The 55,881-nt window shown below is 64.2% G+C and carries 54 protein-coding genes (2 of these 54 cut by a window edge); 35 read left to right on the top strand and 19 right to left on the bottom strand.

Features of this window, described 5'->3' with window-relative positions; all coding sequences use genetic code 11:
* Positions 1–685, top strand: the 3' portion of a protein-coding gene (locus tag E0473_RS14795; protein ID WP_137681689.1) for a cupin domain-containing protein. Its footprint begins 479 nt before the window's first position; the window shows 685 of its 1,164 coding nt (coding positions 480–1,164); the start codon falls outside the window, past its left edge; the stop codon is at positions 683–685.
* A 15-nt stretch (positions 686–700) separates the two neighbouring features.
* On the opposite strand, the gene E0473_RS14790 is transcribed toward E0473_RS14795, so the two are convergent.
* Positions 701–1,255: a pseudouridine synthase gene (locus tag E0473_RS14790; protein WP_137681688.1), complete on the bottom strand. Its 555-nt coding sequence runs from the start codon at positions 1,253–1,255 to the stop codon at positions 701–703.
* A gap of 148 nt (positions 1,256–1,403) precedes the next feature.
* Here E0473_RS14790 and E0473_RS14785 point away from each other — a divergent pair, with 148 nt between their 5' ends.
* The 5 genes from E0473_RS14785 (at position 1,404) to E0473_RS14765 (ending at position 10,703) form a co-directional block, all read left to right on the top strand.
* Positions 1,404–2,003 carry a TetR/AcrR family transcriptional regulator gene (locus E0473_RS14785; protein WP_137681687.1) on the top strand — a complete coding sequence of 200 codons (600 nt, stop codon included), beginning with the start codon at positions 1,404–1,406 and terminating at the stop codon, positions 2,001–2,003.
* A gap of 224 nt (positions 2,004–2,227) precedes the next feature.
* A complete protein-coding gene (locus E0473_RS14780; protein WP_137681686.1) occupies positions 2,228–3,559 on the top strand; it encodes an efflux RND transporter periplasmic adaptor subunit in 1,332 nt (443 codons plus the stop codon).
* A 73-nt stretch (positions 3,560–3,632) separates the two neighbouring features.
* Positions 3,633–6,821: an efflux RND transporter permease subunit gene (locus E0473_RS14775; RefSeq protein ID WP_137681685.1), complete on the top strand. Its 3,189-nt coding sequence runs from the start codon at positions 3,633–3,635 to the stop codon at positions 6,819–6,821.
* A gap of 11 nt (positions 6,822–6,832) precedes the next feature.
* Complete coding sequence (locus tag E0473_RS14770; RefSeq protein WP_137681684.1) at positions 6,833–8,269, top strand: efflux transporter outer membrane subunit; 1,437 nt, start codon at positions 6,833–6,835, stop codon at positions 8,267–8,269.
* Positions 8,270–8,504: 235 nt separating this feature from the next.
* Positions 8,505–10,703 carry a S9 family peptidase gene (locus E0473_RS14765; protein WP_241657543.1) on the top strand — a complete coding sequence of 733 codons (2,199 nt, stop codon included), beginning with the start codon at positions 8,505–8,507 and terminating at the stop codon, positions 10,701–10,703.
* On the opposite strand, the gene E0473_RS14760 is transcribed toward E0473_RS14765, so the two are convergent.
* Together E0473_RS14760 and E0473_RS14755 are read right to left on the bottom strand one after the other, a co-directional pair.
* A complete protein-coding gene (locus E0473_RS14760) occupies positions 10,687–12,360 on the bottom strand; it encodes a bifunctional metallophosphatase/5'-nucleotidase (RefSeq protein ID WP_161981627.1) in 1,674 nt (557 codons plus the stop codon). The two genes, E0473_RS14765 and E0473_RS14760, sit on opposite strands and share 17 nt — an antisense overlap.
* Before the next feature lie 73 nt (positions 12,361–12,433).
* A complete protein-coding gene (locus tag E0473_RS14755; RefSeq protein WP_137681681.1) occupies positions 12,434–13,408 on the bottom strand; it encodes a bile acid:sodium symporter family protein in 975 nt (324 codons plus the stop codon).
* Between the two features lie 128 nt (positions 13,409–13,536).
* Here E0473_RS14755 and E0473_RS14750 point away from each other — a divergent pair, with 128 nt between their 5' ends.
* The gene (locus E0473_RS14750; RefSeq protein ID WP_137681680.1) at positions 13,537–14,112 is read left to right on the top strand and encodes a TetR/AcrR family transcriptional regulator; all 576 of its coding nucleotides are present in this window, start codon (positions 13,537–13,539) and stop codon (positions 14,110–14,112) included.
* 468 nt (positions 14,113–14,580) lie between these two features.
* Positions 14,581–15,984 (top strand): aldehyde dehydrogenase, encoded by a 1,404-nt coding sequence (locus tag E0473_RS14745; protein WP_137681679.1) that lies wholly within the window; start codon positions 14,581–14,583, stop codon positions 15,982–15,984.
* A 49-nt stretch (positions 15,985–16,033) separates the two neighbouring features.
* On the opposite strand, the gene E0473_RS14740 is transcribed toward E0473_RS14745, so the two are convergent.
* Positions 16,034–17,068 carry a chemotaxis protein CheB gene (locus E0473_RS14740; protein ID WP_137681678.1) on the bottom strand — a complete coding sequence of 345 codons (1,035 nt, stop codon included), beginning with the start codon at positions 17,066–17,068 and terminating at the stop codon, positions 16,034–16,036.
* Positions 17,069–17,431: 363 nt separating this feature from the next.
* Between E0473_RS14740 and E0473_RS14735 the strand changes: the two genes are divergently transcribed.
* The 9 genes from E0473_RS14735 to E0473_RS14695 all read left to right on the top strand — a co-directional run bounded on the left by E0473_RS14735 (position 17,432) and on the right by E0473_RS14695 (position 25,193).
* Complete coding sequence (locus E0473_RS14735) at positions 17,432–17,695, top strand: STAS domain-containing protein (RefSeq protein ID WP_137681677.1); 264 nt, start codon at positions 17,432–17,434, stop codon at positions 17,693–17,695.
* Positions 17,692–19,878 carry a chemotaxis protein CheA gene (locus E0473_RS14730; RefSeq protein ID WP_137681676.1) on the top strand — a complete coding sequence of 729 codons (2,187 nt, stop codon included), beginning with the start codon at positions 17,692–17,694 and terminating at the stop codon, positions 19,876–19,878. The genes E0473_RS14735 and E0473_RS14730 overlap by 4 nt, the downstream gene beginning before the upstream one ends.
* A gap of 2 nt (positions 19,879–19,880) precedes the next feature.
* The gene (locus E0473_RS14725) at positions 19,881–20,756 is read left to right on the top strand and encodes a CheR family methyltransferase (protein WP_137681675.1); all 876 of its coding nucleotides are present in this window, start codon (positions 19,881–19,883) and stop codon (positions 20,754–20,756) included.
* A complete protein-coding gene (locus E0473_RS14720; protein WP_137681674.1) occupies positions 20,756–21,823 on the top strand; it encodes a protein-glutamate methylesterase/protein-glutamine glutaminase in 1,068 nt (355 codons plus the stop codon). Before E0473_RS14725 ends, E0473_RS14720 begins: the two co-directional genes overlap by 1 nt.
* Complete coding sequence (locus E0473_RS14715; protein ID WP_137681673.1) at positions 21,820–22,377, top strand: chemotaxis protein CheD; 558 nt, start codon at positions 21,820–21,822, stop codon at positions 22,375–22,377. The genes E0473_RS14720 and E0473_RS14715 overlap by 4 nt, the downstream gene beginning before the upstream one ends.
* 14 nt (positions 22,378–22,391) lie before the next feature.
* Positions 22,392–22,760, top strand: coding sequence for a response regulator (locus E0473_RS14710; RefSeq protein WP_137681672.1), 369 nt, complete (start codon positions 22,392–22,394; stop codon positions 22,758–22,760).
* A 23-nt stretch (positions 22,761–22,783) separates the two neighbouring features.
* Positions 22,784–23,224, top strand: coding sequence for a chemotaxis protein CheW (locus E0473_RS14705; RefSeq protein ID WP_137681671.1), 441 nt, complete (start codon positions 22,784–22,786; stop codon positions 23,222–23,224).
* Positions 23,221–23,529 carry a hypothetical protein gene (locus E0473_RS14700; protein WP_137681670.1) on the top strand — a complete coding sequence of 103 codons (309 nt, stop codon included), beginning with the start codon at positions 23,221–23,223 and terminating at the stop codon, positions 23,527–23,529. Before E0473_RS14705 ends, E0473_RS14700 begins: the two co-directional genes overlap by 4 nt.
* Positions 23,530–23,609: 80 nt before the next feature.
* On the top strand, positions 23,610–25,193 hold the full coding sequence (locus E0473_RS14695) for a GMC family oxidoreductase (protein WP_137681669.1): 1,584 nt from the start codon (positions 23,610–23,612) through the stop codon (positions 25,191–25,193).
* On the opposite strand, the gene E0473_RS14690 is transcribed toward E0473_RS14695, so the two are convergent.
* The 4 genes from E0473_RS14690 to E0473_RS14675 all read right to left on the bottom strand — a co-directional run bounded on the left by E0473_RS14690 (position 25,190) and on the right by E0473_RS14675 (position 28,591).
* A complete protein-coding gene (locus E0473_RS14690) occupies positions 25,190–25,738 on the bottom strand; it encodes a MarR family winged helix-turn-helix transcriptional regulator (protein ID WP_137681668.1) in 549 nt (182 codons plus the stop codon). The two genes, E0473_RS14695 and E0473_RS14690, sit on opposite strands and share 4 nt — an antisense overlap.
* 218 nt (positions 25,739–25,956) lie before the next feature.
* Positions 25,957–26,400 carry a MarR family winged helix-turn-helix transcriptional regulator gene (locus E0473_RS14685; protein WP_161981626.1) on the bottom strand — a complete coding sequence of 148 codons (444 nt, stop codon included), beginning with the start codon at positions 26,398–26,400 and terminating at the stop codon, positions 25,957–25,959.
* Between the two features lie 119 nt (positions 26,401–26,519).
* Positions 26,520–27,746: an acyltransferase family protein gene (locus E0473_RS14680; RefSeq protein WP_161981625.1), complete on the bottom strand. Its 1,227-nt coding sequence runs from the start codon at positions 27,744–27,746 to the stop codon at positions 26,520–26,522.
* Between the two features lie 35 nt (positions 27,747–27,781).
* On the bottom strand, positions 27,782–28,591 hold the full coding sequence (locus E0473_RS14675) for a class I mannose-6-phosphate isomerase (RefSeq protein WP_137681665.1): 810 nt from the start codon (positions 28,589–28,591) through the stop codon (positions 27,782–27,784).
* Between the two features lie 273 nt (positions 28,592–28,864).
* On the opposite strand from E0473_RS14675, the gene E0473_RS14670 reads away from it, so the two are divergent.
* From E0473_RS14670 to E0473_RS14660, 3 genes are all read left to right on the top strand, one after another.
* Entirely contained in the window at positions 28,865–29,683 is an 819-nt protein-coding gene (locus E0473_RS14670) for a sulfite exporter TauE/SafE family protein (protein WP_137681664.1), read from the top strand.
* A gap of 133 nt (positions 29,684–29,816) precedes the next feature.
* Positions 29,817–30,857 (top strand): pyridoxal phosphate-dependent aminotransferase, encoded by a 1,041-nt coding sequence (locus E0473_RS14665; RefSeq protein WP_137681663.1) that lies wholly within the window; start codon positions 29,817–29,819, stop codon positions 30,855–30,857.
* 23 nt (positions 30,858–30,880) lie between these two features.
* The gene (locus E0473_RS14660) at positions 30,881–32,071 is read left to right on the top strand and encodes an NHL repeat-containing protein (protein WP_137681662.1); all 1,191 of its coding nucleotides are present in this window, start codon (positions 30,881–30,883) and stop codon (positions 32,069–32,071) included.
* A gap of 118 nt (positions 32,072–32,189) precedes the next feature.
* Here E0473_RS14660 and E0473_RS14655 read toward each other — a convergent pair whose 3' ends face one another.
* A complete protein-coding gene (locus tag E0473_RS14655; RefSeq protein ID WP_137681661.1) occupies positions 32,190–34,283 on the bottom strand; it encodes a TonB-dependent receptor in 2,094 nt (697 codons plus the stop codon).
* A gap of 102 nt (positions 34,284–34,385) precedes the next feature.
* Here E0473_RS14655 and E0473_RS14650 point away from each other — a divergent pair, with 102 nt between their 5' ends.
* Together E0473_RS14650 and ftsH are read left to right on the top strand one after the other, a co-directional pair.
* Complete coding sequence (locus E0473_RS14650) at positions 34,386–35,594, top strand: helix-turn-helix domain-containing protein (protein ID WP_137681660.1); 1,209 nt, start codon at positions 34,386–34,388, stop codon at positions 35,592–35,594.
* Between the two features lie 84 nt (positions 35,595–35,678).
* On the top strand, positions 35,679–37,625 hold the full coding sequence (ftsH, locus tag E0473_RS14645) for an ATP-dependent zinc metalloprotease FtsH (protein ID WP_137681659.1): 1,947 nt from the start codon (positions 35,679–35,681) through the stop codon (positions 37,623–37,625).
* Between the two features lie 87 nt (positions 37,626–37,712).
* Here the strand turns inward: ftsH and E0473_RS14640 are convergent, their stop codons facing one another.
* Both E0473_RS14640 and rpoZ read right to left on the bottom strand, forming a co-directional pair.
* Entirely contained in the window at positions 37,713–38,444 is a 732-nt protein-coding gene (locus E0473_RS14640) for a ParA family protein (protein WP_137681658.1), read from the bottom strand.
* Between the two features lie 141 nt (positions 38,445–38,585).
* Positions 38,586–38,930 (bottom strand): DNA-directed RNA polymerase subunit omega, encoded by a 345-nt coding sequence (gene rpoZ, locus E0473_RS14635; RefSeq protein ID WP_137681657.1) that lies wholly within the window; start codon positions 38,928–38,930, stop codon positions 38,586–38,588.
* A gap of 255 nt (positions 38,931–39,185) precedes the next feature.
* Here rpoZ and E0473_RS14630 point away from each other — a divergent pair, with 255 nt between their 5' ends.
* A complete protein-coding gene (locus E0473_RS14630; protein ID WP_161981624.1) occupies positions 39,186–39,590 on the top strand; it encodes a hypothetical protein in 405 nt (134 codons plus the stop codon).
* A 59-nt stretch (positions 39,591–39,649) separates the two neighbouring features.
* On the opposite strand, the gene E0473_RS14625 is transcribed toward E0473_RS14630, so the two are convergent.
* Both E0473_RS14625 and E0473_RS14620 read right to left on the bottom strand, forming a co-directional pair.
* Positions 39,650–40,393 carry a class I SAM-dependent methyltransferase gene (locus tag E0473_RS14625; protein ID WP_137681655.1) on the bottom strand — a complete coding sequence of 248 codons (744 nt, stop codon included), beginning with the start codon at positions 40,391–40,393 and terminating at the stop codon, positions 39,650–39,652.
* A 188-nt stretch (positions 40,394–40,581) separates the two neighbouring features.
* A complete protein-coding gene (locus E0473_RS14620) occupies positions 40,582–42,108 on the bottom strand; it encodes a replicative DNA helicase (protein ID WP_137681654.1) in 1,527 nt (508 codons plus the stop codon).
* Between the two features lie 136 nt (positions 42,109–42,244).
* On the opposite strand from E0473_RS14620, the gene E0473_RS14615 reads away from it, so the two are divergent.
* Genes E0473_RS14615 through E0473_RS14605 form a run of 3 tightly spaced genes read left to right on the top strand, consistent with a single transcriptional unit; the run spans position 42,245 to position 43,853 of the window.
* Positions 42,245–42,736, top strand: a complete 492-nt coding sequence (locus E0473_RS14615; protein ID WP_137681653.1) for a UPF0262 family protein — start codon at positions 42,245–42,247, stop codon at positions 42,734–42,736.
* A 20-nt stretch (positions 42,737–42,756) separates the two neighbouring features.
* Positions 42,757–43,455 (top strand): glycoside hydrolase family 25 protein, encoded by a 699-nt coding sequence (locus E0473_RS14610; RefSeq protein WP_137681652.1) that lies wholly within the window; start codon positions 42,757–42,759, stop codon positions 43,453–43,455.
* On the top strand, positions 43,452–43,853 hold the full coding sequence (locus E0473_RS14605) for a cytidine deaminase (RefSeq protein ID WP_137681651.1): 402 nt from the start codon (positions 43,452–43,454) through the stop codon (positions 43,851–43,853). Before E0473_RS14610 ends, E0473_RS14605 begins: the two co-directional genes overlap by 4 nt.
* Before the next feature lie 135 nt (positions 43,854–43,988).
* Here E0473_RS14605 and E0473_RS14600 read toward each other — a convergent pair whose 3' ends face one another.
* The 3 genes from E0473_RS14600 to E0473_RS14590 are packed head-to-tail and all read right to left on the bottom strand — an operon-like array spanning position 43,989 to position 46,239.
* Positions 43,989–44,531 (bottom strand): hypothetical protein, encoded by a 543-nt coding sequence (locus E0473_RS14600; RefSeq protein ID WP_137681650.1) that lies wholly within the window; start codon positions 44,529–44,531, stop codon positions 43,989–43,991.
* Complete coding sequence (locus E0473_RS14595; RefSeq protein WP_137681649.1) at positions 44,510–45,646, bottom strand: M14 family metallopeptidase; 1,137 nt, start codon at positions 45,644–45,646, stop codon at positions 44,510–44,512. The genes E0473_RS14600 and E0473_RS14595 overlap by 22 nt, the downstream gene beginning before the upstream one ends.
* A 2-nt stretch (positions 45,647–45,648) precedes the next feature.
* Positions 45,649–46,239 carry a DUF4136 domain-containing protein gene (locus tag E0473_RS14590; RefSeq protein ID WP_137681648.1) on the bottom strand — a complete coding sequence of 197 codons (591 nt, stop codon included), beginning with the start codon at positions 46,237–46,239 and terminating at the stop codon, positions 45,649–45,651.
* 150 nt (positions 46,240–46,389) lie between these two features.
* Between E0473_RS14590 and ykgO the strand changes: the two genes are divergently transcribed.
* Positions 46,390–46,515 (top strand): type B 50S ribosomal protein L36, encoded by a 126-nt coding sequence (gene ykgO / locus E0473_RS14585; RefSeq protein WP_004210176.1) that lies wholly within the window; start codon positions 46,390–46,392, stop codon positions 46,513–46,515.
* Between the two features lie 94 nt (positions 46,516–46,609).
* Positions 46,610–47,242, top strand: a complete 633-nt coding sequence (locus E0473_RS14580) for an HAD-IA family hydrolase (protein WP_338325104.1) — start codon at positions 46,610–46,612, stop codon at positions 47,240–47,242.
* Between the two features lie 4 nt (positions 47,243–47,246).
* Here E0473_RS14580 and E0473_RS14575 read toward each other — a convergent pair whose 3' ends face one another.
* Positions 47,247–47,567: a CC_3452 family protein gene (locus E0473_RS14575; RefSeq protein WP_137681647.1), complete on the bottom strand. Its 321-nt coding sequence runs from the start codon at positions 47,565–47,567 to the stop codon at positions 47,247–47,249.
* A gap of 134 nt (positions 47,568–47,701) precedes the next feature.
* Here E0473_RS14575 and E0473_RS14570 point away from each other — a divergent pair, with 134 nt between their 5' ends.
* Positions 47,702–48,193: a winged helix-turn-helix transcriptional regulator gene (locus tag E0473_RS14570; RefSeq protein WP_137681646.1), complete on the top strand. Its 492-nt coding sequence runs from the start codon at positions 47,702–47,704 to the stop codon at positions 48,191–48,193.
* An 8-nt stretch (positions 48,194–48,201) separates the two neighbouring features.
* Here the strand turns inward: E0473_RS14570 and E0473_RS14565 are convergent, their stop codons facing one another.
* Entirely contained in the window at positions 48,202–49,698 is a 1,497-nt protein-coding gene (locus tag E0473_RS14565; RefSeq protein ID WP_137681645.1) for a YifB family Mg chelatase-like AAA ATPase, read from the bottom strand.
* 122 nt (positions 49,699–49,820) lie between these two features.
* On the opposite strand from E0473_RS14565, the gene E0473_RS14560 reads away from it, so the two are divergent.
* The 6 genes from E0473_RS14560 to yihA all read left to right on the top strand — a co-directional run bounded on the left by E0473_RS14560 (position 49,821) and on the right by yihA (position 54,002).
* A complete protein-coding gene (locus tag E0473_RS14560) occupies positions 49,821–50,585 on the top strand; it encodes an alpha/beta hydrolase (RefSeq protein WP_137681644.1) in 765 nt (254 codons plus the stop codon).
* 80 nt (positions 50,586–50,665) lie between these two features.
* A complete protein-coding gene (gene rpmH, locus E0473_RS14555) occupies positions 50,666–50,800 on the top strand; it encodes a 50S ribosomal protein L34 (protein ID WP_119591263.1) in 135 nt (44 codons plus the stop codon).
* 162 nt (positions 50,801–50,962) lie between these two features.
* Positions 50,963–51,367: a ribonuclease P protein component gene (rnpA, locus tag E0473_RS14550; protein ID WP_137681643.1), complete on the top strand. Its 405-nt coding sequence runs from the start codon at positions 50,963–50,965 to the stop codon at positions 51,365–51,367.
* Positions 51,364–51,573 (top strand): membrane protein insertion efficiency factor YidD, encoded by a 210-nt coding sequence (gene yidD, locus E0473_RS14545; protein WP_119591261.1) that lies wholly within the window; start codon positions 51,364–51,366, stop codon positions 51,571–51,573. Before rnpA ends, yidD begins: the two co-directional genes overlap by 4 nt.
* Before the next feature lie 30 nt (positions 51,574–51,603).
* Positions 51,604–53,364, top strand: coding sequence for a membrane protein insertase YidC (gene yidC, locus E0473_RS14540; protein ID WP_137681642.1), 1,761 nt, complete (start codon positions 51,604–51,606; stop codon positions 53,362–53,364).
* Positions 53,361–54,002, top strand: coding sequence for a ribosome biogenesis GTP-binding protein YihA/YsxC (yihA, locus tag E0473_RS14535; RefSeq protein ID WP_137681641.1), 642 nt, complete (start codon positions 53,361–53,363; stop codon positions 54,000–54,002). Before yidC ends, yihA begins: the two co-directional genes overlap by 4 nt.
* A 200-nt stretch (positions 54,003–54,202) precedes the next feature.
* Here the strand turns inward: yihA and E0473_RS14530 are convergent, their stop codons facing one another.
* Positions 54,203–55,881 carry the 3' portion of an EAL domain-containing protein gene (locus E0473_RS14530; protein ID WP_137681640.1) on the bottom strand. The gene runs 712 nt beyond the window's last position, so 1,679 of the gene's 2,391 nt are visible here — the last part of the coding sequence; its start codon lies beyond the right edge, outside the window — the gene reads right to left on this strand; it ends in the stop codon at positions 54,203–54,205.

Raw genomic sequence — 55,881 nt, 5'->3', positions numbered from 1 at the left:
GCCGCATGACGATTTGCGTCTGCTCGCCAGTTTCGAGGCTACCGAGGAATGGATTCTCGAGCCGGGCGACATTCTTTATGTGCCGCCCGGCATCGCCCATAATGGCGTGGCCCTTGGCGACGATTGCATGACCTACTCAGTCGGTTTTCGTGCGCCCTCAACGAGCGAACTGATCGCCCACTATTGCGACGATGTGCTCGACAATCTGCAGGACGACAGTCGCTACCGTGATCCGGGTCTGGAGGCGCAAGCCAATCAGGGTGAGATTTCGGGGGCGGCGATGGCGCGGCTCAATGGCATGATCGCGGAAAAAATGCTTGATCCGGCGGCCTTTGCCAAGTGGTTCGGACAATACAACACAGCGCGCAAATATCCCGATATCGACTGGCGGCCGGAAGAGCCTGTCGACATCGAAGCGTTGCAGTCAGGCATTGCCAGCGGATCGCCACTGCGCCGAAATCCGGCCAGCCGGTTTTCCTTTTTCCGGCAGGGGCCAGAGTTGCTGCTGCTGTTCGTCGATGGGCAGAGCTTCGAATGCTCGGGCGATGTCGTGGCTTTCACAGAACTGGTCTGCTCGAATGATTGCTTCACGCTTGATCGCGATGTCGCCGCGTCGCCGCCGGTGCTTACATTGCTCAAGACGTTTTTCGATCAGGGCAGCCTTGCCTTCGATACCGAAGATTAGCTGCCGTACGAAGGGCTAGGGCACGCTAATCTCGCGCCACTCTCCCAGCCCCAGGCCTTCGATTGACCAGTCGCCGATGGACCAGCGCACAAGCCTGAGGGTGGGATGCCCAACCGCCGCCGTCATCCGGCGCACCTGACGATTTTTGCCTTCGCGGATCGAGAGCTTGAGCCAGCAATCGGGCACAGACTTGCGGTAGCGCACCGGGGGGTCGCGGGGCCACAGCTGCGGATCTTCTACGCGTTCGGCGTGGGCTGGCCGGGTCATGCCATCCTTTAGCTGCACGCCCTTGCGAAGCCTGTCGAGGCTGTCTGCGGAGACATCGCCTTCTACCTGCACGAGATAGGTTTTCGCCATCTTGTATTTCGGCTCGGCAATCCGCGCTTGCAGCCGCCCGTCGTCCGTCAGCAGCAGCAGGCCCTCGCTATCGAGATCCAGCCGGCCAGCAGGATAGACACCGGGTATATCGATGAAGTCCGACAAGGTTGGCCGCTTCGAGCCAGCAGTGCCACGATCGGTGAACTGGCACAGCACGCCATGGGGTTTGTTGAAAAGGATCAGTCGCGGCATGGAAACCTCCGTGAAGGCCTTGGCACGCGAGCACGCGCCTGACCAGTTTTTGCGAGACAGGCCAAGTCTGCAAAAGCAAGGTCACGGCGCATCCTCACGGGCCCCGCAGGCCATTGTATTTTTGCCCAAGAGTTCTATACCTTAAGGTATGGAAAAGCTTGCGACCAGAGGTAGACCGCGCGAATTCGACAAGGACGAGGCCCTCGCAAATGCTCTTCGCCTGTTCTGGCAGAAGGGCTACGAAGGCGCCTCGCTGACCGATCTTACAGAAGCCATGGGGATCACCCGGCCCAGCCTCTATGCCGCGTTCGGTAACAAGGAGGCGCTGTTTCGTCAGACGCTCGATCTTTATGAGCGAGACAAGCAGGCCTACATCCGCGAGGCGATGGAGGCACCCAGCGCCCGCGCGGTTGCCGAAACGCTGCTGATGGGCTCTGTCGACGTCGCGACCGGAGGCGAATGCCGTGGCTGCATGGGCGTGATCGCTTCGGTCGCTTGCCAGAGTGTCGAGCCTTCCATTCGCGACCATGTGAATGCCCGCGCAGAATCGGCAAAGCAGCTTATTGTCGAACGGATGCAGCGCGCCATCGACGCCGGCGAATTCACCGTTCCGACCGAGGCAACCGCGATCACGCGTTATCTTCTTGCGCTGATGCAGGGGATGTCGGTGCAGGCGCAGTCAGGCGCAAGTCGGGCAGAGCTTACCCAAGTTGTTGAATCGGCGCTTCTTTCCTGGCCTTCGAAGTAGCCTCTTTTCGCAGCTGCGAAAAAATACCTAGCGGTACAGAAATTCCGCTTGACCTGAACGCCAGATTACATACTTATCGGTACAGATAGTCGCGTGGCGCTTCGTCACTGCGCGGCGGTCGGGTGCTGTCGGCATTCGATCCATCCGAATAACACGCGTTTTGCTTCGAGAGCCTGTGCTTTTGGAGGCCGGGACGCTTGTCTTGATAAGGTCAGGGACAGCCGATGTTGGACACACCGTTCGATCGCTACAGCAACGATTCCGCCGAGGCGCACCGCGCCCAGCACATCGCCGAGATTCTCGATGACCCGGATCGAGGAGATGCGGTCCATTCCGAGAAGAAGCCCGCATCGAATGGGCGCGGCAGGCGCATCTGGCTTGGCCTGGCGATAGCTGCGGCTCTGGCCGGTGCCTGGTGGTTGCTCGGCAGTGCGCCCGAACCGCAGGCCGCCGCCGCGCCGCCTGCCGTCACTGTGGCGCAGCCCTTGCAGCAGGAAATCACTGAGTGGGATGAGTTCGTGGGCCGGTTCAAGGCGAGCCGCAGCGTGGAGGTGCGCCCGCAGGTTTCCGGCCAGATCACGCAGGTCCATTTCACCGACGGCCAGTTCGTGCAGAAGGGCGCGCCGCTTTTCACCATCGATCCGCGCACCTATCGCGCCGCGCTGGCCGAAGCGCAGGCCGATGCCGCCCGCGCTGAAAGCGCGCTGGCCTTGGCGCAGGACAACTTGGCGCGTGCCCAGCGTCTGGTGAGCGACGATGCCATCGCCGAGACCGAAATCGACCGTTTGCAGGCCGAGGTCCGCAACTATGCCGCCACGCTTGCCGCAGCGCGGGCCCGGGTGTCCTCGCGCTCGCTTGATCTCGGGTTCACCACGGTGCGCGCGCCGATCTCGGGGCGCATTTCGGACCGCCGTATCGACGCAGGCAACCTCGTCTCGGGTGGCGGCGGCAGTGCGGCGACGCTGCTGACCACCATCGATGCGGTCGATCCGATCTATTTCGAATTCACCGGTTCGGAAGCACTGTTTCTCAAGGCGCGCCGCGAAGGCCTCGACAAGGGAACTCCGGTTGAAATCCGCCTGCAGGACGAGGCCGACTATCGCTGGCACGGCACGCTCGACTTCACCGATAACGGGCTCGACAGCCAGTCGGGCACCATTCGGGCGCGCGCTGTGGTTCGCAATGGCGAGGGCTTTCTTGCCTCGGGCCTGTTCGGCCGGATGCGGCTGGCATCGGGCGGGACACACGAGGCCCTGCTGGTGCCCGATACGGCCGTTGCCACCGATCAGACGCGCAAGCTGCTGATGGTGGTCGAGAAGGACGGCACCGTCGCGGCCCGCGCGGTGGAACTTGGCCCGCTGGTGGGGCAGCTGCGCGTGATCGAGAGCGGGCTCGAGCCTTCGGATCGCGTAATTATCGAGGGGCTCCAGATGGCGATGCCCGGACAGAAGGTGAGCGTGCAGAACGGCACCATCGCCATCACTGCATCGGCTGAAGCAGAGGAACGAAAGGCGCCGAACTTGCCGCCCGCCGCCTCGGCCAGCCTCGCTCGCTAAGGCGCGCGCACGGCAGGAACAAACCCGGCTTCATGCCCCGAACCACGCCCCAATTTACGCCCGGAGTGCGTCCATGAACATTTCCCGTTTCTTCATCGATCGACCGATCTTTGCCAGCGTTCTTGCGGTGCTGGTGACGCTGGTCGGTGCGATCTCCTACTTCTTCCTGCCGATCAGCCAGTATCCGGACATCGTCCCGCCGACCGTCACCGTCACCGCGACCTATCCCGGCGCATCGGCCGAGACGGTGGCCGACACGGTGGCGAACCCGATCGAGCAGGAGATCAACGGCGTCGACGGGATGCTTTACCAGTCGAGCGAATCCACCGGCGACGGGCGGATGACGATCACCGTCACCTTCGCGCCCGGCACCGACCTCGACGAGGCGCAGGTGCTGGTGCAGAACCGCGTGGCGATTGCCGAAGCGCGCTTGCCCGAAGAGGTGCGGCGGCTCGGCATCGTTACCCGCAAGACCACGCCTGACTTCCTGATGGTGGTCAATCTGATCTCGCCCGATGCCTCGCTCGACCGCGAATATATCTCCAACTATGCGCAGACCCGCATCAAGGATCGGCTCGCCAGGCTTGAAGGGGTGGGCAATGTGGAGCTGTTCGGCCAGCGCGAACTGGCGATGCGCGTGTGGATCGATCCGGGCCGCGCGGCGGCGCTGGGTCTGACGGGTAGCGATATCGTCAGCGCGCTGCGGGCGCAGAACGTGCAGGTTGCCGCCGGTACGCTGGGCCAGCAGCCGAGCCCAGATTCCGCCTTCCAGCTCAATGTCGAGACGCAAGGGCGGTTCACCAGCCCGGCGCAGTTCGGCGAGGTGGTGATCCGCACCGACGATCAGGGCAGGCAGATCCGGGTGAGCGACGTGGCGCGGGTGGAGATCGGCGCGGCGGACTATTCCACCTCTTCCTATCTGAACGACACCGATTCGGTGATCCTGCCAATTTACCAGAAGCCCGGCTCCAACGCGCTTGATGCGGCGGAGGGCGTGAAGGCGACCATGGCCGAGCTGGCGGACGACTTTCCGCAGGGCCTCGAATACCGCATCGTTTACAACCCGACCGAATTCATCGCCCAGAGCATCGATGCCGTGCTGCACACGCTGCTGGAAGCCGTGGTGCTGGTGGTGCTGGTGATCGTTGTGTTCCTGCAGAAGGCGCGCGCCTCGATCATTCCGGTGCTCGCCATCCCGATCTCGCTGGTGGGCACCTTCGCCGTGCTGGCAATGCTCGGCTATTCGCTCAACAACCTCTCGCTGTTCGGGCTGGTGCTCGCCATCGGCATCGTGGTCGACGACGCCATCGTCGTGGTCGAGAACGTCGAGCGTAACCTAGAGGCGGGGCATAGCCCGCTGGAGGCAGCGCGCCGCTCGATGGACGAGGTGGGCACCGCGCTGATCGCCATCGTGCTCGTGCTCTGCGCGGTGTTCGTGCCGACGCTGTTCATGGGCGGGATGTCGGGCGAGTTCTACAAGCAGTTCGCGGTCACGATTTCGGCGGCGACAATCATCTCGCTGTTCGTGTCGCTTACCTTGTCGCCGGCGCTGTCTGCGCTGCTGCTCAAGCCGCACGAACACCTGCCCGAAGATGCGCCGCGCTGGCGCAAGGCGATCGATCGCGCGGGCGAGAAGTTCAATGCGGGCTTCGAACGCTTCAGCGAAAGCTATGCCCGGTTGACGGCGCGGCTGGTGGCGATGCCGAAGCGGATGATGCTGGCCTATGGCGTGCTGATCGGCCTCACCGGCCTTACGCTGGCCGCCACTCCCACCGGCTTCATCCCGCAGCAGGATCAGGGCTACTTCGTTTCGGTTATCCAGCTTCCGCCCGGCTCGTCCACCACGCGGACCGACGCGGTGATGAAGAAGGTCGCCGAACGCGTCCTGCCGATCGAGGGCGTCAGGGGCGGGATCATGCTGTCGGGCTTCGACGGCACCACGCAGACCCAGTCCGCCAGCTCTGCCGCCGCTTACTGGGTGCTGGACGATTTCGAGGACCGGAACGGCAATGGCCGCTCGGTCGACGAGCTGATCGCCAAGGCGCAGGCGGCCGCCGCCGACATTACCGAGGCGCGGCTGATGCTGGTGAAGCCTCCCGTCATCCAGGGCATCGGCTCGGCAGGTGGCTTCCGCATGATGCTGAAGGACAATTCGGGCGAAGGTTACCGCAAGTTGCAGGAGGTGGCCTATGCCATGATCGGCGAGGCCAACCAGCAGGAAGGGCTGGCCGGGGTATACACCTTCTTCGACACCGGCACCCCGCGCGTGAAGGCCGATATCGACCGCGACAAGGCGCAGCTTCTCGGCGTCGCCCCGAGCGATATCTTCGACACGCTTTCGGTCTATCTCGGCAGCGCCTTCATCAACGACTTCAACCTGCTGGGGCGGACCTACCGTGTCACCGCGCAGGCCGATGCGGGCTACCGCGACGATGTCAGCGACATCGGCAACCTTTATACCCGCTCGAATAGCGGGGCGATGGTTCCGCTCGGCTCGCTGGCGACCGTGACCGACACCACCGGCCCCTACCGCGTGAGCCGCTACAACCTCGCGCCTGCCGTTGCTATCGATGGTGACACCGCGCCCACCAGCTCGACCGGCCAATCGTTGGTGACGATGGAGAAGGTCGCGTCCGAAACGGTGCCGCAGGGTTATTCCACCGAATGGACCGGCATCGCCTTCCAGCAGGCCAACACCGGCAACACCGCGATCTATGTCTTTGGCCTTGCCGTGCTGCTCGTGTTCCTGGTGCTGGCGGCGCAATACGAGAGCCTGATCATGCCGCTGGCGATCATCCTGATCGTGCCGATGTGCCTGCTGGCGGCGATGATCGGGGTGAACGTGATGGGTATGGACAACAATGTCCTCACCCAGATCGGCCTTGTCGTGCTGATCGCGCTGTCGGCGAAGAACGCGATCCTGATCGTCGAGTTCGCCCGTCAGGGTGAGGCATTGCACGGCCTGTCGCCGGTCGATGCCGCCATCGAGGCAGCACGCACCCGCTTGCGTCCGATCCTGATGACCAGCTTTGCCTTCATCCTCGGCTCGGTACCGCTGGTGATCGCAAGCGGGGCAGGGGCCGAGCTCCGGCAGGCGCTGGGTACGGCGGTATGCTTCGGCATGCTCGGGGTAACCGGGTTCGGGCTCGTCTTCACGCCGACTTTCTACGTTTTCTGCCGCGCGCTTGGCGACCGGCTTGCTTCGCTGCGCGGCCCCGGCCGTGCTGGCAAGGCAACCCCCGTCGTGCAGCCGGCCGAATAGGAGCATCGCTCATGACCTTTCGCAATCTCTTCCTTTCCGCCGTTCCCGCGCTGGCCCTGGCGGCCTGCGCGGCGGGGCCGGACCGCATCGCTTCAGTCCCTACCCCCGATGTGGAAACCGGCCCCTTCCTTTCCGCCGAGGCCGAGGTCGTCAGCCCGGCGCCGCTGCCCGAGAATTGGTGGCAGCTCTATCGCGACCCGGTGCTTGACGGGCTGATCGCCGATGCGTTGGCCGCCAACACCGACATCCGCCAGTCGGTCGCCCGGATCGCACGGGCACGGGCAGCCTTGCGCGGGGCGCAGTCGGACCGGCTGCCTCAGGTAGGACTGAACGCCTCAGGCGGATATGGCCGCACCGCCGAGGCTCAGACCCCGCCGGGGCAGGACCGCGACGGTGGCCAGTTTTCTATCGGCGCCGATCTTGCCTACGAGGTCGACCTGTTTGGGCGTGTAAGCAGCGGCGTGGCAGCAGCGCGCGGCGATGTCGCGGCGGCGCGGGCCGATGCCGAAGGGGTGCGGGTGATGGTTGTGGCGGATACCACGCGCGCCTATGCCGATGCGGCGAGCGCGGCTGCGCGGCTGCGGGTGGCGCAATCGATAGTCGATCTGCTCGAAGACAGCTTGCGGCTGACCCGGGTTCGGCACGATGCCGGCTATACCGACGGGCTGGCCGTGGCGCGAATCGAAAGCCTGCTAAAGCAGCGCGCCGCCACCATTCCCGCCATCGAGGCCGAGCGCCGCGCCGCTCTGTTCGCGCTGGCTACGCTGACGGGCCGTGCGCCTGCCGCCTTGCCGCCGGGGATTGGCGATCGCAATGTGCCGCTTGAGATCACTGCGCCGCTGCCGGTAGGCGACGGAACGCAGCTTCTCGCGCGCCGCCCCGATGTTCGCGCGGCCGAGCAGCGGGTGCTGGCCGATAGCGCCCGGATCGGGGTCGCCCGCGCCGATTTTTATCCGCGCATCACTCTTGGCGGGTCGATTGGTTCGCGCGCATCCGATGTGGGCGATCTGTTCACCGGCGGCCCGCTCAGTTTCCTGCTCGGCCCGCTGATCGACTGGGCCTTCCCCAACCGCGAGCCGATTTACGCCCGCATCGACGCCGCCGAGGCCGATTCCGCCGGGTCGCTCGCCGCCTTCGACGGCACCGTCCTCACCGCCTTGCAAGAGGCGGAGACGGCGCTGTCCAGCTATGCGCGCGCGCTCGAACGGCGCCGCATTCTGGTGGAGGCTGTCGAGGCCGCCGAACATGCCGCACGTATCGTGCGGGCGCAGAACCGCGAGGGTCTGCTCAACTCGCTGGAAACGCTCGATGCCGAGCGCACCCTTGCCGAAGCGCGTGCCGAGCTTGCCGATCAAGACGCCGCCGTCTCGCGCCAGCAGATCGCGGTGTTCCGTGCGCTTGGCGGCGGCTGGGCAAGCGAGGTGGAGAGCGCCGATGAAGCGGGATAAGACGTCTTGGTGGTATGTCCACGGCGACGCGCTGATCTTCGCCGGCGTGAGCTTCCTGGTGACCTCGACAGTATTGCTGTGGTTCCTGATGAGCGGGTTAGACTGATCGAGACGGCGGGGCGAGGCTGATCGTGTCGCTCACCAATGGTTTCCCATGATCCTGCAAGGGCTATCCGGGCCAGCGCCCTTGGGGTATCCCTCGGCCATGACTCACAAATGGCATTGGATCGCAGCCTTGGCATTAGTATCGAGCGCCGCGCAGGCGCAGGACAACGAAGCCGAAGATCTCACGCTTGATGCGGTGTTCGGCAGCCCGTCGCTTTCCGGCTCCACGCCGCGCGGATTGCAGCTTTCGCCCGATGGCCGCTACGCCACACTGCTGAAGCCGCGCGCCGACGATCGGCAGCGTTATGACCTCTGGGCCATCGACACAGCCACCGGCGAGGAGCGGATGCTGGTCGACAGCGAGGCGCTGGGCGGGCGCGAAATCTCCGAAGAGGAGAAGATGCGCCGTGAACGGATGCGGCTGGCCGGAACGCGCGGCATCATTTCCTACGATTGGGGTCCGGATGGCAAGGCGCTGCTGGTGCCCATCGATGGCGACCTGTGGCTCGCCCCGCTTGAAGGCGCGCCGCGCCAGCTGACCGACACCGAGGCGGGCGAGCTTGATGCCAAGCTTTCCGAAACGGGCCGCTATGCGAGCTTCGTGCGCGAAGGCGATCTCTATGTCGTGGAGACCGCCACGGGCGCGGAGCATCGCCTCACCGAAGGCGCGAGCGACACCGTTACCTGGGGCTCGGCCGAATTTGTCGCGCAGGAGGAGCTGGACCGTTCGAGCGGCCACTGGTGGAGCCCCGACGACAGCCACCTCGCGGTGGCGCGGGTCGATGAAAGTGGGGTGGACGTGGTCCAGCGGCTGGCGATTGGCGCAGAAGGTTCGTCGCTGATCGCACAGCGTTATCCGCGTGCCGGGACGGATAATGCGCTGGTCGAGCTTTTCGTGATGCGCCCCGATGGCAGCGAGCGGGTGAAGGTCGATCTCGGAGACAATCCCGATGCCTATCTCGCCCGCGTCTACTGGTCGGCGGATGGGCAGACGCTGTGGGTTGGCCGCCTCAGCCGCGACCAGAAGCGGCTCGATCTGCTTGAGGTCGATCCGGCGACGGGCGCCTCGCAGGTGCTGCTCAGCGAAACGTCCGACACTTTCGTCAACCTCGCCTCAAGCGGGTTTGGGCAGGGCGGCGAAGCCGGGCTGCGCGCGCTGAAGAGCGGCGGCTTCCTGTGGCTGTCGGAGCGCGAGGGTTTCATGCACCTTTACCGCTGGAAGGAAGGCGAACTGACCCAGCTTACGCGCGGCGACTGGGTGGTGAGCGGGCTCGCCGGTGTCGATGAGGCGAACGGGCGCGCCTATGTCACCGGCAACCGCGAGACCCCGCTTGAACGGCATATCTATTCGGTGCGGCTCGATGGCACGGGCGAACCGCAGCGGCTGACCGAGCGCGGCTACTGGAACAGCGGCGGGCTTGATCGCACCGGCACGCGGCTGATTATCCAGCGCCAGAGCCCAGTGCAGCCGCCACAGATCTATCTGGCGGACAACACCGGCAAGCGGCTCGCCTGGATCGAACAGAACGCGATTCAAGCGGGCCATCCCTTCGCTCCCTATGCCCAACTGCTGCGCGAGCCCGACTATGGCACGCTCACAGCGTCGGACGGCCAGGTACTTCACTGGGAAGCACTGAAGCCTGAGGGCGAAGGCCCGTTCCCGGTGATCTTCGAGGTCTATGGCGGCCCCCATGCCCAGCGCGTTGCGCGCTATTGGGCCTCGCCGCTTGACCGCTGGTGGGTGGAGCAGGGCTATGCGATCTTCCGGCTCGACAATCGCGGTTCGGGCAACCGGGGCCGCGCGTTCGAGGAGCCGCTCTATCAGGCGTTCGGCACGGTCGAGGTGGAGGATCAGCTGGCGGGGCTGGACTGGCTCAAGCAGCAGAGCTGGGCCGATGCCGAGCGGATCGTGGTCGAGGGCTGGTCCTATGGCGGCTACATGACGCTGAAGCTGCTCGAAGCCGCGCCGGGCGCTTTCGCCGGCGGCATTTCAGGTGCGCCGGTTACCGAGTGGGGGCTTTACGACACCGCCTATACCGAGCGCTATCTGGGCGATCCGCGCGAAGTGCCCGAGGTTTACGAGGCCGCCGACGTGCTGCCCCGCGCGGGCGAGATTGCCGATCCGCTGCTGGTGATCCACGGCATGAGCGACGACAATGTGGTGTTCGACAATGCCGTGCGGCTGTTTGCCGCGCTTCAGCAGGCGCGGGTGCCGTTCGACACGGCGGTTTATCCGGGGCAGGCGCACGGGTTTCAGGGCAAGGATATCCTGATCCACCGCACGCTGACGATGCAGGACTTCCTCGACCGGGTTACGGCTGCCGACTGAGATCGCGGATACGTCCGCACGGCGGGATCGAGGCCCCCGGTGCGAGCCAGGTCTCCAGCGCATCGACATCGATGCCCGCATCGTCGATTACGGAAAAACGGGTGAAGGTGGCAAACCCGTCGCCTCCCTCGGCGAGGAAGTTGTTGATCGCGACGCGGTAGGTCTTTGCCGGATCGAGCGGCTTGCCATTCAGCGTGACGGACACGATGCGCTCGCCAGCGGGCTGGCTGCGGTCGAAGCTGTAGGCGAAACCTTGCGAGGGGAGCAGCGCCGAATGGCAGGTGGCGACGGTGCCGTCCGCGGCTTCGCAGAACTGTTCTTCGAGCACGGCCTTGATCGCGCTGCCAGGCATTTCGACCACCAGTACTGAGTTGGCGAAGGGCTGCATGGCCAGCGCGTCGCCGTAGGTCATCGTGCCGCTCGCGCCCGGCGGCAGATCGGTGCGCACGCCGCCGGAGTTGAGGAAGGCGATATCGGCCGGGCCGCCTTCAAGATCACGCGTCGCGGCAAGCTGGGCGTCGGCCACAAGCCGGTCGGCGGGGCTGTCTAGGCAGGTTTCGTCGCCGCCTTCAACAAGCTGCCAGCTGCCGACCGGGCGCTCGGCAATGGCCTCGCTCGCCGCGACATAGCGGGCCACCAGTGCGGCGATTGCGGGGTCTTCCCCGGCCTCTTGCGTAACGGGCACGTTGTGCGCGCTGAGCGAGAGCACCGTGTCGCTGGCGGGGTCGATCGCCATGTCGATCTGAGTCACGAAACCGCCATAGCGCCCGGCGCTGGTCAGCGTGCGCCCGCCGACCTTGCAGCTATAAGCCTGATGGGTGTGGCCCGAAACGACCAGCCCGATCGCCGGATCAAGCCGTTCGAGGATCGGCACGATCGCGCCCGACAGGCCGGGGCAGCCGCTGACGTTGAGCGTGGGATCGACCTGCGCGCCCTCGTGGATCAGCAGCACCACGGCGTCGGCCCCCTCGGCCTTGAGGCCTGCCGCGAGCCGGTTAGCCGCCTCGGCCTCGTCGCCGAAGCTGTATCCCGCGATGGCCGAGGACGAGACGAGTTGCGGGGTATCCTTGAGCGTGAGTCCGATGAAACCGATCTTGGCGCCGCCCACTTCGCGCAGAGCCGTGCCGGGAAACAGCGTTGCGCCGTCCGCATCGGTGATGTTGCCCGCAAGGTAGCGGAACGAGGCACCGGCAAAGGGCTCAAGCGCGCAGGGTTTGCGAGAAGTATAGGCTTCGCAGCCGCCATCCTGCATCCGCCGCAGCTCGGCAATGCCCCGGTCGAACTCGTGGTTGCCGACCGAGGCTACGTCGAGCCCGGCGAGGCTCAGTGCGGCGATGGCGGGCTCGTCGAGAAATTGTTGCGAGATCACCGGGCTGGCCCCGATCAGGTCGCCTGCCGCCACCACCAGGCTGTCGGGCTGTTCGGCGCGCAGGCGGGCAATGGTCGCGCCCAGCCGCGCTGCGCCGCCGAGAAGTGCGCTCTGGGGGCCGTTTTGGCCTGCGAACCGGGTCTCCTGCGTCGCAGGAAGAAGCGCGCCGTGAAAATCGTTCAGCGCAATGATGCGCACGGCCACCGGGGCCGGCGCTGGTTCGGGCAGGCTCGCGCAGGCCGAGAGGGCGAGAACGGCAAGCGAAGCGGAGAGGAGGCGCATGGTCATCGGGTCGCCTTCGGCCTTGGGGATGGCACCTTTATGACAGGGAAGGGTGCAGGGCCGGGGCAAAGGCGCACGCTTACTCCGCCTGCTCGTCTGCCTTGCGGCCATAGCGCGCGGCGAGCACAGCGCAGACCATAAGCTGCAACTGGTGGAACACCATCAGCGGCAAGATCACCGCGCCCACGGTGGCCGCCGGGAACAGCACGCCCGCCATCGGCACCCCGGTGGCAAGGCTCTTCTTCGAGCCGCAGAATTGCAGCACGATCACGTCCTCGCGCGCAAAGCCGAGCCAGCGGCCGAGCAATGCCGTCATGGTCAGCACGAAGGCGAGCAGCACCGCTGACAGGGCGAGGATCAGCAGCATGTCGGCGGGCGACACCCGCGACCACAGCCCCTCCACCACGGCTGCGGAGAATGCGGCATAGACAACCAGCAGCACCGAGCCGCGATCCACCACCAAGAGCAGCGCCCGCTGCCGCTTGATCCAGCTTCCGATCAGCGGTTGCAACAGGTGCCCTGCCAGAAACGGCAGCAGCAGTTGCACGACAATGGTCAGCACAGCCTTGCCCGAGATCCCGCCCTGTTCGCCGGTGAGCAGCAGCGCCACCAGCACCGGCGTGATCACGATGCCGGCCAGGTTCGAAAAGGCCGCGCTGCATACCGCGCCTGCGACATTCCCGCGCGCCATTGCGGTAAAGGCGATCGAGCTTTGCACGGTGGAAGGCAACAGCGTGAGAAACACCAGCCCGGTGCGCAGCCACGGATCGAGAAACGGCAACAGCGCAATGCCCAGGCCGAGCAGCGGAAACACCCCATATGTTACCGCTCCGACCGTGGCATGAAGCCGCCAGTGCCGTGCGCCGTCGATCACCGCCTGCCGCGAGAGCCGCGCGCCGTGAAGGAAGAACAGCAGCACGATGCCGATGTCGGCAGCGCCTCCGGCAATGTCCGCGCCCAGCCCCCGTGCAGGCAGCAGCGAAGCAAGGCCAACCGTGGCCAGCAGCAGCAGGATAAAGGGATCGATCCTGAGACGGGCGAGAAGGGCCTTCACTTGGGGGCTTTCGATTATGGGGCGAGCAAGCTCGCTAGAGCCGCAGATGCCGGCGATCAATCGCAATTCGCGCTTGCCGAGAGGTAGCGGGGTTTTCTCGTGGCTCTGGTGTCGTTAGCCTTGCGCGGATGAGCCCTCCGCAAAGCGCCACCCGCTCCAAACTGCTCGCCGCCGCCGAGCAGATCCTCGTCCAGCGCGGAATTACCGGGCTGTCGGTGCGCAAGGTGGGGGATGTGGCCGGGCTCAACCCGACCTTGGTGACCTATCACTTCGGCTCGCTCGGTACGCTGCTCGAAAAAGTGCGCGATCGCAACTTGGAGCCGATCCTCGCTGCATGGGAGGGGTTGGACCAGCTTGGCGGTCTCGACGATATCCTGCGCGGCTGGCTTGGCTCGCTGCTGATGGAGGCCGCCTTTACTGCTGGCGGACGTGCGCTGGTGGTAATCGACGAGATATCCTCCCACGCAGAGGGCGGCCTCGGCGCTGCCGTGATCGCTGCCTCCTCGCCCTTCAGCCGCAAGCTGCGGGCGCTGCTGCTGCCGCTTTGCCCAGAGCTTGACGAAGCCGAAATGCGCGCCCGCATCCGCTTCATTTCCGCCGCCGCGCTCGGCCCGCCGCCGCGCGGTCGGCGTATGGTCGGCGTCAGCAAGGAGGAGGAACTCGAATACCTTGTGCGCTTCGCTCACGCCGCCTTGCGCAGGTGATCCGGCTAGGGGTCAGACGTCTGGAGGGTGGGACCGCGCCGACCTCACCGGAGGCAGGCCTTTCGCGACAGTCCGGCGACTAGATCCGGACTTTCTTGCAGGACAATACGTGACCCAATTCCCACGCAAGATGCCAACGCTTCGTCTACAAGTCGCTCACGCCTGACATCACCGCCGATGCGCCCGCACCCGGCGAGGAAAACGACGAGGCCTATGTCCATCGCACTGCCATAGCGGTAAGCCAGATGCAGGCAGGCTACGCTGGCGACGCCAGCGCCGAGGACATGATCGCCTGGTAGATAGGCGATCTGACTGCCGACTAGGCCGAAGCCGGTCATAGTGTGCGATCCGGCTTGGCTCGGGCGGTTGTTATAGCTAATAACATTATGACGGGCGCAAAACGGCGCGCCGCACTGAACTGCCGCGTGCGCATCACGAGCGAATGCGCACGCAAACCGGAGGAATGCCATGTCCAAGTTCGAACGCCTTAATCCCATGACCGGCGCCACCGCCTCTTCGGCCGAGGCCATGAAAGCGGGCGATATCCCGGCCGTTGCCGCGAAGGCGCAGACCGGATTCGAAGAGTGGTCGAAGCAGGGCCCGAACGCGCGCCGCGCCGTGCTCAACAAGGCCGCCGATGCGCTGATGGCGAAGAAAGACGAATTCGTCTCGGCGATGATGGGCGAAATCGGCGCAACTGCTGGCTGGGCGATGTTCAACCTTGGCCTTGCTGCCAGCATGATCCGCGAGGCCGGCGCCATCACCACGCAGATTTCGGGCGAGGTTATCCCGTCGGACTATCCGGGCAAGCTGTGCATGGCCCTGCGCGAGCCGGTTGGAGTGATCCTTGGCATTGCCCCGTGGAATGCTCCGATCATCCTCGGCGTGCGCGCCATCGCCGTGCCGCTCGCCTGCGGGAACGCGGTGATCCTGAAAGCCAGTGAAAGCTGCCCGCGCACCCATGCGCTGATCATCGAAGCCTTTGCCGAGGCAGGGTTCCCCGAGGGCGTGGTCAACGTCGTTACCAATGCGCCTGAGGATGCCGCCGAAGTAGTCGGTGCGCTGATCGATGCGCCTGAAGTGCGCCGCATCAACTTCACCGGGTCGACTGCCGTGGGCAGAATCATCGCCAAGCGCGCTGCCGAGCATCTGAAGCCCTGCCTGCTCGAATTGGGCGGCAAGGCGCCGATGGTTATTCTCGCCGATGCCGACCTTGATGAGGCGGTGAAGGCGGCGGCGTTCGGCGCCTATATGAACCAGGGCCAGATCTGCATGAGCACCGAGCGGATCATCGTCGAAGAGGCGGTGGCCGACGAGTTTGCCGCCAAGTTCAAGGCCAAGGTGGAATCGATGCCGGTCGGCGATCCGACCGAGGGCACCACGCCGCTCGGCGCGGTGGTCGACGCGAAGACTGTCAATCACTGCAAGAGCCTGATCGACGATGCGCTTTCGCATGGGGCCGAGCTGCTGACCGGCGGCGAAACCACGCACAATGTGCTGATGCCCGCGCACCTCGTCGACAAAGTGACGCCCGAGATGAAGCTGTTCCGCGACGAGAGCTTCGGCCCGGTGGTCGGCATGATCCGCGCGCGTGACGAGGCGCACGCGATCGAGCTGGCCAACGATACGCAGTATGGCCTGAGTTCAGCGATCTTTACGAAGGATGTGGCCAAGGGCCTGCGTCTGGCCAAGCAGATCCAGGCAGGCATCTGCCACATCAACTCGTCGACCGTGTCGGACGAGGCGCAGATGCCGTTCGGCGGGGTAAAGGCTTCGGGCTACGGCCGGTTCGGCGGCAAGGCCGGGATCGACAGCTTCACCGAGCTGCGCTGGGTCACTGTGTCCACCGAGGGCGGTCACTACCCCATCTGATTGGAGTGCAGGGTCGCCGGTGTTACTCCGGCGACCCACGCTCATAAGGTCAGGCCGCCTTGCGGCCCTTGGCAGTCGCGCCCAGCAGCCAGTCGGGCACTTCGCTGGTCGCCACTTCGTCGAACTTGTCGAGCAGGCCCGCAGCCGTGCCGTTGGAGCCGGATTCAAGGAATACCTGCGCGCCCGTCTTGCCAAGCGCCATCAGGCCCTTGGCGCCATCGTCGCTGCCCTTTTCGAGCATTCCGGCCAGCGTCGGGCACCCGGCGCGTGCAGCGCTGGCGAACATCAGATCGGCCGAGGGGCGGAAGCCAGCGACCGGATCGCGGTCCACCAGCTTGATCATCAGCGCAAAGTCATCCTCGATCGCGATGTGCTTGCTCTTGTCGTAGGCAAGGTAAACCGTGCCCGGCATGACCATCGCGCCATCTTCGGCGTTTTCGATCTTGCAGGCGACAGACGGACGCAGGCGATCGACCGCGCGCTCGACCACATCTTCATCGGCATCCAGAAGGATCACCGTGGGCGGGCAATTTGCAGGCATGGCCGCGATCACCGACCGCACCGTTTCGAGGCTGTCCGAACCGGCTGCGAGCAAGACGAGGCGTCCATCGTTGTCGTAGTCGGCCGCCGCGCCCGCGGTCGCGCCGCCGCCAGCGCCGAGCGAGGCCTTGTGCGCCTCCATATCGGTGTTGGCTGCCTTCTGGACGATGCTACCAAGCTTGGCGACGGTCTTCTTGAACTCCTCGGGCGAGGTGTGGAGCGGCTTGGGGAAGCAGTCCACAGCGCCCAGGGCGAGCGCCTTGGCGGCGGTTCCCGAACCGTCCTGCGCCACACTCGAAAGCATGACGACCGCGATCGGGTCTTCTTCCATAAGTTCGGCAAGGAATTCCATCCCGGTCATCCCCGGCATCTCCACGTCGAGCGTGAGGACATTGGGGCGACAGTCGGGAATCTTGTCGCGCGCTTCGGCGGCACTGGAGGCCGTGCCGACAACTTCGACTCCCTTGGCCTGATCGAGAATGTCGCAGAACAGCGCGCGCATGGCGGCTGAGTCATCGACGACGAGTACTCGGGCTGGCTTCATGATCTCAATCCTGTTCGTTTGTAATGCAGGCAGGCGATGCGCGCCGGGCGCAACGCCAATGGAACACCCTTAGGTGAGAGCGAGCGAACAAAGCCCAAGCGCCAACTAAGTGTTCGCCCATATGACGCTGGATCGAAGGGATAAGCGCCTTCGCAGTAGAGCTTTCCAATCGGATCAGGAACTTCCAGCAGGTGGGGGGAAGCAAGTACCATGGCGAATGCCCAGCAAAGCATGGCTGCTGACACTCTATTATATGGTGGTTTCATGAGCCCCGCACAGACTTCTTGGTCGCTGCGAAACCGTCGGGCCCCGACGAGCTTTGCCAGCCCCAATTACCAGCATTGATAGACAGGAGAATAGCTAGTGGCTGTCATCGAATTGCCGCGGCTGTGCGACCGTGCCGCCGCTCTCGCGCTTAAAGGCGACCTCGCCGACACCACCGGCAGCGAAGCCTTGCCGGTCGATGCCGGTAATGTCGAACGCATGGGCATGGCCATGCTGCAGGTGCTGCTGGCCGCCCAACGCAACGAGCCTGGTATCGTGCTGACCGAACGGTCGGCCGAATTCGACCGCGCGCTGGCGGTGTCGGGCCTTACGGAAACCTTTAACACCGGAGCTGCCGCATGAACGGCATCGACATTCAGGCCATCTTCTTCGACGAGTGCGAGGAATCGCTGCAGGCCGCAGAGGCCGGGCTCGACGCGTGCAAGGCCGGCACCCAGGACGGCGAGACGATCAATGCGATCTTCCGCGCGGTCCACTCGATCAAGGGCGGGGCCGGGGCCTTCGGCTACGAAGCGCTCGCCTCTTACACCCACGTTTTCGAAAACCTGCTTGGCGATGTGCGCGAAGGCACGGTGCCGGTAACCAGCGACCTGGTCGACATGTTGCTGCTAGCGCTCGATTCTCTGCGTGATCATGTCGAATCGGTCCGCGGCGGCACACCTGCGCCCGACGATGCGGCGATCAAGGCGCGGCTGGCCGAGGCGCACGAGAACGTTGGCAAGGATGGTGGCGCGGCTGCCGCAGAGGCTGCGCCCGCAGCTTCTGCACCTGAACCTGCCGCCGCATCCGGATCGAGCGATACGGACGATCTCGATGCGCTGCTCGACGATTTGCTCGGCTCCGATCCCGCGCCTGCCGCCGCTCAAGCTCCGGTGGAGGAAGCTGCCGAAGACGAGGGCGAGGTCGAAGGCGACGAATGGGCGCTTTACGTCTGCCCGCAAGCAGGCGCGATGGACAACGGTTCGGAGCCGCTGCTGTGGCTGCGCGAACTGGTCGAACTGGGCGGCACTTGCGTGAAGTGCGACGAATCGATCCTGCCACAGATCGATGAGATGGACCCGAAGGAAGGCTATCTCGCCTGGACCTTCGCCATGCCCGGCTCGGTCGAGCGTGATAAGGTCGCCGATATCTTTGATTTCGTGGGCGAGCAGTGCCTCGTCCTCTATGGCGAGGAGGCGCTGAACCCGCCTGCGCGCGAACGCAAGGTCGCCGCGCCGGAAGCGAAGGCACCGCCCGCAGTTGCCCCTGCCCCTGCCGCTGCACCCGCCAGCGCCGCCGCCAAAACAGAGGCTGCGGCCGCGCCGAGCCCAACGGCTGCCGCGCCCGCCAGCCAGTCGATTCGGATCGACCTGGGCAAGCTCGATCAGCTGATCGACGGCGTCGGCGAGCTGGTGATTGCCCAGGCCATGCTTGCGCAGCGCCTCACCAACGAAGGGCTCGCTCACTTCGAGGAACTGGCCATGCTCGAAGGGCTGGTGCGCGACATTCAGGAAAGCGCGATGGCCTTCCGCGCCCAGCCGATCAGCTCGGTGTTCAGCCGCGTGCCGCGCTTGCTGCGCGAACTGGCCAGCTCAACCGGCAAGCATGTTAAGCTGGTGGTTGCGGGCGAGACCACCGAACTCGATAAGACCGTGATCGAGCGCCTGAGCGAACCGCTTACGCACCTCATCCGCAACGCGGTCGACCACGGCATCGAATCGGCTGAAGATCGGCAGGCCGTGGGCAAGGACCCGGAAGGCACGTTGACCCTTTCGGCCGAGCAGAAAGCAGGCCGCATCGTGATCCGCATTGGTGACGATGGCGGCGGCATCAATCGCGAGAAGGTGCTCGCCAAGGCGATCGAGAAGGGCATCGTCGATCCCGAGGTGCACAACCTCAGCGACGAGGAAATCGATAACCTCATCTTCGCTCCCGGCTTTTCTACTGCAGCGCAGGTCTCCAGCATTTCGGGGCGCGGCGTCGGTATGGACGTGGTGCGCCAGAACGTGAAGGAGCTGGGCGGCCGAATTACCATTGAATCGCGGCCCGGACAGGGCACCGACTTCGTCCTCGCCCTGCCGCTGACGCTGGCCATTTCCGACGGGATGATCGTGCAGGTCGGCGACCAGTCGCTGGTTGTTCCGCTCACGCACGTGGTGGAAAGCCTCAGCCCGGCCGAATCCGAGATCAAGGGCATGGGCCGCAACATCCGTATGCTCAATGTGCGCGGACAGTTCCTGCCCATCGTGCCGCTGCGCCAGCTTACCGGCGGACCTTGCGCGGATGCCAGTGCCGAAGCCAGCATGGAAAACGGCGTCCTGGTGGTGGTCGAAACCGAGCGGTGCGGCCAGGCCGCGCTGCTGGTGGATGCGATCATCGATCAGCGCCAGTTCGTCATCAAGAGCCTCGACACGCATTATCGCTCGGTCGACGGCGTGGCCGGAGCCACCATTCTCGGCAATGGCCGGGTGGCGCTGATCGTCGATGTTGACCGGCTGGTGCTCGACATGACCAGCCGCCGCCAAGCCCCGGCAGAGGCTGCCTGAGCATGAGCGCCGCTGCCGCCCTCAACACTGGCGAAGCCCTGGTGCCCGGCATCAGCCCGCAGGTCTATGGCCTGGCCGATTTCCAGCGGATTTCGGCCAAGGTCCACGAACAGGCCGGGATCGTGCTGTCGGACAAGAAGCGGATGCTGGTCTATTCCCGGCTCGCGCCGCTCCTGCGGGGGATCAATAGCCAAAGCTTTTCCGATTTTCTCGATCAGGTCGAAAACGATCAGGCGCTGTCGACGCGCATGATCGAGGCGCTGACCACCAACCACACCTATTTCAATCGCGAATCGCACCATTACGATCACTTCGCCAAGACTCTGAGGCCGGAGCTTTTGCACCGCGCCAATCAGGGCCAGCCAGTGCGGATCTGGTCGGCTGGCTGTTCGAGCGGCGAGGAAATCTGGACGTTGATGATGGTGCTGCTGGGCTCTTCGCAGCAGGAAGGCAAGCGGATCGCCAAGCAGGACATCGTCGCCCTTGCGAGCGACCTTGCAAGCCATGCGGTGAATGCAGGGATCGCCGCGACTTACGAAGCAGCAGCGCTCGAAGCGGTGCCCGAGCCCTTGCGCAAGGCCTGGACCAGCAGCACGGGCGGCAAGGTGCAGATCGGCCCCGATCCGCGCAGACTTGTGCGGTTCCGTCAGCTCAACCTGTTGGGTCCATGGCCCATCAAGGGCGAGTTCGACGTGATCTTCTGCCGTAACGTGATGATCTATTTCGACACTCCGACCAAAGAAAAGCTGGTCTGGCGCTTCGCCAATCAGCTCAAGCCGGGCGGCTATCTTTATATCGGCCATTCCGAACGCGTTTCGGGCCGGGCCGAGGAGCTACTCGAACTGGTCGGGCCCACCGTTTACCGCAGGAGAGCTTGATGGCTATCAGAGTTCTGATCGTCGATGATTCCGCGCTTATGCGCAAGTTGTTGCAGGCCCGCCTCGGCCGCGAAGAGGATATCGAGGTGGTCGGCCTGGCCTGCGATGCTCAGGAAGCGCGCAGTCTGATCAAAGCGCTCAATCCCGATGTGGTGACGCTCGATATCGAGATGCCGGGAATGGATGGCCTTTCCTTCCTGCAGAAGATAATGCAGCTGCGGCCGACTCCGGTGATCATCGTCTCGGGCACCACGCGCGAAGGCGATCGCAACACCGTGCGGGCGCTGCAACTCGGCGCGATCAGCTGCTATGCCAAGAGCGACCACCATGCCGGCGGACCTGGCGATGATGGCGGCGCGCTTGCGGCGCTGGTGCGTGAAGCGGCGCAAGTGTCGTTTCGCAAACCTGCATCGATTGCGCCCACGGCGCCGGCTGCGCAAGCCACCCCCCAGCCCGCAGCGCGGCGCGAACCGGCACGGCTGGTTGCGCTTGGCGCATCGACCGGCGGCGTGGAAGCCCTGTGCAAGCTGCTGGGGCAGTTCCCCCGCAATTGCCCGCCGACCGTGATCGTGCAGCACGTTAACGCACGCTTTGCCCCGGCCATCGCGCACTCGCTCGATTCCGCGTGTCCGGCACGCGTAGTGCTGGCGGAAACCGATACGCGTCTCGAACAGGGGACGGTCTATCTTGCGCCGGGCGGCGATCGCCACATGCTGGTGGCCACGGCGGGAACGCTCGGCCATCGGGTGGTGCTGCGGCAGGGGCCGGAAGTTTCGGGCCATAGACCCAGTGTCGATGTTCTGTTCGGCTCGGTCGCCGAGGTGTTCGGAGCCGCGGCCGTGGGCGCGCTGCTGACGGGAATGGGCCAGGATGGCGCTCGCGGCCTGCTGAAGATGCAGCAGAAGGGCGCGCATACGATTGCCCAGGATGCGGAAAGCTGCGTCGTTTACGGAATGCCGCGTGCGGCAGTGGAACTGGGCGCGGCGCGCAAGATGCTGCCGCTCGATCGGATCGCGGGCAACATCTTTGCTCCCGGCGAATCGACGCGAGAGGCGGTGGCTTCATGAGCGATCTGTCCGGTCTCCCTCCCGGTGCGGGCCTTCAGCGCGTGACCGTTTTGCAGGGCGAAGCCCATGCCAGCGCCGATCCCAATGTGGAACTGTCCACCGTTCTCGGCAGCTGCGTTGCGACCTGTCTGTTCGACCCGCTCTCGCGGATCGGCGGTATGAATCACTTCCTGCTGGCCGAGCCGCCAAGCACCAGGTCGCGTGACAACTTCGACGAGCATTATGGGCTGTTCCTTATGGAATTGCTCATAAACAAAATGCTCGGCCTGGGCGCAGTTAAGTCGCGCGTTAAGGCGCGCGTCTATGGCGGGGCCAACCTCAATCCGGCCATGAAACCGATTGGCACGGCCAATGCCGCCTTCGCGCGTAAGTTCTTGGAAAGCGAAGGTATCCCTATCGCTTTCGAAGATATGGAGGGCCGCGCCGCGCGACGTATCCACTTCATGCCCGCCAGCGGAATGGTCCGCTGCCGCACCGCGCCGATTGAATCTGCTCCTATGGATAAACCGCTAGTCCGACCGCAATCGGCCAGTGGTGATGTTGAACTATTCTAGAGTCGAGGGAAGATATGAAACCGACACGCATCCTGACCGTAGACGACAGCGCAAGTATGCGCGCGCTGTTGCTGCACGCGCTGACCACGCAGGGCTTCGAGGTGGAGCAAGCCGAAGATGGCCAGCAGGCTTTCGAATGGCTGGCGACTAACGAAGTCGATGTGGTCATTACCGATATCAACATGCCGCGCCTCGACGGGTTCGGGCTGATCGAGCAGCTGCGTGATACGGCCAGACATGCCGATCGTCCGATTCTGGTGCTGACCACCGAAAGTTCGGACGAGAAAAAGCGCCGTGCCCGCGATGCCGGGGCGACCGGCTGGATCGTCAAACCGTTCGATGCGGAAAAGCTTGCCACCGCGGTGCGCCGCGTTGCGCACTGAGTGAATTTGGAAAGGGAAGCACCATGCTTGCTGAAATGATCACCTTCGAGATTTCGGGTCAGCTGTTCGGTATCGACATCATGTCGATCCGCGAGATCCGGGCCTGGTCGCCCGTGACGGTTCTGCCGGGGGTGCCGCGCTATGTCTCGGGCGTGGTGAACCTTCGCGGCGCTGTGCTGCCGGTCCTCGACCTGTCGGTGCGCCTTGGCTGGGAAAGCACCGATGCGACCCCGCGCAACCCGATCATCGTGATCGAGCACGAAGGCCAGTCGCGCGGGCTGATCGTCCACGCGGTGAACGACATCGTATCGATCGACACCGATACCATCCAGCAGCCCGAAGCGGCCGCCAACGATGGCATCACCAGCTTCATCGCGGGCCTTGCCCCGATGGGCGAAGACATGGTGATGGTGCTCGACCTCAAGAGCCTGATGGCCGACGAGCGGCTGGAACTGGCCGCATGACCCAAACCTCGGAAGCCTCCTTGCGCCTGCTTGGCGGGGTGGCGGCGATCCTCGAAGAACTGGCGGGCGAGGTCGAGTGTCTCGGCGAGAACCTCTGTGCCGATCCCGATGTCATCGGGCGGCATTTCGACAAGTTGCAGGGTATCGATCTCATTGCACAGACCGCGCGTCAGCTCGGCATGCTGGTCGGCTCGGACAATCCGACCGCCGCGCTGGGCGATGTCCGGCTCGAAGCTCTGCGCCGCCGTCTGCATGACATCGTAGCGCCGAGCACCAGCGACGACATGGTATCGTTCGACGCCTGACAGTCCACGCTGCCCATTCTCACGAGCGTTACAATGCGCTAGGCCTGCCCATGTGAGAGGCTGACCGGGCGGCAGGAAAAGTGGAACAGTTCGACTATATCATCGTGGGTGCGGGCAGCGCGGGCTGCGTCTTGGCTAACAGGCTGAGTGCCGATCCGGCCTGCCGTGTGGCCCTGATCGAGGCGGGCGACGACACGCGCGACCTGCTGATCGAAAGCCCGCTCACCTGGATGCAGGCCGCAGCCAACCCCCGCTTTGGCTGGGGGTTCGAGGCCGAACCCGATCCCGGCCTCGATGGCCGCACCCAGCCGATTCCGCGCGGCCGCGTGATGGGCGGCTGCTCCTCTATTAACGGCACGATGTATATCCGCGGCGCCGCTGCCGACTACGATCAATGGCGCGACGCGGGCAATCCTGGCTGGGGCTATGACGATATTCTGCCGCTGTTTCGCCGCTCGGAAGCGAACTGGCGCGGGGCGAGCACGGTCCACGGGGATGAGGGCGAAATGGCGGTTTCGCCAATGCAGCCCGATCCCACGCTGACCCCGGCCTTTCTTGGAGCGGCGCGCGAGCTGGGGCTGGCCGAGTGCCCGGATTTCAACGTGCCCGCGCCCGAGGGCTTCGGGATGCCCGACTGCACGATCCGCAAGGGCCGCCGCGCCAGCACGGTGCGCGCCTTTATCGATCCCGTAGCCGGGCGAGCGAACCTCAGCGTAATCTCCGGCTGTCCTGCCCGCCGTGTGGTGATCGAGGAGGGCCGCGCAACCGGGCTCGAAGTCATGCGCGGCGGCGAGACTGTCCGCATCGGTGCGCGGCGCGAGGTGATCTTGAGCGCGGGCGCTTTTGGCAGTCCGCAGGTGCTGATGCTGTCAGGAATCGGCCCCGCTGCCGCTTTGCAGGCACAGGGTGTTCCCGTGACGCTCGATCTGCCGGGCGTGGGCCAGAACCTGCAAGACCACCCGATTGCGATGGCGCTTTACAAAGCCTCGGTCGACATCGACTTCAACCGCCAGATCCGGCTTGACCGGCTGGTGCTCAACTACCTCAAGTGGGAACTTGGCGGCACCGGCCAGCTCAGCCAGAGCCCGATGTCGCTCCAGGGCTTCGTGCGCTCGGGCGAGGATCAGGCGCGGCCCGACCTTCAGTTCCAGATCGTCCACTCGGGCTACGATGCGCGGCCCTGGTTCCCGCTATGGCGCAAGCCGCCGACGCCGATGTTCAGCTGCGGGGCGATTCTGCTTGATCCCGAAAGCCGGGGCGAAGTCACGCTGGCGAGCGGTGATCCGGAGGCGCTGCCCAAGGTCCAGTTCAACTTCATGACCGCCGAGGGCGACCGCGAGCGGCTGCTGAGGGCTTTCCGCTTCATCCGCCGCTTCTTCGCCACCGAAGCGGCGGGCAAGGTCACCGCATTCGAGTTGGCGCCCGGCGCCGATGCCGAAACCGACGAAGCGATTGAGGGCTGGCTCAAAAGCTCGCTGATCAGCGCGGGGCATCCGGTCGGCACCTGCGCGATGGGAACGGTTGTCGACAGTGAGCTGAGGGTGAAGGGCGTGGCTGGCCTGCGCGTGGCCGATGCCTCGATCATGCCGACGATCATCCGCGGTAACACCCATGCGCCCACAGTGATGATCGCGGAGAAGGCGGCCGAGCTGATTGCCGGTTAATCGCGTACGTCGCTGGCGATCTCATCGCTGGGCTGCGGTGCGCCTTCGTCGGCCAACTCATCGGCATAGGGCACGTCGAGGCGGCCGATCATGTTTTCGAGCACGGCGGTAAGCTCGTCGATCTGATCATCGGACATGCCTTCGAGCAGATGCCCGCGCACGCGATCATAGATGGTGAAGATGCGCTCCACCGTGTCCACGCCCGCGGGTGTCAGCGACAAGAGGTTCACCCGGCGGTCGTGCGGGGCGGGAGTGCGCTCGACCAGGCCTTCTTTGCTCAGAATGTCGATCATGCGGGTGACCGTGGCCCCCTCGATCCGCAGGCGCCGGGCCACGTCGCTTTGCGACTTGTCGCCCTGCATGTTGAGGATCGCGGCCAGCGTTTCCATGCGCGCCGTGCTTTGCCCGATTTTGCGCAGCTCTTCGTCTACCTTGCTGCGGAAACCGCGCACGAGCAGAACCATGTCGACAAGCATTCGGATTTCGCGGGTGCTGCCACCCTGCTTGTAGACTTCGAACGATGTGCTGGCTTTGTGTTGCGGCACTGAACTTCCTCGAACTGACCGACCGGTCTGGTGTGGACCACAAAACACCGCACATGCATCGGAAAAAGGCTGGCGGGCACTGGCGCTTACTCACCGCCCGATGCGCCTGCAAGTGCTGGCCGCCACCGGCGAGAGCCCGATATCCACAAGAACGGTTAAAAGCTAATTATTAATGTACGTATGTATATTGCGCTTGCCATACGCCGTTTTTATGGCGCTCAGCCTTCGCCCAGAACCTTCAGCACGCGGTCGATCAGGCCGATCAGTTGCTCCAGCTCTTTCTGGCTGAGTTCTTCGCGGATCGGTGCCTCGATTTGCGACACCACCTTGAACATTTCGGCCAGCGTTTCTTCGCCCTTGTCGGTCAGCACCAGCATGTTGCGGCGCCGGTCGGTGGTCGAGCGATCGCGCCGGACCAGCCCCTGCCGTTCCAATTCGTCGACCAGACTTACGAGGCCCGGGCCGGTGATGCCCGCCTTGTCGGCCAGCTCTTTCTGCGAGCTGCCGGGATTTTGATCGATCAGCGAGAGAAGCGTGAGCGATCCCGTCGGCAGGTCGAAAGGCTCGGAAACGGCGATGGATCGCGCGTTCAGATTGTTTCGTAGCAGTCGGACACGCGGCCCGACCGAGTTCGAGAGTAAACCCCAGTCCAGATCACCCACTCCATTCAGTTGTTAACGTTGCCCCAATCGTTCCATGGGGAAATGAATTTTGCAACTAGTGAAATTAACTTTATTCCCGCTTCGGATGTCACGGAGTGATGCGAAGTGGGGGCTACCGGTCATATGCGCTGGTCGCAATCCCCGCCTTTCACGGCTTTGCGGAACCTGCTGGTGAGCAAAAAGGCGGCTGGCTGCACCGGGCTTGCCGGGCCGCCGTTGAACAGAAAGCTCAGCCAGGAGAACCGCCGGATCACCTCGAATATCAGCACCGTTCCTGCCAGCGTCGCGGCGACGATCAGCAGCATCTCGACGCTGGCGGGCCAGTCGACCAGACGGAATGCCACGCCGAGCGGCAGCAAGAAGACCTCGTGAAACAGGTAGATCACCAGCGAGGCGGCAACGAAATAGCGTACCGTCGCGCGGCCTGTGGCGAAGACCTTGCCGACAAAATAGTAAAACAGTGCGGAGACGAACACGCCGGCAAGCGCGGTGACCGAGAAGGCGAGCGGCCGGGTGAGATCGCGCGGCAACCCGGTGATGGCGAGGAAATCGCGAAAGGCCAGCGTGAGAACGCAATAGGCCAGCAGCAGCAAGGCGCCTGCGATTCTGATAGCGAGCTTGGGGCGGAACACCACGCGCGAAAGTCCGCCATCGGCAAAGGCGAGCACGCCGATAAGGAAATAGGGTGCGAACATCACGGTCCGCTGCAGGTTCACCCGCAACTCACCGCGCGGCAGCAGCGTGCCCAGTTCGGCAGTGAGGTATTGCGCGGCGATCGGCAGCGCCACCAGCAGCAGCGGGAGGCGGGCAGGGCCAAGCCGGCGCCAGACGGCGCGCAAGCCAGCACCTATGGCGGGCGCGGCATGAACTGCGGCGGTGAGAGTGCAGTAGGCGAACAGGACGATCAGGAACCAGCGGTGGTTGATCCAGCGTCCGGGGAACTTCTCCAGCGTCCAGGCGAAAGCGGCTGCCGGTTCGAGGCCGGCGCTTGCGCCCATCCAGTAGACCTCCCAGCCGCCGAGCAGCAGCAGCGAACTGGCGAAGGGCACCAGCAGGCGTTTGAACCGGTTGGTGAGCCACTGCCCGGCTGAACGTCGCGCCAGCAGCATGGCGGCAAAGAACCCCGCCAGAATGAAAAAGCCCGGCATACGAAACGAATGCACCAGCGCGGTGATTAAACTGGCGAGGTGTGATGGCTCTTGCGCGTCGACGAGCCAGCCGCCCCTCAAGCTGTACATGGCAGCGGTGTGGAACGGTATACCCAGCAACAGCATGATGGCCCGCGCGCCATCGAGTGCGTGAAAGCGTTCGCGTTGCGGGGCAGGCGCGGCAATTGGTGCTGTCATCGGTTCGTCCCGGTGGCTTTGCGCGCCCTGCGCCTTCAACCCGGCATCGGCTGCGCGATCAGGCAGGTCCCGGTTTCGCAGAATTCCACCGCGTCGATTTCTTCGGCCAGCGCGCATTGGCCCGGGCTGACCGTCTCGCCGTCGACCACCACCGATGCTTCGCGCGGGATCACCAGCAGCGGCCCGCGATAGCGCGCGGAAATCGCGGCATCTGGTCCGCCCGCCAGCTGGTCGAGCCGGAAAACCGGGCCATCGACGAGGTTCACGTCCGATTCGCGGCCCACAAAGGTGCTATTCGCGGCGAGATCGTAAGGCTCGCCGCTCGCTGCCTTGACGCCCTCATCAAGATGCAGCTCGCGAGGACGACCATAATCGTAGAGGCGATAGGTGACATCGGAGTTTTGCTGAATCTCCAAGATCGCGCAACCTGGTCCGATCGCATGGACCGTGTTGGCAGGGATATAGAAAAAGTCGCCCGCCTTCACTTCGTGCCAGGTCAGCAGGCCCTCGATACTGCCATCTGCGGCTGCGGCGCGGATGGCCTTGCGATCCAGCTCTTTGTTGAACCCGATCCCCAGCGCTGCTCCGGGCTCTGCATCGACTACCAGCCAGCATTCCTCCTTGCCCTGCTTGCCCAGTCCCATCGCGAGCGTCTGCTCGTCCGACGGATGACACTGCACCGAGAGCTTTTCCGAAGTGAAGATGTATTTGACTAGCAGCCCGTCCAACGTGGTTGGCGGATCGAACCAGACTTCGCCAATACGTTGGCCATCCGGCGCTGAAAATGGCGCGGGCAGGCGATCGCAGCCCCAGACCTTTTCGATCATGCGGGTTTGTAGGATCATTGGCACCTTTCTCCTTCGATTGCGCTGACGACCTGCACCAGCTCGGCTCGCCCGAGTCCGTCGCGCTATGCGCGAGAAGCCGTAAGCGATGCAATGGTCTGGTCACAAGCGAGGTTTGAAATCGCAAGGCCGACCATCGGATCAGTGCCGGGCGCGGGTGATAAGCGTCAATTGGGTGGGGCCGAGAAGAAATATACATCAAAGTGCTGTGCTTTCGTTTGAATAATTCACTTTTCTCTCCGTATTCGTCTCGAAAATGTTATACACGTCCTCGTGACCTTCTCAGCCGACCTTCTCTTGCCGCTCCTTGCCCTGCTCGGGGCTGGAGCAGGGGCGGGCTTTGCCGGAGGGCTGTTCGGGATCGGCGGCGGATTCGTGGTGGTTCCGGCGCTGGTGCTGATCCTTCCGTTGCTTGGCGCCCGGCCGGACCAACTGACTCACGTTGCCGTGGGTACCTCGCTGGCGAGTATCATTTTCACCTCGCTGCGCGCGGTCAAAAGCCATGCGGCGCGCGGTGCGGTGGATGTCGATGTGCTGAAGACCTGGGCACCCTGGGTTGTGGGCGGCACGGCACTTGGCGCACTGATCGCCGGGCGGGTCACGTCAGAGACGCTGGCCTTGATCTTCGCCATCGGGGTATTTGCCTTCGCAATCTATTTCCTTGCCCCGAAGATCCGCGCCAGCGCGATGGTGCTGGCCATGCCGAAAGGCGCGGCGCGGGCGGGGCTGGCTGGCTCGCTGGGGCTGGTCTCAGCGCTGCTCGGGATCGGCGGGGGCACGATCACCACCGTGGTGATGAGCGTATGCGGCAACGGCATTCACCGGGCCATCGGCACCGCCTCGGGCATGGGCGCGATCATCGCCATTCCCGGCACTATCGGCTTCATGATTATCGGCTGGGGCGAGCCTGGTCTGCCCTGGGGCTCGTTCGGCTACGTAAACTGGGCGGCAGCAGCCGTGGTGATCCTCACCTCGGTGCTGTGCGCGCCGCTGGGCGTCGCCATGGCACACAAGTTGCGCGAGGGGCTGCTGCGGCGGGTCTTCGGCATCTACCTGATTTTCGTGGGCGTAACGATGATAACAAACGCCTGAATGTCCGCAGGAGGCAAGGAGAAACCGAGCGAACAGGAGACATATCATGCACGCATCACGCCGAGGATTTCTGGCCGGATCGGCCGCGCTGACGGGGCTCGCGGGAGCGAGGCCGGCTCAAGCTGCTTTGCCGATGAGCGCGACCGGAGTGGTCAGCCACTTTGGACCGAGGCCCGAGATTGCGCTGCTGGCGCGCAACGAAAACCCCTATGGCCCGGCGCCGAGCGCACTGGCCGCCATCACCGACACCTCGGTGAAGGGCTGCTACTACGCCGACGGGGGTGTCTCCTACATCACCGAGATGATCGCCGAACGCCACGGGGTGAGCCCGAAGCAGGTGGTGATGGGCAGCGGCTCGACCGAACTGCTTTGCGCCATCGCGCTGGCCTGGGGCGGGCAAGGCAAGATCCTGTGTCCCGGCCTGTTCTGGGATACGACCGTGCAATATGGCGAGAAGAAAGGCGCGACGGCGACCCGCATCGCGCTGACGCCGACGATGCAGGTCGACGTGGCGGGGATGGGTGCGGCCTTCGGCGAGGGCGTGTCGCTGGTGCAGATCTGTAACCCCAACAACCCCACCGGCATGGTGGTGCCCCAGCCCGAACTGCGCGCGCTGGCGGCGCAGGTCACGCCTCATGCCACGCTGCTGATCGACGAGGCCTATAACGAGCTGACGGACGACCCCGAAGACAACTCGGTGATCGACCTCGTGCGCGAGGGGCAGGATGTGATCGTCTGTCGCACCTTCTCGAAGATCTATGGCATGGCCGGGATGCGCGTTGGCTATGCCATCACCAGCGAAGCCAATGCCGAGCGCATCTCCGGCTATCTGATGAGCTTTGGCGGCAACGTGTCGGGTCTGTCCGCCGCTATCGCCAGCTATGACGACTTCGGCTTCCTCGAACGCAGCAAGGCCATGATCCTCGAAGGCCGCGAGATGATCCTCGATGCCGTCGCCACGGCCGGGCTGACTGCTCTGCCGAGCCAGACCAACTTCGTCTTCGTGGAGGTGCCGGATGCAGATAAGGTGCGTGCAGCCATGGCCGAACGCGGTATTATGATTCGCGGTGCCTATGGCCCATGGACGCAATATTCACGCGTCAGCACCGGCTTGCTGCCCGACGTGGAACGCTATGCGGCGGCATTGCCCGAGGTGATCGACAGCCTCTCTTGAGGCATGAGAACGGGAGACATACGATGCGCCGATTGACGAACCTGCTTTTTGCCGGGGCCGTGGCCTTTCTGGGAACCCCGGCAGCGGCTGAAACGCTGGTCGATGTCACAAGCTCGCGAGTGAGCGAGGCGCATCCTGTCCCCGTGTTCAAGGCCGATGCTGCGTGGCCGCGCCTGCCCGAAGACCAGATGCTCGGCCAGGTTTCGGGCCTCGCGGTGGCGCCGGATGGTCACATCTGGCTCACCCAGCGCCCGCATTCGCTGGGGGCGACCGACCTGGGGCTCGACAGCAACGAGGCGCTGGCCTGTTGCCGCACGCCCTCGCCGGTATTGCGGCTCGATCCCGAGGGACGGATCGTGGCCGAATGGGGCGGGCCGGAGAGTGCCCCCACGATCAATGGCGTGAACCAGTGGCCGGCCAACACACACGGTCTGTTCGTCGACGACGGTGGCAACGTATGGATTGGCGGCAACGGCGCAGGCGACCACGCCGCGCTCAAGTTCTCGCCGGAGGGAGAATACCTGGGTCAGGTCGGACTGCGCGAACAGACCGATGGCAACTTCTCTGAAAGCCTGCTCGGCCTGCCTGCCGACATCAGCTCGGCACAAGGCTCGGTGCTGGTGGCCGATGGCTATGCCAACAAGCGGGTGATCGAATTCCTTGATGAAGGCGACGGAGCCTTCGCCTTCGAGCAGCTGTTCGGCGCCTGGGGCGAGCCACCGATGGCTCCGGTGCGCGAGGGCGATTTCGATCAGAGCCAGGCCACCAGCACCGGCGACGGCGGCCCGCAGCCCGAGGGGGAAAACTTCGGCGATATCGTCCACTGCGTGGTGCGCGGCCCGGACGATACGATCTACGTTTGTGACCGGCGCAACAACCGCGTGCAGATATTCCGCGAGACGGCCGAAGGTGTCGATTTTGTCCAGAACGTTGTAATCGCGGGCGAATCCGGCGGCACGCGCACCGCCACCGATGTCGGCTTCAGCCCCGATGGCAAATATGTCTACGTTGCCGACATGATGAACGGACGGGTGTGGATTCTGCTGCGCGAAACGCATGAGGTGCTCGGCAGCTTTGGCAAGAACGGGCGCTATCCCGGCGAGTTCATCTGGCTGCACTCGCTCGATGTCGATGCTGAGGGCAATATCTACACCAGCGAGGTCAACACCGGGCGCCGCGTGCAGAAGTTCGTGATGACCGGCTTTATGGATTAATCGCGCAGCGTCGTTCTGAAAAAACCCGCCCGTCCTCTTTTGTTGGGGGGGAGGGGAGGACGGGCGGGCGCTAGGTGGCGAGGCTCCCACCGCAATCGGGAGCCTCACCCGGGGTCTGTCAGAACCGCTTGGTAAAGCCGACGCGCAACTGGCGCGGTTCCACAATGCGGCTGTTTATGCCTTCGACACCGGCGGATTCACCGGGCAGGCGCGTCTCGTAGAAATAGGTGATGTCCTTGTCTTCGGAATCGAGCGCGTTGAGCAGTTCGAGGTGGATCTCCACGCCTTCGAGCGCGCCGCGGCTCTGCGGGGTCCAGGCCGTGCGCAGGTTCACAAGCACGGTTTCGTCGGAGCGGACAGAATTGTCCTCGATCAGCGCCGCCGGGCCCAGATAGCGCAGCCGCGCCGAGGCGTTCCAGTTCGGAAAGGCGGCCGAAATGCCCAGCTCGCCCGACGAATCGAGCGCGCCGGGAACATAGTCCTCGCCCACCGGAAGGCCCGCATAGCGCGAAGTGGTGCCGGTCCACACCGCGTCTATCGCCAGCCAGTTGTTCGGCTTGTAGAAGGCAGTCAGCTCATAGCCGTGGCGCTCGCCGGCGTCGGACGGTTCGACCGCGCCCGCATCGCCGACGTAGATCAGCTCGCTTTCAATGCTCGACCACCAGTAGACCCCGGTGAAGATCAGCCCGCCACGTTCGAAGCGCAGGCCCACCTCTTCGAAATCGCCTTCGACGAGGCCCGGTGCGGGATCGGTCGGCGCGGTGACGCCGCGCGCGTCGTTCGAATGGAAACCCTCGCCATAGTTGGCGTAAAAGGCGAGGCCGTCGAGCAGCTCGTAGTTCGCGCCGATCTTGAAGCCGAGGGTGTCGTCGGACACGTCACCGTCCCAGCTTGCCGCGCCTTCGAGTGCGCGGGTTTCGAACCCGTACCAGTCCTGTCGCAACCCGGCGATCAGCATCAGCCTGTCGATGGGCTGCCACATGGCCTCGCCATAAAGACCGAGCGACTTCTCATCGACCGCGAAGGCCCCGACGGTGAATTCTTTCACCCCATCGATGGTCTCGTCGAGCCCGACGCGGGCGATGTCGTCATAGCGCCCCTCTGCGCCCACGCGCAGGGTAAGCGTGTCGTCGATCTCGGCGGTATGCTCGATCCGTCCGCCGTAAGACCACTGGTTCGAATACTGGCGCAGCTGGTCGCCGTTCACCGGGTCTTCGAGGAAAAAGGTGAAGTTGGAAAGCAGCTGCCAGTCGTAATGCTGCGCCCAGGCGGTGACGCGCCAGCTGTCGCTGGTGTAATTCGCGGTCAGGATCTGGCGTTCGGTGTAGCCGTCCTGCGTAGTGTCGATCGCGCAATAGGCATCCTCGCACAGCGGAGTGCCGATGGCGCGCTCGGGCAGTTGCTCGGTCGGGTTCCAGTTCGCATCGTAAATCGTGGCCGAGAGCTGCAGATCGCCGTCGCCCACGGGCAGCGAATATTTGAGCAGACCCGAATAGCCTTCGAAGTCCTCGGGCAATTCCCACGGCCCGTCGTTGAACTTGGCCTGTCCGACCGCGAGCAGGGTGCCGCTGCCAAGATCGACCGAGCCGCCTGCCACGAACCGGCGATAGCCGTAGCCGCCGACTTCTGCCGTGGCGAAGGGCTGGATGCGATCCTTGGTGGTGATCTGCGCGCTGCCGACAAAGGCGAAGTCGCCGGTGTCGGCGCGATAGGGCCCTTTGCGATAGTCGACCCGCTCGACCGTCTCGGGGATCAGACCGTTTACGTCGAGATAGCCCTGTCCGTGCCCGTGGGTGCGGAAGTTATAGGGCATGTCGTCGACATAGAGCGCGAAGTCGGTGCCGTGATCGAGGTTGAACCCGCGCAGGAAGAACTGGTTGGCCTTGCCGCCGCCCGAATGCTGGGTAGCGATGAGGCCAGGGGTCGCCTCCAGCAGTTCGCCAGGGCGCAGCAGCGGGCGCAGCTCGAGATCTGCCCCGGCCACGCCGCCTTCGCTGGCGGCGCCAGCCGTGCCGATGCGGCGCTCGCCGCGACCATAAACGTAGATGATGTCGCCGGTGGTGCTGTCGCGCACCACATTGCCGTCGTTGACTTCGACTTGGGGCGACGGTCCTTGGTCCTCGGCATGGGCTGCCAAGGGCACCGTCAGCGCGATGGCGGAAACCGCCGTGGCAAGCGCACGGGCAATCTGGGGGGTGTCCTCTCTTCTCATGCCAAGGGGCTTGCCGGGTGGCTCTTGCTGCGGCCAGGTGATTTACGGTAATCGGCTCGTAACAGGCGCGTTACAGCGCCCTTTTCTGAACGGGGATGAGCGATGACCGACGCCGTGCCGGACTGTAACGTAGGTTACAAAGAGGAGGTCGAGCGCCTGCGCGAAGCAGGTGTTGCGGGCCGTAACGGACGCCTGCGCGACCTGTTCGATTACCTCGCCGCACGCGGTCCCGAGGCCGAATCGCCCAGCCAGGCAGAGATCGCCGCTGCGGTGTTCGGCGAGGCGCAAAACGACGCCGATGACGCCACGGTGCGCGTTTACGTCCATCGTCTGCGCAAGAAAATTGACGATTACTATGCCAGGCACGAGCGCGCAGCCGACGAGATGCGGCTGGAGATTCCCTCAGGCATTTACGCCCTGCGACCGATCCGCCCGGTAAGAACGACCGACATTGCCGCCCGCCCTGGAGCCTCGGGCGTCCCCCGTCGCCTAGTCGTTTATGCGGTGCTGGTTCTGGTGGCGCTGTGCGCGGGGGCCTTCGGCCTCGGGCGCTCGCTTGATCGGCCCGGCGGGGCCAATGCCTTGTGGCAACCCGTAATCCGGTCCGAGCGACCGGTGCTCTTCGTGCTCGGCGACTATTACCTGTTTGGCGAAATCGATCCGCTCAGCCCCGATGAGGGCCGCCTCATCCGCGATTTCCGCGTAAACAGCCCGGAAGACCTGTTGCGCCTGCAAGAGGCCGAGCCGGAACGCTATGCCGTGGCCGAGGATTTCGGGCTCAACTATCTCCCCTTTTCCAGCTCTTATGCCCTGTCTGCCATTGCCCCGCTGTTCGAACGCAATGGCAAGACCGCCAATGTGATCGCCGCCTCCGCCCTCAGGCCCGACATGCTCAACCGGTTCGATATTGTCTATGTCGGTCTGCTCAGCGGGCTGGGTTCGCTCGAACAGCAGGTGTTTGCAGGCTCCGGCTTCCGCCTTGGCGAGACTTATGACGAGTTGATCGATCGCAGCTCGCGCCAGATCTATGCCACCGACGAGGCACGCCGCATCGCCGCGCCCGTGTTCTATCGCGACTATGCCTATCTTGCCCGCTTCATTGCACCGGGCGGGGCTAAGGTGATTGTAGTCGCGAGCGAGCGGGAAACCGGGCTGCGCGCGCTGGGGCCGATCGTGGCCAATGGCGAACTGCCGCAAAAGGTGGCCGACGTGGCCAGCGGCGACGCGCCGTTCGAGGCCTTGTGGCAGGTGACCGGGCAGCAAGGCGCCGATCTTTCGGACCGGCTGATCCTCGCCCGCTCGCGGCGCTAAGGCAAGCTATCGCACCTCGGATCGCGTTATCTTGCCATTCACCCGCGCGCGCCTACATTGGCACGTGAAAGGACTCCAAAGCACATGAGCGACAATCGCGAGCCCGAAGGCGGCGGCAACCCTTGGATGAAGAGCCTCATGATCTGGGGCGGCATCTTCGTGGCGCTGCTGCTCGTCATCTCGATGTTCTCCGGCCCGCGCGAGGCGGGCGGCGCGCAGATCCTCTATTCGGACTTCAAGCAGAAGGTCGCCGAGGGCAGCGTGAAGAGCGTGGAAATCTCGCCGGACCTGATCGTCGGCCAGATGAAGAACGACGAGCGCTTTTCCACCATTCCCGTGCAGGGCGATGTCGAACTGACCAGCCAGCTGGAGCGGGCCGACGTTCAGTTTACTGGCGCCGCGCCAGAGCAGATGAACGTGCTGTGGGTGATCCTGATTCAGGCCCTGCCGTTCCTGTTGATCCTTGGTGTGGCCTTCTTCGCGCTGCGCCAGGTGCAAAAGGGCGGCGGCTCGGGCGCGATGGGCTTTGGCAAATCCAAGGCCAAGTTGCTGACCGAAAAGCAGGGCCGCGTGACCTTTGACGATGTCGCCGGCATCGACGAAGCGCGCGAGGAACTTCAGGAAATCGTCGAGTTTCTGAAAGATCCTTCGCGCTTCTCCAAGCTGGGCGGACAGATTCCCAAAGGCGCGCTGCTGGTCGGCTCGCCGGGTACGGGTAAAACGCTGCTGGCCCGCGCCATCGCGGGTGAGGCGCGGGTGCCGTTCTTCACGATTTCGGGTTCGGACTTCGTCGAGATGTTCGTCGGCGTCGGTGCGAGCCGCGTGCGCGACATGTTCGAGCAGGCCAAGAAGAACGCGCCGTGCATCGTGTTCATCGACGAAATCGACGCCGTGGGCCGCCATCGCGGCAACGGCATCGGCAACTCGAACGACGAGCGCGAGCAGACGCTGAACCAGCTCCTGGTAGAGATGGACGGCTTCGAAGCGAACGAAGGCATCATCATCATCGCCGCCACCAACCGGCCAGACGTACTCGACCCGGCGCTGCTGCGCCCCGGCCGTTTCGACCGTCAGGTGGTGGTGCCGATCCCCGATATCGACGGGCGCGAGAAGATCCTCTCGGTGCACATGAAGAAGGTGCCGCTGGCGCCCGATGTGAACTCGCGCACCATCGCCCGCGGCACCCCTGGCTTCTCGGGCGCGGACCTTGCCAACCTCGTGAACGAGGCGGCACTGCTGGCAGCGCGGCGTAACAAGCGCCTTGTCGCGATGCAGGAGTTCGAGGACGCCAAGGACAAGGTCATGATGGGCACCGAAAGGAAGTCCATGGTCATGACCGATGACGAGAAGAAAATGACCGCCTATCACGAAGCGGGCCATGCGCTCGTCTCGCTGAACGAGCCGGCGTCTGACCCGATCCACAAGGCCACGATCATCCCGCGCGGCCGTGCGCTGGGCATGGTGATGCGCTTGCCAGAGCGTGACAACTATTCGTACCACCGCGACAAGATGCATGCGAACCTCGCCGTGGCGATGGGCGGGCGGGTCGCCGAGGAGATCATCTTCGGGCACGACAAGGTCAGCTCGGGCGCGTCGAGCGACATTCAATATGCGACCGATCTGGCGCGCAACATGGTCACCAAATGGGGCATGTCCGACAAGCTCGGCCCGCTCCAGTACGAGGCGAGTCAGGAAGGCTACCTCGGCATGGGCCAGACCACGCGCACCATGGCCGGTGCGGAAACCAACAAACTGATCGATGCCGAGATCAAGGCACTTGTGGAAGCCGCCCTCAAGCGCGCGACCGACGTGCTGACCGAGCAGGAGGACAAGCTCCACCTGCTGGCCCAGGCGATGCTCGAGTACGAGACGCTGAGTGGTGAGGAAATTACCCGGCTGATGGAAGACGGCAAGATCGACCGGCCCGACCAGCCTGCCGGTCCAACCATTCTGCCGCCGTCGCAAGGCTCGTCTGTGCCCAAGGCTGGCAAGCGGTTCGGTGGTTCGGGAGAGGCGCCGCAGGGGGCCTGAAGCTTGCATTTGCAAGGCCGCTCAGGCTGAGCGGGCGTTTATCACGAGAATCAGCATAGGGCAGGAGACGCTGGTGCGTTTCCTGCCCTAACCTTTTGCCAGCCGCCGCTCGATCGCAGTCCAAAGCTGGGCGAAGCCGCGCGCGGCTGGGGAGCTGGGGGCGAAAGCTCCCACCGGCTCCTGCCGCACCGCGCATTGCTCGACGGCGCTGGCCTGCGGGATCACCGGCCAGTCAGGATTGGCCTCCAACGCCTCGCGGTGAAGCGCTCGGCGGCGGTCCACCATCGAGAGCACCGGCAGGATCGGCGGGTGTGTCTTGGTGTTGGCGCGGATTTCCCTGGCCACGATATCGAAAGCGCGCGCCGATAGCGGCGAGGGCGGCAGCGGCACGATCACACAGGTCGCCGCCCGCACCACCTGCGCACTGATCTCGTTGAGCACAGGCGGGCAGTCGAGCACGATCCGCTCGTAATCGCGCCCCAGCCTGTCGGCGAGCTTGGCGAGCCGCTTCTTCTTGCCGATGCGGGCAAAAAGGCCCTCAAGATCGCGGATCGATTCGTCGGCAGGGAGAACATCGAGGCGGTCATATCCGCTCTGCCAGATCAGGCTGGAGGGTTCGGCATCGTGGTCGAAGATCGTGCCGGCGGCGGCTCGCTTCTGCGCATCGATCTTGAACAGGAAGCCCGATCCGCCTGCCGCATCGAGATCCCACAACAGCGTGCGCCGCCGCGAAACCATGGCCGATAGCCATGCGAGGTTGGCGGCGATGGTGGTTTTCCCGACGCCGCCTTTCACGCTGTAGACTGCAATCACCGCCATCTAAGGTCCCTTTCGATGGACCTTAGAGCCGCAAAGCGAACAGCGATCAATCGCTACTGACGCAGCTGTGTCGCTGCCGGACATACAAAAAGGGCCGCAAGCTTGCGCTGCGGCCCTGTTCTGTTGCTCTGGAAGCTGGCTTTAGCCGTCGTAGTCGCCGCCGATCGAGGTCGAGCGGGCGGGAGCCGCTGCCGAAAGGCGCATGGCTTCGGCCGACTGGCTCAGCGAGCCGATATCGTCCGCTTCGTCTTCCTCGTCGGGCAGCACGCGCTGGAGCGACTGGGTGAGCGATTCCTGCAGGTGCTTGGGCTTCACGGTCTGCTCGGCGATTTCGCGCAGGGCCACAACCGGGTTCTTGTCACGGTCGCGGTCGACGGTAAGTTCGGCACCGCCCGAGATCTCGCGCGCGCGCTGGGCGGCAAGCAGGACGAGGTCGAAACGGTTGGAAACTTTGTCGACGCAATCTTCGACGGTAACGCGCGCCATAGGGCACTCCAATCAAGCGGGTTGTCCGGAAAGTCGCTCAAATACGGAACTAAGCACGCGGAGTCAAGAATTCGCCGTGATGAGGGGGCTGCACCCAGAGCTGGAACCGCCTCGCGCCACAGCCATTGTTGCGGCATGATCCGCACCTTCCCGCTCTTGCTCGCCCCTTTGATGCTTGCCGCTTGCAACCAGAGCGCTTCCGAGCAGCCTTCCCCAAGCGACACGCCGGCAGCGCCCGTCGCTTCTGGCGCGAGCATGTCTGACGGACAAAGCGCGCCGATCATGCTCGATACGATCCTGCCCGAGGATCTCGCGGCTGAACCGCTTGGCGGTGAGCTTGGCTGTTCCTTCAGCTTCAGCCGCAACGACGAGCCTTTGTTGATCGCGGAAGGTGTGGTGGGCAGCCAGAGCCAGGCGATCGGCGCGGTGAAGATCGACGGGACGGTGATGCGCCTTACTAAGGAGGGCAAGGCTGGCTTCGGCGACATGTCCGATGGTGCCTCATTCACCAACGGCACGGTCAACGCGCGCGTCGAAGTGACGGGCGAAGCCGATCCCGGCGCAGCGCCAAGCGAGAGCCCGCTCAAGACGGCGCGACTGACCATCGCCCGCGGCACCCGGCAGATCGTGATCGACGGGTTTTACGCCTGCGGGCCGTGAGGGCGGGGAGCTGTTTTGGGGAGGCGAGGAATGCGAAGTGAATGGCGCCGATCAAGTGGTTAGCTGCCTTGTAGCTGATTACCGATCACCAATCGGTAGCCCGCATCATATTCTAGCTGATCACGAAGGTGTCCGTGCTTGGTGTCCCATTGCCCGGTTTCCAGATCATTCGACAATTGTGCAAGGCCCGCCTGCAACCCTGAAATTGACCAGAACGAAGAGCTTCCCGACCTGATCCGTTTGTCTAAATAAGCCTCCGGTCGACGCCAGTAAGCGTAAAGGAAACCGTCTGTGCAATCATGCGGGACTAAGACTGGCTCAATCGTTACCGACCCTAGCCATTCGGCATATTGCGACATTCTAGGCATTTGTGCCTCATCCAAGGAAACGAGTTCGGGCAGGTAGTCGGTTAACCACGGCCTATGCGACGGATCGAAGGTCAGCAGCACGATTGGCCCGCGCGTTACCCTCCTCATTTCGCGCAAGCCAACAGCCTTGTCGGGCCAGTGGTGAATAGTGAGAATTGCCATTGCGGCATCGAAGGACTGATCGTCAAAGGGTAGGTCGCCGGCGCTTGCTTGAACGACGGGAGCAGCAGACGCTTTTCGCTTGCGGATCATTTCAATGGACGGCTCGACAGCCGTAACTTGTCTGTCCGTAGGTTCGTAAGACCCGGTTCCGGCTCCGACGTTTAGGACGGTCGGGGCCGTTCCCAAAGCGTGATCGATCTGTCTGGCAATCCGGTGATCGGGCAATCGCAATTGTTCATAGTTGATCCCAATCGTGTCGTAGCGCGCATCCATGGTTCAAGGTTAGCCACACTCGCGATACCTCGGCAATGCGCTCGATTACTTCAAGCTCACGTCAAACGGACATTCGCACGCCCTTACCCGTCATCTTAGGCGCGCCCCGGGATCCCGCTTTCTAGTGTTCAGACTTAACAAGTTTGCGCCCTGATTGGGTCGGCGTATCGGCGAGCCTCCGTTGCCTGCTACTCGTATCCGTAATCCGAATAGTCCTTCATCACCGGCGAGGTGAACTTCGTGATCTCGGCCTGGAAGTGTAGCGGCACGTTGCCGGTCGAGCCGTGGCGCTGCTTGGCCACGATCAGCGTCGCCTTGTTGCGCAGTTCCAGATAGCGCTCCTCCCACAGGCGATACTTCTCCTGAATGTCGGCCGAGCTGGTTTCGGTCGGCACCTCGGGGCGCACCGCCTCGTGATAGTAGTCGCCGCGGAAGATGAACCAGACCATGTCGGCGTCCTGCTCGATCGAGCCCGATTCGCGCAGGTCCGACAGCATCGGCTTCTTGTCCTCGCGCTGCTCCACCGCACGGCTGAGCTGCGAGAGCGCGATCACCGGCACACTCAGCTCCTTCGCCAGCGTTTTCAGCCCGCGCGAAATCTCCGAAATCTCGTTCACGCGGTTGTCGCTGGCGCGGCCCGAGCCTTGTAGCAGTTGCAGGTAGTCGACCACGATCAGCCCGATATCGTGCCGCCGCTTGAGCCGCCGCGCGCGGGTGCGCAGCGCGCCGATGGTGAGGCCGGGGGTGTCGTCGATATAGAGCGGCAACTCCGAAAGCCGGCGGCTGGCATTGGCGAGCCGCTGGAAGTCGTCACGGTTGAGCTTACCCGAGCGCAGCGCTTCGGACGAAATCTCGGCCTGTTCGGCAAGGATACGCGTGGCCAGCTGGTCGGCGCTCATTTCGAGGCTGAAGAAGGCTACCGGCCCGCCAAAATTATGCTCGCCGCCCTCGGCCTGCCAGCGCAGGTGCTCTTCGGCGCAGTTGAAGGCGATGTTCGTTGCCAGCGAGGTTTTGCCCATGCCCGGGCGTCCGGCGAGGATGATAAGGTCGGAATTGTGCAGGCCGGCAGTCTTGCGGTCGACCGAATCGAGGCCGGTGGTCTTGCCCGAAAGGCCGCCGCCCGAATTCATCGCGGCCTCGGCCATCTTGATCGCGGTAAGCGCGGCTTCCTTGAAGCTGGTCGCCTCCGAGCCGGTGGACGCGCCTTCGGCCACTTCAAACAACCGCGCCTCGGCCTGCGAGATCTGGCGCAGCGGCTCGACTTCCTCGCTGGTGTCGAGCGCCCCTTCGACGAGGTCACGACCCACGCTGACAAGTTCGCGCAGCAGGGCGAGGTCGTAAATCTGCTGGGCCAGTTCGCGCGGGGCGAGCAGGCCCTGGCCATCGGCGGTCAGCTGGGCGAGATAGGCCGTGCCGCCCAGTTCGGCGAGCGCCGGATCGTTCTCGAACAGCGGCTTCAGCGTCACCGGCGTCACCACCATCTGGCGGTCGAGCTGGTTCTGGATACGGTCCATGATCTTGCCGTGAACCGGAATGAAGAAATGGTCGGGCCGGATCGGCACGGTCATTTCTTCCAGCAGACGGTTGTCGATCAGCAGCGCGCCCAGGAAGGCGGCCTCCGCCTCGGGGTTGGCCGGCAGCGCGCGCCCGGCGGGCGTCTGAGCACTGGTGGCGGCAAGGCCGGCGGAGCGGATAAGCAGATCTTCGTCGGACATGGCCTCCTCATGCGGCCTCATGGCCATTGCCGCAAGATCAGCGCGCCAATGGCTGCTTGTGGATAGCGGGGATGAATCCCTGCCGCGCCCTTTCGCAATTGCCATAAAGGCTTGAGAGAGGCACAGAGGCGCGACCATGATCGACCCAGCCATCAACCGTATTGCCAGCATCTCGCTTGACGAGGCCTCGGTGATCGCGCGCAGCGAGGATGTCGAGCGTGAGCGGCAGGTCGCGCTGCGCGATCTGGTGGAAGATAATCTTTTCCGCCCCTTGCGCGCCAGCGAGGCGGGGCAGGAGGGGCCGTGGCAGGTGCATCTGTCGGTGGTCGACGGGATGCTGGCCTGGAACCTCACCGATGGGTCGAACGAATCGGCGGGCACCATCGGGCTGGGCCTGGCGCGGATGAAGCGCCATGTGCGCGACTACTTCGCGATCTGTGACAGCTACTACAAGGCGCTGCGCCGCAATTCGGCGCAGGAGATCGAGACCATCGATATGGCCCGGCGGGCGATCCACGATCGCGGCACGCGTCAGTTGCTCGAATCGCTCGAAGGCAAGGTGGAGACTGACTTCGCCACCGCGCGCCGCCTTTTCACGCTGATCTGCGTGCTGCATATCAGGGCCTGAGACGAGCAAGGGGGGCCGACTTGGCCAGAAAGCGGAAAACACCCTGGCGCCTGCGCGCATTGGCTGCGCTGTTGCTGGTCGCGCTGGCGGCGGGCGGCTGGCTCTGGTGGGAATCGCGCACCTGGCGACCCGAACGCACCGAGTTCGCGGTGCAGGGCGCGCTGATTGGCGAGCGCGATGGCGCTGTCGATTTCGGCGCGCTCGATGCGGCTGGAGCCGACTTCGTCTACCTCGAGGCGAGCGCGGGCGAGAGCGGGCGCGATGCGCAGTTCAGCCGCAACCTGGAGGCGCTGACGGGCAAGGACATGCCGCATGGGGCGGTCCATGCCTATGATCCATGCGTTCCGGCCGAGCGGCAATCGGCGAACTTCGTCACCATCGTTCCCCGCGATACCCGGATGCTGCCGCCGGTGATCGCGCTGGAGAAAATGCCGAATGCGTGCGGCAACCCGGCGATAGAGGCGGCGCTGGAAAGCGAGCTGACCACTTTCATCAATCAGGTAGAGAACCATACCGGCCAGCCGGTGGTGCTGCAGGTTCCGCCAGCCTTCGAGGCGAAATATGGGATCGCAGCAAAGATCGAACGCAACCTGTGGCTGACCCGCGACTGGTTCCAGCCCGATTATGCCGGGAGGCCGTGGACCTTGTGGACCGCCAATGCGCACCTCCACAGCGCGCTTGCCGCCGAGCCGCTGCGCTGGGTAGTGGTGCAGCCATGAAAGTTTCGCGCGAAGAGCTGATGGCCGCAGCACGGGCGGCGGCGAGCCAGGCCTATGCGCCCTATTCGAAGTTCCACGTGGGCGCGGCGCTGGCCTTTGCAGATGGCACTGTGGTGAGCGGGGCCAATGTCGAGAACGTCAGCTACGGCCTGTCGCTCTGCGCCGAGACGGTGGCGGCAGGCAAGGCGATGAACGAGGGGCGGCGCGGCGGGCTGGTAGCTGTGGCGGTGAGTGGGCCGGAGACACACGCGATCACGCCTTGCGGGCGTTGTCGGCAAGTGCTGGGCGAACTGGCCATGCTTGACGGAAGCGATCCGCTGGTCTGGTGCGACGGGCCTGAGGGGGTGCGCGAGTTCCGCTTGTCGCAGCTTTTGCCTGAGGCTTTCAGCGGGCTTTAGTAACGCTTACCGCTTCCGTTCGTGGTGAGGAGGAGACGAGGCTCGCAGGCCGAGCATCCGTCTCGAACCACCAGAGCCAGTCCTTCGAGACGGGCGCTCAGCCTGCGGCTTCGAGCCCTCCTCAGGACGAACGGGTTATTCTGAGACCGGCTCTCCATTGCTGGCATAGCGCTCGGTGCGCGATACCGGGGCGGCCTTGCCCCATTCGGCCACCAGCGCATCGGCCGCCAGAAGCCGATCCATGAAGCGCTGATACGACGCATCGCGGCAACCCTGGTTGTAGGCGATTTCCGCAGTGGTCGCGCCATAGGTCTGGCGCAGCGTGCCATACAGATCGTCGGTGCGAAATTGCTCACAGTCATGCGGGTTCGGGGCTTGATCGGGCAGGCTTGATAGCAACGCTTGAAGCTTGGCAAAGTCTGCATCACCCGCGTCGAAGTCGTGATAGCGCACTTCGTAAGGCCCCACCGGCCCCGGCTGACCGCTGTTGTTCACACGCTCGTACCAGGTACCCGCGCCGTCCGATCCGACGATCCAGCCCGAGACCACACGGCCCCAGCTGTTGGTGTCGTAAGCAATGCGTTCGACCGGATCGGGGCCGGAATGCGTGGTCGCGCAGGCGCTCAGCATCAGTGCTGGCAGCGGGGCGAGCCGGATCACGCGCGTTCCTCCAGCCATTGTAGCAGGGTGCCGAGGCAATCGCGCGCCAGCAGGCGGCAGCGTTCGGGGCTCCAGCCCTGTGCGGGGTCTGGCAGGTCGTCATTATCCTTGAACGGCATTTCGAGTGTCATCGACACCGCACCGAATCGCTCGGCCACCTGATTGGTGCTCATCGCGAGATTGGCGCGGCCGGGGCGGGCTACGGAATAGCCCAGTTTGCGCTGGAAATCGGGCGTGCGCCGATCAAGCAGTTCGCGAAAGCGTTCGTAGTCCGCGCCCATCTTGTCGGTCCATGAGGGAATGCCCTCGAACCCGGCGATGAAGTTGGCGGCAATCGCCTCGTCACCGTGGACGTCCATCGCAAAGTCGACCCCGCTTTCATCCATCGCATTGCGGATCGCCAGCACTTCGGGCGCGCGGTCTGCGGTCGGATTGTCCCACTCGCGGTTGAGATTCACGCCTGCGGCATTGGTGCGCAGGTGGCCGCGGGTGCTGCCATCGGGGTTACAGTTGGGCACGACGTGAAGGCGGCATAGCTGGCGCAGCTTGCGCGCGACAGGATCGGCCGGATCGGTGAGCAGGTCCAGCGCGCCTTCCATCCACCATTCGGCCATCGATTCGCCCGGATGCTGGCGCGCATAGAGCCACACCTGAACATCGCCTTCGCCCATTTCGAGGCAATCGAGCGAACGCCCGTCAAGCGTGGTGCCGAGGCGGCGATGGCTAACGCCTTCGCTGGCCGCGGCTTCGGCGACGAGGTCGAAATGGCGTTCGAGCGAATAGGGTGCGAAATAAGCGAACCACGCCAGATCGCTGGCGGGCGTGTAGCGGATCGTCAGCGTGCCGTTGGCCGCTTCCTTGTCATAAGATGTGTCGGCGCGGCCCCAGAACAGCCGATCCTCCGAAACGCAGGCGCGATAGCCGGGCCAGCCGTCGGGATAGGCGCTTTCTTCAAGGTTTTCGATTTTGAGCACCAACTCGCGCCCGGCACAGCCCGCCACGCGGAAGTGGAACCACTGCGCGAACTCGCTCTGATGGTCGCGCTTGATCGCAAGGCGAGCCTCATCGCCATCGATAGCGATTACCTCGATGTTGCCGCTGTCGAAGGCGGCATCGATATGAATGTCGGTCATGCTTAGTCTACCTGAATGGTTTCGCCGGACGTTCCGGGGAAGTTGCTGAACAGGGCAGCGGCCAACCGGCTGGCGGCGGCACTCTGGTCGGCATAATCGCTGTTCGCGCTGGCGGTCATTTGGGCGCGGCCCTCCCACAGGTTTTCACCGCCGGCCGCCGGGCGAATCGCCACGGACAGACGAGTGTCGAGACGCTCCGCCGCGCGCGGGGTCAGGTCGAGGCCGATGCCCAGCCCGACGCCGGAGCCATAGCTGCCGACAGAAGCGCCACCGCCAACACTCACCGGGCGGCGCCCTGCATCGGGATCGTCCACGAACTGTTCGAGCGTGATCTGCGCCACCTGCGCGGCGTTGCCGGGCCGCACGCTGTAGCCAAGGCTTGCCAGTTCCCGCTCCACCGCGGTGCGATAAGCCGATTCGTCGGGCGAGCGCTGAAGGCCGGAGGCGAAGTCCACCGATATGGTGCCGGAGCCGAGTTGCGCGGGCGCGTCGCCGACGAACCGCGTTACCTCGACAGGCGACACATAGGCAGGCGCCGCGCAGGCGGCGAGCCCGGCGCAGGCGAGCAGGATTGAGCATCTTCTCCAGATCATGGTATAGAAACCTTTCGGGCGAGCCCTTGTTCCGTCACCCGCTAGCAGGGATGGGCTTGACTTTCCCCGCTGTCGACCATATTTCGCCCGCCAGAGATTTGCGGCACCGGATCCCTGCTTTCCGGTGCCTTTTCATTTGGAAAGATCGCCATGAAGATTCGTAACAGCCTCAAGTCGCTGAAGGGCCGCCATCGCGATAACCGCGTGATTCGTCGCCGTGGCCGCACCTATGTGATCAACAAGACCAACCGTCGCTTCAAGGCCCGCCAGGGCTGATGCGCTCCGCGCCGCGATTCGTTCGCGGCCGGACGGTCCTTGATCGGACACACAGGGATGGCCTCCGCGTGAGCGGGGGCTTTTTCTATGTCTGATGGGTTCGATGCCTGAAAAGCCGGTCGCCGCTCCCGTCGCCGTGGTGTGGGATGTTGGCCGCGTGCTCTATCAATGGGAGCTGCGGCACCTGTTTGCGCGCCTGATCGACGATCCTGAAGAGCTGGACTGGTTCCTTGCTCATGTGGTGACCGAGGAATGGCACTTCGAGCATGATGCCGGGCGGCCACTGGCCGAAATGGTGCCCGAGCGCCAAGCGCTGTTTCCGCGCCACGCGCCGCTGATCGCGGCCTATGCCGAGCGGTTCGTCGAATCGATTCCCGGCCCGGTGGAAGGCACCCATGCGCTGGTCGAGACGCTCGCCGCACGCGGGGTGCCGCAATATGGCCTCACCAACTTCGGCGCCGAATTCTGGGACATGTTCCGCCCCACCGCGCCGATCTTTGACCTGATGCAGGACGTGGTGGTCTCGGGCCGAGAGCGCTGCGTGAAGCCCGATCCGGAGATCTACGCCCTGCTCGAAAGCCGCAGCGGGCACAAAGGCAGCGAGCTGTTCTTCATCGACGACCGCGCCGACAACGTAAATGCAGCCCGTGCGCGTGGCTGGCACGCCTATCGGTTCGACAATGCCGCCGCGCTCGAAGCCGAGCTGGCAGCGCACGGGCTGCTCTAGCACCTCAGGCGTTGCAGCGAGCCAGTTTCTCGTCCGCCAGCGGCTCCCCATCGACAGTGAACCGGGTGATCGCGCCGGCCTTGCGCTTAAGCTCGCGGCAGATGCGCAAGGGGCGGGCAGTGCCGCGTGAGGCGGCGCAACTGGTGCCTTCGCAAGTCCAGGCCACACCGCCTGCAGCCACGCGCGTGGCGTCCATCGGGTTGGCGATTTCGGCGATGTAGAATGCGCCCGCGTCCTGCGGCTGCGCCATCAGCGCGGCCAGAGGCGCGGCGGCGAATGCCACGGAGATGGCGGAAAGGGCGATCAGGGGAAGGCGGCGTGTCATGATAGCTCCTGTCACTAAGTTGCAAAGCGCTACCTATTGCTAAGGGTTGCATTGTGCAACCCACTTGTGACACAACCCGGGGATTGCGGGGCGACGTGACTGTTTTGCAACCCGGCAGCAGATATAGGATTGCCATGACACAGCTGCGCGAACCCTTGAGCCTGATCAGTGAATGCGGTCTGCCCGCCGCGCTTGAGGTAATGGGGGAGCGGTGGTCGTTCCTGATCCTGCGCGCGGCCTTCAACGGCTTCGTTCACTTCGAGGACTTTTCAAGCGAGCTGGGCATTGCCCGCAATATCCTGTCGAACCGGCTGGCGCGGCTGGTCGATCACGGGGTGCTGGCGCGCGAGCGGTGCGAGCATGACAAGCGCAAGGTCGAGTACCGGATGACCGACAAGGGCCGCGAGCTGCTCCCAGCGATTCTGGCGCTGCGAGACTGGGGTCTGCGCCACAGCGACAGTGCGGCGCCCAATCTGGTGCTGGTCGACGCGCGCGACGGCAAGCCGATCGCGCCGATCACGATCCGCGCCCACGATGATCGGGTGCTCGAATGGGGCGATCTGGCCTGGGCCGAGCCGGGCGATGTCGCTACGGCGCCAGCAGAGGCCTGCGCCGAAGAAGCCTAGGTGTCCGCCTAGGCCCGCGGCGCGGCGCGCCGATAGCTTAGCGCTTCGGCCACATGCACCCGGCCGATCTCTTCCGCACCGGCCAGATCGGCTACGGTGCGCGCCACGCGCAGCATCCGGGTATAGCCGCGCGCCGATAGCCGCATTGTTTCCGCGGCCTGCATCAAGAGCGCGCGCCCGGCCTCGTCGGGCGTGGCATGGCGTTCGAGCATATCGCCTTCGAGCTCGGCATTGGCGCGGGTGCCGCGCGCTACCTGCACCTCGCGTGCGCGTGCCACCCGTGCGGCAACCTCGGCGCTGCCCTCGGCAGGCGGGGGCAGGGCGAGGTCCATCGCGCTCACCGGCTGCACCTCCACATGCAGGTCGATCCGGTCGAGCATCGGGCCGGAAACCTTCGACTGATAGTCCGCCGCGCATTTGGGCGCGCGCGAGCAGGCCAGTGCCGGATCGCCCAGATGGCCGCAGCGGCACGGGTTCATCGCCGCCACCAGCTGCACCCGTGCGGGATAGCTGACATGGGCATTGGCGCGCGCGACATCGACCTTGCCGGTCTCCAGCGGCTGGCGCAGCGAATCGAGCACGGCGCGCTGAAACTCCGGCAGTTCGTCGAGAAACAGCACCCCGAGGTGTGCGAGGCTCACCTCACCCGGCCGCACGCGCAGGCCGCCGCCGGTGAGCGCGGCCATCGAGGCCGAATGGTGCGGCGCGCGGAAAGGGCGGGTGCGGCTGATTCGCCCACCTTCGAGCAAGCCTGCGACCGAGGCGACCATGCTCACCTCCAGCGCCTCGCCGGGGCTGAGCGGGGGAAGGATGCCCGGCAGGCATGAAGCGAGCAGGCTCTTGCCCGCACCGGGCGGCCCGTTCATCAGCAGGTTGTGCCCGCCCGCCGCCGCGATTTCGAGCGCGCGTTTGGCACTTTCCTGCCCCTTTACCTGTCGCAAGTCAGGCCCGTGGTCGGGCTCTGCCACCTCGCCGGCGGCGGGCTCTGGCAGGCGCTTGTCACCGCGGAAGTGGGCGAGCAGGCTCACCAGATCGGGCGCGGCACAGACATCGATCCCGCTCGCCCAGCGCGCTTCGGCCCCTTGCGCGGCGGGGCAGATCAGCCCCTTGCCTTGCTCACTGGCATGAAGCGCGGCCAGCAGGACACCGGGCGACGGGATCACCCGCCCATCGAGCGCCAGTTCGCCCACCGCGACCCATTCGGCCAGATCCTCGACATCGAGCACGCCCATCGCGCCCAGCAGCGCGAGGGCGATCGGCAAATCGTAGTGGCTGCCTTCCTTGGGCAGATCGGCCGGCGAGAGGTTTATGGTGATCCGCTTGGGCGGCAGCGAAAGGCCCATCGCGGCAAGGGCCGATTGCACCCGTTCGCGGCTTTCGGCCACGGCCTTGTCGGCCAGGCCCACCACCGAGAAGCGCGGCAATCCTGCGGCGAGCTGGCATTGCACCTCGACGCTGCGCGCCTCCAGCCCGAGATAGGCGACCGTCGATATCAGTGCGACCATGATGCTCCCTGTTACAAGCGTGATAACGCTAGATTCCGCGCTGTCGAGAAGATCATCGTTAACTTCCCGGTAACCTTTTCCTTTCGCAATGGGTAAGGACCAAAGGCCGGAAACTGCATAGCATGATCCGCTTGCTCTCTTCCGCGATCCTCGCTTTGACGGCGCTGTTTGCCGCGGTGCCCGCGATGGCCGAGAGCTGGACCGTGGTCTATGAGGAAGAATGGGTCGAGCAGGTTCCCGCCCGCGCCTCGCGCTTTGTTTCGCCGTTGCAGGCGAAGGTCGAGAACGAAGCCGTGGCCGCCTATGGTCCATTCCGCGTGATTGACGCGCACACTGCCGCGATTGTCGACACCACCGATAGCCGTTCGCCTGCCCAGTTCGCCGCCATGCTGGCGGCCTGGCCGCAGATCGAACTGCTCGAATTTGTCGAAGCGCCGGGTACGGATAACGATCTCGCGAATCTGCAGATAGGTCGGCTGCTTCGTGCGCGCGGCATTGCCACCAGCGTGAGCGCAGGCGGTTCGGTGCGGTCGGGCGCGGTGGAACTGTTCCTTGCCGGAACCACCCGCACTATCGCACCGGGGGCCGAGTTTGCCGTCCACGCCTGGCTCGACTACGATGGGCGCGGCGCGGCCGACTATCCGCCAGGCTCGCCCGAGCATCGGCGCTATCTCGATTACTACACCGACATGGGCATGACCCGCGCAGAGGCCGCACGCTTCTATGCCATGACCAACTCGGTGCCGTTCGAGGATGCACTGTGGCTCGACGGGGTGGAAATGGCGCGCTGGATCGGGCAGGAGCTTGACCAGCGCCCGGCAACTCTTCTGGCGAGCGAGGATGTCCCGCGCATTGCCTATCTTGACTTAGGGGCGCCCGTTCAGTAAGCGCCCTGCCATTGCGTGGCCGCCCCCGGATTGTTCAGGGCTTGGCGGCCCTTTTCTTTTGTTTTTCGAGGTAAGTTACGATGAAGCGCACTTTCCAGCCGAGCAACCTTGTGCGTGCTCGCCGTCACGGTTTCTTCGCCCGCAAGGCCACTGTCGGTGGCCGCAAGGTTCTGCGTGCCCGCCGTCGTCGCGGTCGCAACAAGCTTAGCGCCTGATTATTTTGCGTGCGCCCATCCGGGCGCACGTCCTCGCTAGGCGCGCAGCAAAGCTGCGCCCGCTGCGGGCGGCCATTCGGCCTTGCGGCCCCCTTCTGGGGGCCGTTTGCTTGTGAGTCGCTGATTGGTGACTTGTGATCGGGCGCATCCTATCTCTTCGCCATGACCATATCGGTCCTCACCCGCCGGGCGGATTTTCTTGCCGCCAACAAGGGCCTGCGCGTGGCGCGGCCTGGCTTCGTGCTGCTTGTCAGGCCCAACGGCGGCGCGGACGGCGGACATGGCAAGCGCTATGGGATCACCGTCACCAAGAAGATCGGCAATGCGGTGGTGCGCAACCGCATGAAGCGCCGCTTTCGCGAGTTGTTGCGCGCGGCTCTGCCCGAGCATGGCCTGCCCGATCACGATCACGTGCTGATCGGCCGCGATGGCGGGGTGGAGCGCGATTTTGCGCGGCTCGGCGAAGAGCTGGAACAGGCGCTGACGCGCGCCGCTGTGGGTAAGGGCGATCCGCCGCGCAGGCCGCGTCAGGGCAATCGCGGCGGTGGGCGGCGCGCGCGCAAGTGAAGCGCCTGTTCATCCTCATCGCGCGCGGCTGGCAGCTCGGGCCGAGCCGGATTTTGCCGCCCTCCTGCCGCTTTCAACCCTCGTGCAGCCAGTATGCAATCGAGGCGCTGGAGAAGCATGGTGCCTTGAGGGGTGGATGGCTGACCATTTCGCGGCTAATGCGCTGCCATCCCTGGGGTGGGCACGGCCACGATCCTGTGCCGTAATCCAGATATTGTGACGGAATTGACGAGACCTTGGACAATCAACGTAACCTGATTCTCGCCGTGGTGCTGAGCGCGGTCCTGCTGTTCGGCTGGGACTTTGCCATGCGCCACTACTTCCCCGAGAGCGAGGACGCGGTTCCCGCCAACATGGCCTCGCGCGAGGATGTGCCGCAAGCGCGCCTCGACAGCGATGCCGTGCGCGGCGAGGCGGTGAGCGAGATCGCCGTGGCGGTCGATCTCGACGAGGCGATTGCCGCGCCGGGCCGGATTGCCATCGAAGCGCCCGAGGTGGTCGGCTCGATCAACCCGGTGGGCGCGCGAATCGACGATATCGACCTCACCACCCACCGGCAGACGGTGGACAAGGATTCGGGCCCCGTCCGCCTGTTTGCCCCCGCCGGCACGCCGGGGCAGCAATATGCGCAGTTCCGCTGGCTGGGCGACGGCGTGAGCCTGCCCGATTCTGAAACCCGCTGGCAGGTGATCGAAGGTGACACGCTGACGCAGGACAGCCCTGTCACGCTTGGCTGGAACAACGGCGCTGGCCTCACCTTCCGTCAGAAGTTCACCATCGACGATCACTACATGATCAACGTCACGCAGACGGTCGCCAACACCAGCGGCAGCACGCTGGCCTTGCGCCCCTATGCGATGATCGTGCGCACCGATGCCAATGCCAGCCCGGACACCTTCAACGTCCACTCCGGGCCGATTAGCGCGCACGACGGCTCGGTCGACTTCGGCACCAACTATGACGATGTAACCGACGACGGCACCGTCTCGGTGGAAGGGCGTACCAATTGGGTCGGCTTCACCGACATCTACTGGATGAGTGCGCTAATCCCCGATTCGGCACAGGCTGCGTCGAGCACCTTCCGCGCGCAAGGCTCCGACCTGTTCCGTGCAGAGCTTCTTTATGCGCCGGTCAACCTGCCCGCGGGCCAGCAGATGTCGCGCAGCACCCGCCTGTTTGCCGGCGCCAAGGAAAGCGCCGTGCTCGACATGTATCAGGATCAGGGGGTGACCAAGTTCGGTCTCGCGATCGACTGGGGCTGGTTCCGCTTCATCGCCTGGCCGATCTGGCAGGTCCTGATCGCGCTGTTCGACCTTACCAAGAACTTCGGCGTGGCGATCATTTTCCTCACCGTGATCGTGCGCGGGATCATGTTCCCGATTGCGCAGAAGCAGTTCAAGTCGATGGCGCAGATGCGCGTTGTCCAGCCCAAGATGAAGGCGCTGCAGGAACGCTACAAGGACGACAAGGGCAAGCTGCAGGAGGAGATGGCCAAGCTCTACAAGGAAGAGAAGGTCAATCCGCTGGCGGGCTGCTTGCCGATCTTCCTGCAGATCCCAATCTTTTTTGCGCTCTACAAGACGCTGCTGCTCTCGATCGAGATGCGGCACGAGCCGTTTATGCTCTGGATCAAGGACTTGTCGGCGCCCGATCCGCTGCACTTCCTGAACCTGTTCGGGCTGCTGGACTTCACCCCGCCGGGCTTCCTCGCAATTGGCCCGCTGGCGCTGCTGCTGGGTTGCACGATGTACTTCCAGTTCAAGCTCAATCCGACTGCGATGGACCCGACGCAGCAGCAGATTTTCGCCTTCATGCCGTGGATCATGATGTTCGTGATGGCGCCGTTTGCCGCCGGCTTGCTGCTGTACTGGTGTACCTCGAACATCCTTACCATCGCGCAGCAGAAGTATCTCTACGCGAAGAACCCGCAGATGCGGGAAATGGCGGAAAGGGAAGCGGCAGCCAAGGCGGCCGAGCGCGAAAAGGCCAAAGGGTGACCCAGGAAGAACAAGACCTTGCCCGCGAGGCATCGAAGCTGTTTTCAGGCCGGGTGGATTTTCTGCTCAGCGCCCCGCAGCTCAAGTTCCTGCCTGATGGCGACTTTCCCGAGATCGCCTTTTGCGGGCGTTCGAACGTGGGCAAGTCGTCGCTGCTGAACGCGCTGACGGGGCGGCGGGCGATTGCGCGCACCTCGGTGACGCCGGGGCGCACGCAGGAGCTGAACTTCTTCGAAGTGGGCGAGCCGACGCAGTTCCGACTGGTCGATATGCCGGGCTATGGCTTTGCCAAGGCCCCGGTGAAGGTGGTCGAGAAGTGGCGCGCGCTGGTGCGGACCTTCCTCAAGGGCCGCGCTGTGCTGAAGCGCACGCTGGTGCTGGTCGATAGCCGACACGGGCTGAAGGACGTAGACCGCGAGATGATGAAGATGCTCGACGAGACTGCCGTGGGCTATCGCCTCGTGCTGACCAAGGCCGACAAGATCAAGGCGAGCGAACTGGAGGCGGTGGCGCAGGCGGTCTCTGAAGAGATGCGGCGGCATCCTGCGGCGCACCCGCAGCTTCACTTGACGAGTTCCGAAAAAGGGCTCGGGCTAGATGAGCTTCGTGCGGCTGTGCTGGCGGACGTGCGCAGCTAGCTTCGGCAGCCCGACAGCCGAGCAAAAAGAAAGGGGCGCCGAAGCGCCCCTTTCCGAAAATCTTAGCTTCTCGGCGAATTAGCCGATGGCCTTGCCACCGAAAAGACGATCCCAAACACTGGTACCCATGATTATACTCCTTCGTTTAGCGAAGGTTCTTATACTGTTAACCATAGGTGTTTGTAAAGTTTTAACTATATTCACGCAGCAGACTTGGCTGTAAGTTTCTGAAATCGAATGACATCTTCCACGCAAGACGGTCGAGCGATTCCGTAGCCCTGGGCTACGGGGCAGGCCGACTCGCGCAACATCTGCAAGGTTTGCTCGTCTTCCACGCCTTCGGCGACAACGGTGATCCCCAGATCCTCGCCCATGTGCAGGACTTGGGTCACGATTCCCTTTGCCTTGGGGTCTCTCCCCATTCGGCTGATGAAGAGGCGGTCGATCTTCAACTCGGAAAAGGGCAGATACATCAGCGCCTCGAGGCTCGCTGCGCCCACTCCGAAGTCGTCCATGGAAATCTTCGTGCCGAGCGCTTTGAGCTCGGCCAGGATTGCGGCAGCGCGCTCCAAATCGGCGATTCGGTAAGTTTCGGTGATTTCCAGCACCAGCAGGTGCGGATCGTATCCGGTTTCGGCCAGAACCTCGTCTACCATTCGTACGATCGAGCGTTCGTGCAAAAGCGTGGCGGAGATATTCACAGAAACCGGCACCGGGCCGCAGTCGCGCTGCAACTTCTGCCCCGCACGGCACCCCTGAACCAGCACGTGGCGGGTAAGATGGCTCATGCGACCGACATTCTCGCATTGGCGAATAAACTGGTCGGGCATGATATGGCCGCGCGCAGGATCGTTCCAGCGAACGAGCGCCTCGACACCCACAAGCTGGCCGTTAGCTACGTCGACCTTTGGTTGGAAAACGAGGTATATCTCTCCGCTAGCAAGCGCTGCGTCGATCCGCGCCTGAAGCGAAATGTTCCAGATCAGGTCTTCGTCGCTGGCAGCGTCGGCGATGGCAATGGGCTCGAACGCTTCGTTGGTCTTTTCAGCAGCGGCGATAGCCGAGGCGAGGCGACGCGCGACATCGGGGCTTGCAGTAACGTCGACGCCGAACGTGATGCTGACATCGATCGCCGTGTTCCCGACGAGGAGCGGTGAGGCGAAAAGCGCGCGGAGGCCTTCGAGATGGTCGCGCAGCAGCGTCGGCTCCTTCTCCCCCATCGTCCAGCCGATCAAGTTGCCCTGGCCGATGTAAAGGGTGGCCTCCTGTGTGGCGGCTTTGAGTCGGGCGATGATGCGCAGGATGTACTCGGACTGCAAGGCGGGCGGAAGCGTGCGCCGTACCTCTTCAAAGCGATGGATCTTGGCGACGATGATCGTGGGGAATGCCTCGGCAATCTCCTTATTGCCCTCCATCGCAACGAAGGTGGGAAGATTGGTGTCGGCATCGATCAGCGTAAAGCTGCTTTTCCACGTCGAACGAGCGCGGAATGCGCAATAGATAAGCAAGAAGAGCACCACGCTCGCACCGTTCATTCGAATGGCGAACTTCGTGGCTATGAAATAGGTCAAGGGCAAAGCGAGAACGACTGCGGCATAGGCACCGTACCGCGCACGACGATTTGGTACGAAAGAAGCAGCCACCATCATGGCCAGTGCAACAAGCAGCACTTCCATGCCGTCAAAGCCGCCATTGTGACCTGCGATTAGAGTCTCGGCGGCAAAGATATCGACTAGCGACGGAGGGACGCCCAGTTGGCCCGGGACATTGGCTTTGATGGCGTCGGTCGATGAGATCGCTCCGATGATTACTTTCTTGCCGGCCAATCGCGTCAGGTTGTCTGGCTGGTCGAGCAAGCGCTCCAAGCGGTAGATCGGAA

The organism is Aurantiacibacter suaedae, from assembly GCF_005434915.1.
In the GTDB taxonomy this organism is placed as follows: domain Bacteria; phylum Pseudomonadota; class Alphaproteobacteria; order Sphingomonadales; family Sphingomonadaceae; genus Alteraurantiacibacter; species Alteraurantiacibacter suaedae.
This window is presented reverse-complemented; position numbering and strand designations above follow the sequence as displayed.

What these genes read in the sequence shown, in the direction of transcription:
- rpoZ (WP_137681657.1), bottom strand. Translation starts at nt 38,930, where the DNA reads ATGGCGCGCGTTACCGTCGAAGATTGCGTCGACAAAGTTTCCAACCGT.
- E0473_RS14565 (WP_137681645.1), bottom strand. Translation starts at nt 49,698, where the DNA reads ATGGTCGCACTGATATCGACGGTCGCCTATCTCGGGCTGGAGGCGCGC.
- E0473_RS14740 (WP_137681678.1), bottom strand. Translation starts at nt 17,068, where the DNA reads ATGAAGCCAGCCCGAGTACTCGTCGTCGATGACTCAGCCGCCATGCGC.
- E0473_RS14760 (WP_161981627.1), bottom strand. Translation starts at nt 12,360, where the DNA reads ATGACCATGCGCCTCCTCTCCGCTTCGCTTGCCGTTCTCGCCCTCTCG.
- E0473_RS14620 (WP_137681654.1), bottom strand. Translation starts at nt 42,108, where the DNA reads ATGTCCGACGAAGATCTGCTTATCCGCTCCGCCGGCCTTGCCGCCACC.
- E0473_RS14785 (WP_137681687.1), top strand. Translation starts at nt 1,404, where the DNA reads ATGGAAAAGCTTGCGACCAGAGGTAGACCGCGCGAATTCGACAAGGAC.
- E0473_RS14650 (WP_137681660.1), top strand. Translation starts at nt 34,386, where the DNA reads ATGACCGACGCCGTGCCGGACTGTAACGTAGGTTACAAAGAGGAGGTC.
- E0473_RS14775 (WP_137681685.1), top strand. Translation starts at nt 3,633, where the DNA reads ATGAACATTTCCCGTTTCTTCATCGATCGACCGATCTTTGCCAGCGTT.
- E0473_RS14580 (WP_338325104.1), top strand. Translation starts at nt 46,610, where the DNA reads ATGGGTTCGATGCCTGAAAAGCCGGTCGCCGCTCCCGTCGCCGTGGTG.
- E0473_RS14590 (WP_137681648.1), bottom strand. Translation starts at nt 46,239, where the DNA reads ATGATCTGGAGAAGATGCTCAATCCTGCTCGCCTGCGCCGGGCTCGCC.
- E0473_RS14725 (WP_137681675.1), top strand. Translation starts at nt 19,881, where the DNA reads ATGAGCGCCGCTGCCGCCCTCAACACTGGCGAAGCCCTGGTGCCCGGC.
- E0473_RS14730 (WP_137681676.1), top strand. Translation starts at nt 17,692, where the DNA reads ATGAACGGCATCGACATTCAGGCCATCTTCTTCGACGAGTGCGAGGAA.
- E0473_RS14605 (WP_137681651.1), top strand. Translation starts at nt 43,452, where the DNA reads ATGAAAGTTTCGCGCGAAGAGCTGATGGCCGCAGCACGGGCGGCGGCG.
- E0473_RS14720 (WP_137681674.1), top strand. Translation starts at nt 20,756, where the DNA reads ATGGCTATCAGAGTTCTGATCGTCGATGATTCCGCGCTTATGCGCAAG.
- rpmH (WP_119591263.1), top strand. Translation starts at nt 50,666, where the DNA reads ATGAAGCGCACTTTCCAGCCGAGCAACCTTGTGCGTGCTCGCCGTCAC.
- E0473_RS14640 (WP_137681658.1), bottom strand. Translation starts at nt 38,444, where the DNA reads ATGGCGGTGATTGCAGTCTACAGCGTGAAAGGCGGCGTCGGGAAAACC.
- E0473_RS14575 (WP_137681647.1), bottom strand. Translation starts at nt 47,567, where the DNA reads ATGACACGCCGCCTTCCCCTGATCGCCCTTTCCGCCATCTCCGTGGCA.
- ykgO (WP_004210176.1), top strand. Translation starts at nt 46,390, where the DNA reads ATGAAGATTCGTAACAGCCTCAAGTCGCTGAAGGGCCGCCATCGCGAT.
- E0473_RS14625 (WP_137681655.1), bottom strand. Translation starts at nt 40,393, where the DNA reads ATGGATGCGCGCTACGACACGATTGGGATCAACTATGAACAATTGCGA.
- E0473_RS14675 (WP_137681665.1), bottom strand. Translation starts at nt 28,591, where the DNA reads ATGATCCTACAAACCCGCATGATCGAAAAGGTCTGGGGCTGCGATCGC.
- E0473_RS14700 (WP_137681670.1), top strand. Translation starts at nt 23,221, where the DNA reads ATGACCCAAACCTCGGAAGCCTCCTTGCGCCTGCTTGGCGGGGTGGCG.
- E0473_RS14570 (WP_137681646.1), top strand. Translation starts at nt 47,702, where the DNA reads ATGACACAGCTGCGCGAACCCTTGAGCCTGATCAGTGAATGCGGTCTG.
- E0473_RS14705 (WP_137681671.1), top strand. Translation starts at nt 22,784, where the DNA reads ATGCTTGCTGAAATGATCACCTTCGAGATTTCGGGTCAGCTGTTCGGT.
- E0473_RS14595 (WP_137681649.1), bottom strand. Translation starts at nt 45,646, where the DNA reads ATGACCGACATTCATATCGATGCCGCCTTCGACAGCGGCAACATCGAG.
- E0473_RS14660 (WP_137681662.1), top strand. Translation starts at nt 30,881, where the DNA reads ATGCGCCGATTGACGAACCTGCTTTTTGCCGGGGCCGTGGCCTTTCTG.
- E0473_RS14745 (WP_137681679.1), top strand. Translation starts at nt 14,581, where the DNA reads ATGTCCAAGTTCGAACGCCTTAATCCCATGACCGGCGCCACCGCCTCT.
- E0473_RS14680 (WP_161981625.1), bottom strand. Translation starts at nt 27,746, where the DNA reads ATGACAGCACCAATTGCCGCGCCTGCCCCGCAACGCGAACGCTTTCAC.
- E0473_RS14630 (WP_161981624.1), top strand. Translation starts at nt 39,186, where the DNA reads ATGTCTGACGGACAAAGCGCGCCGATCATGCTCGATACGATCCTGCCC.
- ftsH (WP_137681659.1), top strand. Translation starts at nt 35,679, where the DNA reads ATGAGCGACAATCGCGAGCCCGAAGGCGGCGGCAACCCTTGGATGAAG.
- E0473_RS14665 (WP_137681663.1), top strand. Translation starts at nt 29,817, where the DNA reads ATGAGCGCGACCGGAGTGGTCAGCCACTTTGGACCGAGGCCCGAGATT.
- E0473_RS14615 (WP_137681653.1), top strand. Translation starts at nt 42,245, where the DNA reads ATGATCGACCCAGCCATCAACCGTATTGCCAGCATCTCGCTTGACGAG.
- E0473_RS14560 (WP_137681644.1), top strand. Translation starts at nt 49,821, where the DNA reads ATGATCCGCTTGCTCTCTTCCGCGATCCTCGCTTTGACGGCGCTGTTT.
- E0473_RS14600 (WP_137681650.1), bottom strand. Translation starts at nt 44,531, where the DNA reads ATGGCTGGAGGAACGCGCGTGATCCGGCTCGCCCCGCTGCCAGCACTG.
- E0473_RS14790 (WP_137681688.1), bottom strand. Translation starts at nt 1,255, where the DNA reads ATGCCGCGACTGATCCTTTTCAACAAACCCCATGGCGTGCTGTGCCAG.
- E0473_RS14770 (WP_137681684.1), top strand. Translation starts at nt 6,833, where the DNA reads ATGACCTTTCGCAATCTCTTCCTTTCCGCCGTTCCCGCGCTGGCCCTG.
- E0473_RS14780 (WP_137681686.1), top strand. Translation starts at nt 2,228, where the DNA reads ATGTTGGACACACCGTTCGATCGCTACAGCAACGATTCCGCCGAGGCG.
- E0473_RS14655 (WP_137681661.1), bottom strand. Translation starts at nt 34,283, where the DNA reads ATGAGAAGAGAGGACACCCCCCAGATTGCCCGTGCGCTTGCCACGGCG.
- rnpA (WP_137681643.1), top strand. Translation starts at nt 50,963, where the DNA reads ATGACCATATCGGTCCTCACCCGCCGGGCGGATTTTCTTGCCGCCAAC.
- E0473_RS14750 (WP_137681680.1), top strand. Translation starts at nt 13,537, where the DNA reads ATGAGCCCTCCGCAAAGCGCCACCCGCTCCAAACTGCTCGCCGCCGCC.
- E0473_RS14710 (WP_137681672.1), top strand. Translation starts at nt 22,392, where the DNA reads ATGAAACCGACACGCATCCTGACCGTAGACGACAGCGCAAGTATGCGC.
- E0473_RS14715 (WP_137681673.1), top strand. Translation starts at nt 21,820, where the DNA reads ATGAGCGATCTGTCCGGTCTCCCTCCCGGTGCGGGCCTTCAGCGCGTG.